This is a genomic window from Streptomyces sp. NPDC048416, assembly GCF_043200435.1.
Taxonomy (GTDB): domain Bacteria; phylum Actinomycetota; class Actinomycetes; order Streptomycetales; family Streptomycetaceae; genus Streptomyces.
On sequence record NZ_JBICXU010000017.1, the window covers coordinates 57,253 to 113,502 of the forward strand.

General features: G+C 72.1%; 51 protein-coding genes (2 of these 51 cut by a window edge). 23 read left to right on the plus strand and 28 right to left on the minus strand.

Features of this window, described 5'->3' with window-relative positions:
- Positions 1-191: the beginning of an NTP transferase domain-containing protein gene (locus ACGFW5_RS21510; RefSeq protein ID WP_393835870.1), read on the minus strand. Its footprint begins 469 nt before the window's first position; the window shows 191 of its 660 coding nt (coding positions 1-191); its start codon is at positions 189-191; its stop codon lies beyond the left edge, outside the window.
- Between the two features lie 165 nt (positions 192-356).
- Between ACGFW5_RS21510 and ACGFW5_RS21515 the strand changes: the two genes are divergently transcribed.
- Positions 357-674, plus strand: a complete 318-nt coding sequence (locus ACGFW5_RS21515; RefSeq protein ID WP_393835871.1) for a DUF5955 family protein — start codon at positions 357-359, stop codon at positions 672-674.
- A gap of 50 nt (positions 675-724) precedes the next feature.
- On the opposite strand, the gene ACGFW5_RS21520 is transcribed toward ACGFW5_RS21515, so the two are convergent.
- A complete protein-coding gene (locus ACGFW5_RS21520) occupies positions 725-2,212 on the minus strand; it encodes a PLP-dependent aminotransferase family protein (protein ID WP_393835872.1) in 1,488 nt (495 codons plus the stop codon).
- 229 nt (positions 2,213-2,441) lie between these two features.
- Between ACGFW5_RS21520 and ACGFW5_RS21525 the strand changes: the two genes are divergently transcribed.
- Positions 2,442-2,933, plus strand: a complete 492-nt coding sequence (locus tag ACGFW5_RS21525) for a universal stress protein (protein ID WP_393835873.1) — start codon at positions 2,442-2,444, stop codon at positions 2,931-2,933.
- Positions 2,934-3,014: 81 nt separating this feature from the next.
- Here ACGFW5_RS21525 and ACGFW5_RS21530 read toward each other — a convergent pair whose 3' ends face one another.
- Entirely contained in the window at positions 3,015-3,653 is a 639-nt protein-coding gene (locus ACGFW5_RS21530) for a response regulator (protein WP_393835874.1), read from the minus strand.
- The gene (locus ACGFW5_RS21535) at positions 3,650-4,831 is read right to left on the minus strand and encodes a sensor histidine kinase (RefSeq protein ID WP_393835875.1); all 1,182 of its coding nucleotides are present in this window, start codon (positions 4,829-4,831) and stop codon (positions 3,650-3,652) included. The genes ACGFW5_RS21530 and ACGFW5_RS21535 overlap by 4 nt, the downstream gene beginning before the upstream one ends.
- A gap of 133 nt (positions 4,832-4,964) precedes the next feature.
- Here ACGFW5_RS21535 and ACGFW5_RS21540 point away from each other — a divergent pair, with 133 nt between their 5' ends.
- Both ACGFW5_RS21540 and ACGFW5_RS21545 read left to right on the plus strand, forming a co-directional pair.
- Positions 4,965-6,008: an ABC transporter permease gene (locus ACGFW5_RS21540; protein ID WP_393835876.1), complete on the plus strand. Its 1,044-nt coding sequence runs from the start codon at positions 4,965-4,967 to the stop codon at positions 6,006-6,008.
- Positions 6,005-6,709, plus strand: coding sequence for an ABC transporter ATP-binding protein (locus ACGFW5_RS21545; protein WP_393835877.1), 705 nt, complete (start codon positions 6,005-6,007; stop codon positions 6,707-6,709). Before ACGFW5_RS21540 ends, ACGFW5_RS21545 begins: the two co-directional genes overlap by 4 nt.
- A 120-nt stretch (positions 6,710-6,829) precedes the next feature.
- Here the strand turns inward: ACGFW5_RS21545 and ACGFW5_RS21550 are convergent, their stop codons facing one another.
- Entirely contained in the window at positions 6,830-7,633 is an 804-nt protein-coding gene (locus ACGFW5_RS21550) for an IclR family transcriptional regulator (protein ID WP_393835878.1), read from the minus strand.
- Positions 7,634-7,955: 322 nt separating this feature from the next.
- On the opposite strand from ACGFW5_RS21550, the gene allB reads away from it, so the two are divergent.
- Together allB and alc are read left to right on the plus strand one after the other, a co-directional pair.
- Positions 7,956-9,293, plus strand: a complete 1,338-nt coding sequence (allB, locus tag ACGFW5_RS21555) for an allantoinase AllB (protein WP_393835879.1) — start codon at positions 7,956-7,958, stop codon at positions 9,291-9,293.
- 4 nt (positions 9,294-9,297) lie between these two features.
- Entirely contained in the window at positions 9,298-10,413 is a 1,116-nt protein-coding gene (gene alc, locus ACGFW5_RS21560) for an allantoicase (RefSeq protein ID WP_393835880.1), read from the plus strand.
- Positions 10,414-10,672: 259 nt separating this feature from the next.
- On the opposite strand, the gene ACGFW5_RS21565 is transcribed toward alc, so the two are convergent.
- On the minus strand, positions 10,673-11,413 hold the full coding sequence (locus ACGFW5_RS21565; RefSeq protein ID WP_393835881.1) for an SDR family NAD(P)-dependent oxidoreductase: 741 nt from the start codon (positions 11,411-11,413) through the stop codon (positions 10,673-10,675).
- Positions 11,414-11,669: 256 nt separating this feature from the next.
- Here ACGFW5_RS21565 and ACGFW5_RS21570 point away from each other — a divergent pair, with 256 nt between their 5' ends.
- On the plus strand, positions 11,670-12,506 hold the full coding sequence (locus ACGFW5_RS21570; protein ID WP_393835882.1) for an AIM24 family protein: 837 nt from the start codon (positions 11,670-11,672) through the stop codon (positions 12,504-12,506).
- 506 nt (positions 12,507-13,012) lie between these two features.
- Positions 13,013-13,927: a DMT family transporter gene (locus tag ACGFW5_RS21575; RefSeq protein ID WP_393835883.1), complete on the plus strand. Its 915-nt coding sequence runs from the start codon at positions 13,013-13,015 to the stop codon at positions 13,925-13,927.
- Between the two features lies 1 nt (position 13,928).
- Here ACGFW5_RS21575 and ACGFW5_RS21580 read toward each other — a convergent pair whose 3' ends face one another.
- Positions 13,929-14,135, minus strand: a complete 207-nt coding sequence (locus ACGFW5_RS21580; RefSeq protein ID WP_393835884.1) for a hypothetical protein — start codon at positions 14,133-14,135, stop codon at positions 13,929-13,931.
- Between the two features lie 146 nt (positions 14,136-14,281).
- Between ACGFW5_RS21580 and ACGFW5_RS21585 the strand changes: the two genes are divergently transcribed.
- The 3 genes from ACGFW5_RS21585 to ACGFW5_RS21595 all read left to right on the plus strand — a co-directional run bounded on the left by ACGFW5_RS21585 (position 14,282) and on the right by ACGFW5_RS21595 (position 17,475).
- Positions 14,282-15,505 (plus strand): sensor histidine kinase, encoded by a 1,224-nt coding sequence (locus ACGFW5_RS21585; RefSeq protein ID WP_393835885.1) that lies wholly within the window; start codon positions 14,282-14,284, stop codon positions 15,503-15,505.
- A gap of 73 nt (positions 15,506-15,578) precedes the next feature.
- On the plus strand, positions 15,579-16,262 hold the full coding sequence (locus tag ACGFW5_RS21590) for a response regulator (RefSeq protein WP_393835886.1): 684 nt from the start codon (positions 15,579-15,581) through the stop codon (positions 16,260-16,262).
- Positions 16,263-16,287: 25 nt separating this feature from the next.
- Positions 16,288-17,475, plus strand: coding sequence for a cytochrome P450 (locus ACGFW5_RS21595; protein WP_393835887.1), 1,188 nt, complete (start codon positions 16,288-16,290; stop codon positions 17,473-17,475).
- A gap of 120 nt (positions 17,476-17,595) precedes the next feature.
- On the opposite strand, the gene ACGFW5_RS21600 is transcribed toward ACGFW5_RS21595, so the two are convergent.
- On the minus strand, positions 17,596-18,597 hold the full coding sequence (locus ACGFW5_RS21600) for a Gfo/Idh/MocA family oxidoreductase (protein ID WP_393835888.1): 1,002 nt from the start codon (positions 18,595-18,597) through the stop codon (positions 17,596-17,598).
- A 155-nt stretch (positions 18,598-18,752) separates the two neighbouring features.
- Here ACGFW5_RS21600 and ACGFW5_RS21605 point away from each other — a divergent pair, with 155 nt between their 5' ends.
- From ACGFW5_RS21605 to ACGFW5_RS21635, 7 genes are all read left to right on the plus strand, one after another.
- Positions 18,753-19,472, plus strand: a complete 720-nt coding sequence (locus tag ACGFW5_RS21605) for a GntR family transcriptional regulator (protein ID WP_393835954.1) — start codon at positions 18,753-18,755, stop codon at positions 19,470-19,472.
- 103 nt (positions 19,473-19,575) lie between these two features.
- A complete protein-coding gene (locus ACGFW5_RS21610) occupies positions 19,576-20,580 on the plus strand; it encodes a substrate-binding domain-containing protein (protein WP_393835889.1) in 1,005 nt (334 codons plus the stop codon).
- Positions 20,581-20,708: 128 nt separating this feature from the next.
- Positions 20,709-21,692 (plus strand): sugar ABC transporter substrate-binding protein, encoded by a 984-nt coding sequence (locus ACGFW5_RS21615; RefSeq protein WP_393835955.1) that lies wholly within the window; start codon positions 20,709-20,711, stop codon positions 21,690-21,692.
- Positions 21,689-22,726: an ABC transporter permease gene (locus ACGFW5_RS21620; protein WP_393835890.1), complete on the plus strand. Its 1,038-nt coding sequence runs from the start codon at positions 21,689-21,691 to the stop codon at positions 22,724-22,726. The genes ACGFW5_RS21615 and ACGFW5_RS21620 overlap by 4 nt, the downstream gene beginning before the upstream one ends.
- The gene (locus ACGFW5_RS21625) at positions 22,723-23,547 is read left to right on the plus strand and encodes an ATP-binding cassette domain-containing protein (RefSeq protein WP_393835891.1); all 825 of its coding nucleotides are present in this window, start codon (positions 22,723-22,725) and stop codon (positions 23,545-23,547) included. The genes ACGFW5_RS21620 and ACGFW5_RS21625 overlap by 4 nt, the downstream gene beginning before the upstream one ends.
- A gap of 81 nt (positions 23,548-23,628) precedes the next feature.
- Positions 23,629-24,798 carry an ROK family glucokinase gene (locus tag ACGFW5_RS21630; protein ID WP_393835892.1) on the plus strand — a complete coding sequence of 390 codons (1,170 nt, stop codon included), beginning with the start codon at positions 23,629-23,631 and terminating at the stop codon, positions 24,796-24,798.
- Positions 24,798-25,385, plus strand: coding sequence for a hypothetical protein (locus ACGFW5_RS21635; protein WP_393835893.1), 588 nt, complete (start codon positions 24,798-24,800; stop codon positions 25,383-25,385). The genes ACGFW5_RS21630 and ACGFW5_RS21635 overlap by 1 nt, the downstream gene beginning before the upstream one ends.
- A gap of 65 nt (positions 25,386-25,450) precedes the next feature.
- Here ACGFW5_RS21635 and ACGFW5_RS21640 read toward each other — a convergent pair whose 3' ends face one another.
- Positions 25,451-26,155, minus strand: a complete 705-nt coding sequence (locus ACGFW5_RS21640) for a DUF2470 domain-containing protein (protein WP_393835894.1) — start codon at positions 26,153-26,155, stop codon at positions 25,451-25,453.
- Positions 26,156-26,268: 113 nt separating this feature from the next.
- On the minus strand, positions 26,269-26,985 hold the full coding sequence (locus ACGFW5_RS21645; protein ID WP_393835895.1) for a restriction endonuclease: 717 nt from the start codon (positions 26,983-26,985) through the stop codon (positions 26,269-26,271).
- Positions 26,986-27,260: 275 nt separating this feature from the next.
- Between ACGFW5_RS21645 and ACGFW5_RS21650 the strand changes: the two genes are divergently transcribed.
- The gene (locus ACGFW5_RS21650; protein ID WP_393835896.1) at positions 27,261-28,256 is read left to right on the plus strand and encodes an NAD(P)/FAD-dependent oxidoreductase; all 996 of its coding nucleotides are present in this window, start codon (positions 27,261-27,263) and stop codon (positions 28,254-28,256) included.
- A gap of 67 nt (positions 28,257-28,323) precedes the next feature.
- On the opposite strand, the gene ACGFW5_RS21655 is transcribed toward ACGFW5_RS21650, so the two are convergent.
- The 5 genes from ACGFW5_RS21655 to ACGFW5_RS21675 all read right to left on the minus strand — a co-directional run bounded on the left by ACGFW5_RS21655 (position 28,324) and on the right by ACGFW5_RS21675 (position 35,917).
- Positions 28,324-28,926, minus strand: coding sequence for a helix-turn-helix domain-containing protein (locus ACGFW5_RS21655; RefSeq protein WP_393835897.1), 603 nt, complete (start codon positions 28,924-28,926; stop codon positions 28,324-28,326).
- 185 nt (positions 28,927-29,111) lie between these two features.
- Positions 29,112-30,254 (minus strand): acyl-CoA dehydrogenase family protein, encoded by a 1,143-nt coding sequence (locus tag ACGFW5_RS21660; RefSeq protein WP_393835898.1) that lies wholly within the window; start codon positions 30,252-30,254, stop codon positions 29,112-29,114.
- Positions 30,255-30,258: 4 nt separating this feature from the next.
- Positions 30,259-31,008, minus strand: coding sequence for a thioesterase II family protein (locus tag ACGFW5_RS21665; protein ID WP_393835899.1), 750 nt, complete (start codon positions 31,006-31,008; stop codon positions 30,259-30,261).
- A gap of 2 nt (positions 31,009-31,010) precedes the next feature.
- Positions 31,011-32,648 (minus strand): GMC family oxidoreductase, encoded by a 1,638-nt coding sequence (locus ACGFW5_RS21670; protein WP_393835900.1) that lies wholly within the window; start codon positions 32,646-32,648, stop codon positions 31,011-31,013.
- Positions 32,645-35,917 (minus strand): amino acid adenylation domain-containing protein, encoded by a 3,273-nt coding sequence (locus ACGFW5_RS21675; protein ID WP_393835901.1) that lies wholly within the window; start codon positions 35,915-35,917, stop codon positions 32,645-32,647. Before ACGFW5_RS21675 ends, ACGFW5_RS21670 begins: the two co-directional genes overlap by 4 nt.
- Before the next feature lie 222 nt (positions 35,918-36,139).
- Here ACGFW5_RS21675 and ACGFW5_RS21680 point away from each other — a divergent pair, with 222 nt between their 5' ends.
- Positions 36,140-36,724 (plus strand): flavoprotein, encoded by a 585-nt coding sequence (locus tag ACGFW5_RS21680; RefSeq protein ID WP_393835902.1) that lies wholly within the window; start codon positions 36,140-36,142, stop codon positions 36,722-36,724.
- A gap of 80 nt (positions 36,725-36,804) precedes the next feature.
- On the opposite strand, the gene ACGFW5_RS21685 is transcribed toward ACGFW5_RS21680, so the two are convergent.
- From ACGFW5_RS21685 to ACGFW5_RS21725, 9 genes are all read right to left on the minus strand, one after another.
- Entirely contained in the window at positions 36,805-37,212 is a 408-nt protein-coding gene (locus ACGFW5_RS21685) for a RidA family protein (RefSeq protein ID WP_393835903.1), read from the minus strand.
- A 95-nt stretch (positions 37,213-37,307) separates the two neighbouring features.
- Positions 37,308-38,765, minus strand: a complete 1,458-nt coding sequence (locus ACGFW5_RS21690; RefSeq protein ID WP_393835904.1) for an NAD(P)/FAD-dependent oxidoreductase — start codon at positions 38,763-38,765, stop codon at positions 37,308-37,310.
- A gap of 112 nt (positions 38,766-38,877) precedes the next feature.
- Positions 38,878-39,627: a methyltransferase gene (locus ACGFW5_RS21695; protein WP_393835905.1), complete on the minus strand. Its 750-nt coding sequence runs from the start codon at positions 39,625-39,627 to the stop codon at positions 38,878-38,880.
- Positions 39,628-39,769: 142 nt separating this feature from the next.
- Positions 39,770-40,996: a Cmx/CmrA family chloramphenicol efflux MFS transporter gene (locus ACGFW5_RS21700; protein ID WP_393835906.1), complete on the minus strand. Its 1,227-nt coding sequence runs from the start codon at positions 40,994-40,996 to the stop codon at positions 39,770-39,772.
- Between the two features lie 382 nt (positions 40,997-41,378).
- Positions 41,379-41,843: a group II truncated hemoglobin gene (locus ACGFW5_RS21705; protein ID WP_393835907.1), complete on the minus strand. Its 465-nt coding sequence runs from the start codon at positions 41,841-41,843 to the stop codon at positions 41,379-41,381.
- A gap of 53 nt (positions 41,844-41,896) precedes the next feature.
- A complete protein-coding gene (locus tag ACGFW5_RS21710; protein ID WP_393835908.1) occupies positions 41,897-42,724 on the minus strand; it encodes a BTAD domain-containing putative transcriptional regulator in 828 nt (275 codons plus the stop codon).
- 312 nt (positions 42,725-43,036) lie between these two features.
- Complete coding sequence (locus ACGFW5_RS21715) at positions 43,037-43,927, minus strand: class I SAM-dependent methyltransferase (protein WP_393835909.1); 891 nt, start codon at positions 43,925-43,927, stop codon at positions 43,037-43,039.
- Between the two features lie 96 nt (positions 43,928-44,023).
- On the minus strand, positions 44,024-44,770 hold the full coding sequence (locus ACGFW5_RS21720) for a thioesterase II family protein (protein ID WP_393835910.1): 747 nt from the start codon (positions 44,768-44,770) through the stop codon (positions 44,024-44,026).
- On the minus strand, positions 44,767-45,252 hold the full coding sequence (locus ACGFW5_RS21725) for a hypothetical protein (protein WP_393835911.1): 486 nt from the start codon (positions 45,250-45,252) through the stop codon (positions 44,767-44,769). Before ACGFW5_RS21725 ends, ACGFW5_RS21720 begins: the two co-directional genes overlap by 4 nt.
- Positions 45,253-45,709: 457 nt before the next feature.
- On the opposite strand from ACGFW5_RS21725, the gene ACGFW5_RS21730 reads away from it, so the two are divergent.
- The gene (locus ACGFW5_RS21730) at positions 45,710-48,565 is read left to right on the plus strand and encodes a BREX system ATP-binding domain-containing protein (protein WP_393835912.1); all 2,856 of its coding nucleotides are present in this window, start codon (positions 45,710-45,712) and stop codon (positions 48,563-48,565) included.
- Here the strand turns inward: ACGFW5_RS21730 and ACGFW5_RS21735 are convergent.
- The 3 genes from ACGFW5_RS21735 to ACGFW5_RS21745 all read right to left on the minus strand — a co-directional run bounded on the left by ACGFW5_RS21735 (position 48,534) and on the right by ACGFW5_RS21745 (position 51,214).
- Positions 48,534-49,256 (minus strand): TetR/AcrR family transcriptional regulator, encoded by a 723-nt coding sequence (locus ACGFW5_RS21735; protein ID WP_393835913.1) that lies wholly within the window; start codon positions 49,254-49,256, stop codon positions 48,534-48,536. The two genes, ACGFW5_RS21730 and ACGFW5_RS21735, sit on opposite strands and share 32 nt — an antisense overlap.
- 601 nt (positions 49,257-49,857) lie before the next feature.
- Positions 49,858-50,778 carry a hypothetical protein gene (locus ACGFW5_RS21740; protein WP_393835914.1) on the minus strand — a complete coding sequence of 307 codons (921 nt, stop codon included), beginning with the start codon at positions 50,776-50,778 and terminating at the stop codon, positions 49,858-49,860.
- 85 nt (positions 50,779-50,863) lie between these two features.
- A complete protein-coding gene (locus ACGFW5_RS21745; protein ID WP_393835915.1) occupies positions 50,864-51,214 on the minus strand; it encodes a hypothetical protein in 351 nt (116 codons plus the stop codon).
- Positions 51,215-51,368: 154 nt separating this feature from the next.
- Between ACGFW5_RS21745 and ACGFW5_RS21750 the strand changes: the two genes are divergently transcribed.
- Positions 51,369-54,299, plus strand: a complete 2,931-nt coding sequence (locus ACGFW5_RS21750; protein WP_393835916.1) for a BTAD domain-containing putative transcriptional regulator — start codon at positions 51,369-51,371, stop codon at positions 54,297-54,299.
- 505 nt (positions 54,300-54,804) lie between these two features.
- Here ACGFW5_RS21750 and ACGFW5_RS21755 read toward each other — a convergent pair.
- Positions 54,805-55,374 (minus strand): helix-turn-helix domain-containing protein, encoded by a 570-nt coding sequence (locus tag ACGFW5_RS21755; RefSeq protein WP_393835917.1) that lies wholly within the window; start codon positions 55,372-55,374, stop codon positions 54,805-54,807.
- 83 nt (positions 55,375-55,457) lie between these two features.
- Here ACGFW5_RS21755 and ACGFW5_RS21760 point away from each other — a divergent pair, with 83 nt between their 5' ends.
- Positions 55,458-56,250, plus strand: partial view of an NADP-dependent oxidoreductase gene (locus tag ACGFW5_RS21760; RefSeq protein ID WP_393835918.1) — the 5' portion only. 128 nt of this gene lie beyond the right edge of the window; the window shows 793 of its 921 coding nt (coding positions 1-793); the start codon lies at positions 55,458-55,460; the stop codon falls past the right edge of the window.

The window sequence follows — 56,250 nt, forward strand, 5'->3', positions numbered from 1 at the left end:
GCCCGCACGTCGTCGGCCGAGGCGCCGAGCACCACGTACACCGTGGGGCAGCCTCCCTCGCGCAGCATGCGGACGGCGTGCTCGACGAGGGGGCGGCCGCGGTGCGTCAGCAAAGCCTTGGGGCGGCCGCCGAGCCGTCGCCCGCCGCCCGCCGCGAGCAGCAGTCCGGTGACCTGTGCCGCATTTGTCATGGGGTGCGTCATGGCCCCAGATATACCCAATGCTTCTGTCGAATTCCGTCCACCCAGTGGCGCACGACACACCGTATGGCGTTAACTGACCCGCGCATCCCGGCAGTTGACCTTCGCTGTACGGGCTCTGAACACCTGCACAAGGACGTGCGTGGGGGAGGACTTTTGTTGCGAGGCGTGGAACAGAGGGCCGTGGCCGGCAGCGGCGAGGATCCCAGAGTGAGCGAGTTGCGGGCGGCCGTGGGCCGGCTGCGCCGGCAGCTGGCCGGCCATCCCGCGGAGTTCCCCGATCGGGCCGTCGCCGAGGACGAGCTGGCGGCGCTGGAAGCGATGGCCGTCAGCGGGGTGCCGGAGGTCCCCCGGCTGCGCCGCTCACTGCTGCTGATCGCGGGCTCGATCGGGTCGGTCAGCGCGCTTGCGGGCGCGGTGACCGACGTACGAAGAGCGGTCGAGTTGTTCGGGGAGCCTCCCGCCCGGCGCTGATCGCGGGCGGGAGCGTACGGCAGGTGAACTCCTGGCAGAGCAAGGGGAGTTCAGGCCACCCAGTGGGGCCGGTGCTGCTCGGCGCTGAACGCCGGCAGGCCCGCGTCGAGCGTCGCGGCCAGCCGGCGTACCGCCTCGTCCGTCCGCTCCGGCTCCTGGACGAAGGGGATGCGCAGGCGGTGTTCATGGGTGCCGGCGTCCGCCGCGAAACGTGAACCGGGCTCGATGTTCACACCGTGGGCGAGCGCCGCCTGTGCCAGCGCCGAAGCGATCGGGCCCCCGAGGTCCACCCAGAGGCAGAGCCCGCCCACCGGCGTCTGCCAGCGCCACTGCGGCAGATGGTGCGCGAGCGATGCGGCCAGTGCGTCGCGCCGTTCGCGCAGGAGCGGCAGGCGGGTGCGCAGCACGTCGTCCATGCCGGGCAGCAGCGTCTTGGCGAGCAGCTGGTCCAGGAGGGAGGGCGCCAGATCGACGTGGATGCGCAGTGCGGCCAGCTCGGTGATGAGCCGGGAGCCCGCCCGCACCCAGCCGACGCGCAGCCCGCCCCAGTGCGTCTTGCTGAGCGAGCCGACCGTGACGATCTGCTCGGACTCGCCGGGGTGGGCCAGTGACACGAACGGCGCCGGGGCCGGTCCCTCCAGGGCCATCTCGGCCATGGTCTCGTCGATGAGCAGCCAGGTGCCGGTGCCCCGGGCGGCGCGCAGCAGACGCATGCGCTGCTCGGGGCTCATGAGCGCCCCGGTCGGATTCTGGAAGTCCGGGATGAGGTAGGCGAGCCGGGGCGCGGTCTGACGCAGGGTGCATTCGACGAGCTCGCTGTCCCAGCCGTCCTCGGTCACCGGCACCGGGGTGATCCGAAGACCGGCGTGACGCACGGCGTCGAGACCGTTGGGGTACGACGGGCTTTCGACCAGCGCCCGGTCGCCCGGGCGGCCCAGCAGGTTCACCACCAGGGACACCGCGGACTGGGCGCCGGTGGTGATGAGGATCTGCTCGGGCCGGGTGGGCAGGCCGCGCAGGGTGTAGCGCTCGGCCACGGCCGCGCGCAGTTCGGGCAGGCCGTGCGGGTGGTAGCCGGTGGTGGCGGCGTGACGGGCCAGTTCCGCTCCGGCCAGCTCGAAAGCGGCGGCCAGCTCCGCCATCGGGGCGTCGGGTGCGGCCATGGCCAGGTCGATGACGCCCTCAAGCGCCTGGTAGCGGGCCACATTGGACGGCTTCGCGCCCTGGGGGAGCGCGGTCCAGGTGCCGGCCCCGCGCCGGCTCAGCGCGTAGCCGCCTTCGCGCAGGAGGTCGTAGGCGGACGTGATGGTGGCCCGGCTGACCTCCAGAGCGGTGGCCAGCTCGCGTTCGGCGGGAAGCCGTGTGTGCAGCGGGATCCGGCCGTCGAGCAGCAAGGTGCGCACCCCCTGGGCGAGGGCGCGGTAGCCGGGGCGCGGGCCCGCGATCGCGGTGACCTGTGCCGTGAGCTGGCGGCTGCCGAGGGTCCGGGCCACATCGCTGACGGTGTCCACGGACCGGACCACTTCCCTGCTCGCCATACCAACCTCCATGAATTGGCCCTGCCTGCCAGGCCAATCAGCGTACAGACTCATGACTGTCAGCGCATTGGCCTGGATGAGGTCGCCGAGGAGGGCGGGAAGCCATGGAACGCGATGTGGCGGTCACGGACCGGTTCGAACGGGAGATGCAGCGGCGGCACGAGCGGGGCCCGCGGGGGATCTCGTTCGGCTGGCTCCGTGTGTTGCGGCTGTGCAAGGGGCGTGCGAAGTGACCCGGGGGCGTGTGGTCGTGGGGGTCAGCGGCTCGCTCGGCAGCCTCGCCGCACTGCGGGCGGCGGTCGATGAGGCCCGCGGCGGCGGCAGCCCCCTGCTGGCCGTCACCGCGTGGGAGCCGCCGGAGGGCGAGGCGCTTTTCGCGCGCAACCCGGACAGCGCGTGGGCCCGGCACCAGGAGGACCTGGCACGCGCGGCACTGGAGCGGGCCGTGCAGGAGGCCCTGGGCAAGATGCCCTCGGACGTGGCCGCGCGGAAGCTGGTCGTGCGCGGCAAGGCGGGCCCGGTGCTGTGCGCGTTGGCCGGCCGCCCGGGGGACCTCCTGGTCATCGGTGCGCGGCCGGGCGGTTGGCGCGGCCCGGTGCGCCGTCATGTGCGGCGGCACGCGCCCGGCTGCGTCCTGACGGTACCGGCGCCCCCACGGCCGAGGCGCACGGCGCGAGCCCTGCGGCACGCACGGGCCGAGGACTTCGCCCTGCACGGGTGAGACGACCCCGAAAGACGCTAGGTCGCGTCTTCAACGTCCCGTCTGGCCGGCGGGACGACGACGCCACTTTGAAGACACTCCCTAACCCGGCGTTCGGATCAGGCGGCGCGCGCTCGCGACGGCGACCGCCGAGGTGCGCGAATCGACCCCCAACTTCGCGTAGATGTGCACGAGATGGGACTTGACGGTGGCCTGGCTGAGGAACAGCTGCTTGCTGATCTGCTGATTGGAGAGCCCGTCACCGACCAGTTGCAGCACTTCGAGCTCGCGCCGGGTCAGCGCCTGTGCGGGCGTACGCATCCGGTCCATGAGGCGGTGCGCCACGGCCGGGGCGAGCGCCGACTGGCCCGACGCCGCGGTGCGTACCGCCGCCGCCAGTTCCTCGGGCGGGGCGTCCTTGAGCAGATAGCCCGCCGCGTCCGCCTCCACGGCCGCCAGGATGTCCGCGTCCGTGTCGTACGTCGTGAGGACCAGGACGCGGGGCGCGCCAGGACGCGCCGTGATCGCGGCGGTCGCCTCGGCGCCGTGCATCCCGGCGCCGAACCGGAGGTCCATCAGGACGACGTCGTACGCCCCCGACGAGGCCAGCTCCACCGCGCGCTCGGCGCTCGCCGCCTCCCCGGTCACGGCGAAGTCCGGCTCGGTGTCCAGGACCGCGCGCAGCCCGGCCCGCACCACGGGATGGTCGTCGGCCAGCAGCAGCCGGATGGGCGCGCTCATCGGGCGGCCGCCACGGGCAGCGGCAGGGTGATCGCGACGGCCGTGCCCTGGCCGGGCGCCGACTCCACACTCAGCGCGCCGCCGAGCGACTGGGCGCGTGAGCGCATCGCCAGCAGGCCGAAACCACCGGTGTCCCTGGGGCGCCGGTCGGCCGGATCGAACCCGCAGCCGTCGTCGACGACATCCAGGGCGACCGAGGTGCCCAGGAAGCTGAGGGTGATCTCGGCGCGGCCGGCCGACGCGTGCTGCACCGTGTTGGCGAGCGCCGACTGCGCGATGCGCAGCAGGGCCACCTCGTACGGCGTGGGCAGCTCGACCGGGGTGCCGCTCACGCCGAACTGCACGGCAGGCCCGGGCGCCGCCGCGCACAGCCGCTCCAGGGCGCAGGACAGCGAGCCCTGCTCCAGGTCGGGCGGGGTAAGAGCCTTCACGAAGCGGCGGGCCTCGGCCAGGTTGTCCTGGGCGGCGCGGCGCGCCTGCTCGACGTGTTCGCGCGCCGGGTCGTCGGCGGGCAGCGCGCGCTCGGCGGCGCGCAGCAGCAGCTGGATCGAGGAGAGACCCTGGGCGAGCGTGTCGTGGATCTCGCGGGCCAGCCGTTCGCGCTCGGCGAGCGTGCCCGCGGTGCGCTCGGCCTCCGCGAGCTCGGCCCGCGTCGCCACCAGCTCGTCGATGAGCTCGCGGCGCCGCTCGCTCTCCCGGTACAGCGTGTCGTAGCCGAGCACGGTCGCGACGGCGACCGCCGCGCCCAGCAGCGGCCCTATGAACGCGCCGGGTGTGATCCGCTGCCCGTGCAGCAGGAAACTCGCGATGGCCGCGCCCGCCGTGGCCAGGACGGCGGGCACCGCCCAGCGGATCGACAGCAGGTGCAGGAGCAGGAAGTAGAGCGGAAAAGCGGCCCACAGCGCGTCGGGGGAGACGACGAGCAGCGCGAGCCAGGCCGCGCCCAGCGCCCCCAGCCACAGCGCCGCCGCGCAGGTCCCGGGCCGCACCGCGGGAAGCGCGACGCCCGCCGCGTACACCGCCGCCATGAGGACCGCGCCGGCCACGACGGCCCCGGTGTGCGGCGCGCCGTCGCTCACGGCACGCACCGCGGCCAGCGCGAGGAGCCCGCCGAGCAGCGCGTGCAGACACAGGCGCAGCAGGGCGGAGACGGAGGTGTGGGGGCGTACGAAAACCATAGGACTTCCAGCGTACGGGCCGGACGGGCGGCGCCGGTCAACCGAAAGTTCGATGTGCGGATGCATCCTTCGATACGGGCTCGGATGCTTCGGCGCGATGTGCACGCGGGGCCGCGACACCAGGCTTGGAGCCATGTTCGTCGCATGGAGAGACCTCCGGTTCGCCAAGGGCCGGTTCGCGCTGATGGGCACCGTCGTGGTGCTCATCACCCTGCTGGTGGGGCTGCTGTCCGGGCTCACCGCCGGGCTGGCACGGGACAACACATCGGCGGTCGCCGGGCTGCCCGCCGACCGGCTCGCCTTCGCCGCACCCCCGTCCGGGCAGTCGGCGTCCTTCACCAACTCCGTTGTATCCAGCGCCACGTGGCACAAGTGGCGGCAGGCGCCCGGCGTACGTGACGCGCAGCCGATCGCCGTCTCCACCCTGAACGCGAAGGCGGGCGAGCGCACCGCGGCCGTGTCGTCCTTCGCGGTACCGGCCGGCTCGCCGCTGGCGCCCTCGCCGGTACGCGCCGGATCGGTGGTCCTCTCCACGGGCGCGGCCGAGGACCTGGACGTGAAGGCGGGCGACACCCTGACCCTGAACGGCCGGACGCTGCGCGTGGCGAAGGTGCGGGGCGAGGATTCCTACAGCCACACCCCGGTGGTGTGGACGGCCCTCGCGGACGACGCCCCCGCGACCGTCGTCGCGCTCACCCTCGACGCCGGAGCCGACCCGGCCGCCATCGACAAGGAACTCGGCACCACCAGCCCGACCCTCTTGGACGCGCTCTCGGCGCTGCCCTCCTACCAGGCGGAGAACGGCTCCCTCCAGCTGATGCGCGGCTTCCTCTTCGTCATCTCGGCGCTGGTCGTCGGCGCGTTCTTCACCGTGTGGACGATCCAGCGCAGCGGCGACATCGCCGTACTGAAGGCGCTCGGCGCCTCGACGCCCTACCTCCTGAAGGACGCGCTCGGGCAGGCCGTCGTCATGTTGACGCTCGGCACGCTCCTGGGCGCGGGGCTCGCCTCGCTCGCCGGGTCCCTCGTCGGCGGCGCGGTGCCGTTCGTGCTCGACCCCGCCACCACCCTCGGCCCGGCCGCCGTCCTGATCGTCCTCGGCGTGATCGGCGCCGCCCTGTCCATCCGGCGCATCACCGCCGTCGACCCCCTCACCGCGCTCGGGAGTGCCCGATGAACCCGCCCACGACCCCGCCCCTGCTCCTCGACGGCGTGACCTTGACCTACCCCGACGGCGAGGGCCGCCTCACCGCGCTCGACGCGGTCTCCCTGTCCGTGGATGCCGGCACGGTGACGGCCTGCGCCGGTCCCTCCGGATCCGGCAAGTCCAGCCTGCTCGCGGTCGCCGCGACGCTCGTCACCCCGGACAGCGGACGTGTCGTGGTGGCCGGGACCGACACCGCATCGCTCGCCCCCGCTCAGCAGGCGGCGCTGCGCCGCGAGCGCATCGGCATCGTCTTCCAGCAGCCCAATCTGCTGCCCGCGCTCACCGCCGCCGAACAGCTCCAGGTGATGTCCCACCTCTCGGGCCGCAAGCCGCGCGAGACACGTGCCCGCGCCCTGGAGCTGCTGACCGCCGTCGGACTCGCGGGCCAGGCCCACCGCCGCCCCCACCAGCTCTCCGGCGGCCAGCGCCAGCGCGTCAACATCGCCCGCGCCCTCATGAACGAGCCCGCCGTGCTCCTGGTCGACGAGCCCACCAGCGCGCTCGACCACGAACGGGGCGCGGCGATACTGGACCTGCTGCTCACCCTGGCCCGTGAGCGCGGCACGGCCACCGTCCTGGTCACCCATGACCGCACCCATCTGGAACGGATGGACGCCGTGGTGACCATGGCGGACGGCCGCCTCGGCGCGGCGCACCGGGTGGCGAGCTGATCGCCGCCGGGCCCGGACGCGTGAAACCCCGGCGGTGTCGTACACCTCCGGGGTTTTCGGCTGCCGGGTTGTCGGGGCCCGACCGGGGTTGCCGGGGCCCGGGCTCGACCCGGGGCCGGGTCAGGTCTGGGCGCCCGTGTTCGCCAGCGCCGTCGAGAGCTCGTCGGCGATGCCCTGAAGGATCGGGACGATCCGTTCGGTGGCCGCCTCGGTGACCCGGCCGGCCGGCCCCGAGATCGAAATGGCCGCCGCGGTGGGGGAGTTGGGCACCGACACCGCGAGGCAGCGGACCCCTATCTCCTGCTCGTTGTCGTCGACCGCGTACCCGGCCTGCCTGACCTGCTCCAGGGCGTCGAGGAATCCGTCCGCCGTGGTGATCGTCTTCTCCGTCGCGGCCGGCATGCCGGTGCGGGCGAGCAGGGCACGGACCTCCTCCGGCGGGGTGTACGCGAGCAGTGCCTTGCCCACGCCTGTGGAGTGCGGCAGCACCCGGCGGCCGACCTCGGTGAACATCCGCATGGAGTGCTTGGACGGCACCTGCGCCACGTACACGATCTCGTCGCCGTCGAGGAGCGCCATGTTGGCCGTCTCGCCGGTCTCCTCGACGAGCCGGGTCAGATACGGCCGTGCCCACGTGCCGAGCAGCCGGGACGCCGATTCGCCGAGCCGGATCAGACGGGGGCCGAGCGCGTAACGCCGGTTGGCCTGCTGGCGCACATAGCCGCACGCCACGAGCGTACGCATCAGACGGTGGATGGTCGGAAGGGGAAGGCCGCTGCTCGCGGAGAGCTCACTGAGGCCGACCTCGCCCCCGGCGTCGGCCATCCGCTCAAGGAGGTCGAAGGCGCGCTCAAGAGACTGGACTCCCCCGGTGGCGGCAGCGGTCTTGGAGGCGTCGGTGGTGCTGGCGCTTGACGTCGGCACGGCGCGTTCCTTTCGGTACTGGCAGGCGAGGGAGCAGCCTATCGGGCGGTTGTCCGCCCTACCCTGGACAGGGCAGGTGTCCCTGCCGGTCAGAGCGGGTTTGTCCGCTCATCGGCGGCGCCGCGTGGCGGTATCTACATTCTGCTTGGTGAAATCCTAATTCCATTCTGTGGAAACCTCCAAGAGTCGGGCCCGTGTCGGCCGTCACTCGGCGGCCACCCTTGACGGTTTCGTCGGGGAGCGCGCAAACTCCTTCAACAGAACGTTGAATTCCGGTGTACGGAAAAGTTTCCGCCGGGAAGACTGGGAAGTGAGGGCTCGGGTGTCCGACGTCAACCTGGTACTGCGCTCGACGCGCGTCATCACCCCGGAGGGCACGCGCCCGGCGACGGTCGCCGTCGCCGACGGGAGGATCGCGGCCGTACTGCCGTACGAGGCCGAGGTCCCGGCCGGTGCCCGCCTTGAGGACTTCGGGGACGACGTCCTGCTGCCCGGCATCGTCGACACCCATGTGCATGTGAACGACCCCGGCCGCACCGAGTGGGAGGGGTTCTGGACCGCCACCCGCGCGGCCGCCGCCGGCGGCATCACGACGCTCGTCGACATGCCGCTCAACTCGCTGCCGCCCACCACCACGGTCGAGAACCTGCGCATCAAGCGGGAGGTCGCCGCGAGCAAGGCGCACATCGACGCCGGATTCTGGGGCGGCGCGCTGCCCGACAACGTCAAGGACCTGGCGCCCCTGCACGAGGCCGGCGTTTTCGGCTTCAAGGCGTTCCTCTCGCCGTCCGGCGTGGAGGAGTTCCCCGAGCTCGACCAGACGCAGCTTGAGGTGTCGCTCGCCGAGATCGCCGGATTCGACGGCCTGATGATCATCCACGCCGAGGACCCGCACGAGCTCGACGCCGCCCCGCACCTGACCGGCCCCAAGTACGCCGACTACCTCGCCACCCGGCCCAAGGTCTCCGAGAACGCCGCGATCGAGGGCCTGATCGCCGCGGCCAGGCGCATCGGCGCCCGTGTCCACGTGCTGCACCTGTCCTCCGCCGACGCGCTGCCCCTGATCGCCGCCGCCAAGCGCGAGGGCGTACGCCTCACCGTCGAGACCTGCCCGCACTACCTCACCCTGACGGCCGAGGAAGTCCCGGACGGGGCCAGCGAGTTCAAGTGCTGCCCGCCGATCCGCGAGGACGCCAACCGCGACCTGCTGTGGGCGGCCCTTGCCGACGGCACCATCGACTGCGTCGTCACCGACCACTCGCCCTCCACCGCCGACCTCAAGACCGCCGACTTCGCCACCGCCTGGGGCGGCATCTCCGGGCTCCAGCTCAGCCTCCCGGCGATGTGGACCGAGGCCCGCAAGCGCGGCCACACCCTTGAGGACGTGGTCCGCTGGATGTCGACCGCGACCGCGGACCTCGTCGGCCTGACCCAGAAGGGCGCCATCGAGGCCGGCCGCGACGCCGACTTCGCGGTGCTCGCCCCCGACGAGACCTTCACCGTGGACCCGGCCGAACTCCAGCACCGCAACCGCGTCACCGCCTACGCCGGCAAGACGCTGCACGGTGTCGTCAAGTCGACCTGGCTGCGCGGCGAGCGCATCCAGCACGACGGCGTCATCGCCGAGCCCACCGGCCGCCTGCTCGAAAGGAACAACTGACACCGTGAGCACCCTTCCTTCCTTCACCGGTGACGCCAGCCCCTTCGGCGGCGGCGACCCCTACGCGGACTACCGCTCCGCCGACTTCGCCTTCACCCAGTACGCCGACCTCGCCGACCGGCGCCTCGGCGCCGGCGTGATCGCCGCGAACGACGAGTTCTTCGCCGAGCGGGAGAACCTGCTCAAGCCCGAGGCCGCCGAGTTCGACCCGGAGCACTTCGGGCACAAGGGCAAGATCATGGACGGCTGGGAGACCCGCCGTCGCCGCGGCGTCTCGGCCGACCGGCCGCACCCCACCGACGAGGACCACGACTGGGCGCTCATCCGCCTGGGCGCCCCGGGTGTGGTGCGCGGCATCGTCGTCGACACCGCCCACTTCCGCGGCAACTACCCGCAGGCCGTCTCGGTGGAGGCCACATCGGTGCCGGGCTCCCCGTCGCCCGATGAACTGCTCGCCCCGGACGTCAAGTGGGCAACGCTCGTACCCCGTACGGCAGTTGGCGGTCACGCGGCCAACGGCTTCGCGGTGGACGTGGAGCAGCGCTTCACGCACCTGCGGCTCAACCAGCACCCGGACGGCGGCGTGGCGCGGCTGCGCGTGTACGGAGAGGTCGCGCCCGACCCGAAGTGGCTCGGTGTGCTCGGCACCTTCGACCTCGCGGCCCTGGAGAACGGCGGCCAGGTCGAGGACGCGTCCGACCGTTTCTACTCGCCGGCCACCAACACCATCCAGCCGGGCCGCTCCCGCAAGATGGACGACGGCTGGGAGACCCGGCGCCGCCGCGACAAGGGCAACGACTGGATCCGCTACCAGTTGGCGGCCCAGTCCGAGATCCGCGCGGTCGAGATCGACACGGCGTATCTGAAGGGCAACTCGGCGGGCTGGGCGGCTCTTTCGGTCCGCGACGGCGAGTCGGGGGAGTGGGCCGAGGTGCTGCCGCGTACGCGTCTGCAGCCCGACACCAACCACCGCTTCGTGCTCGACGCGCCGGCCGTCGGCACGCACGTCCGGGTCGACATCTTCCCCGACGGAGGCATCTCGCGGCTCCGTCTCTTCGGCTCCCTGACGGCCGAGGGCTCGGCGCGGCTGACCGCCCGCCACCAGGAACTGGGCGGCTGACCGCCGCCTCCAATAGCAGGGTGGCTGACCGCCCGCCATCCATGGCTGGGCGGCCGACCGCCCGCCCCCCCCGTGGCAGGGTGGTCGACCGCCCGCCCACTCAAGGGGGCGGCCGACCGCCCGCCTCCTCTCGGGAGGGGCGGGCGGCGCCCCCATTCCCCCATGACAGGGCGGTACGACACCCGCCCGCCGACGCGAGGCACCTCGGCCCGACAGCACCGGGGTGCCTCGCGTTGTTGTGTGATGCGAAGCGCCGGACCTAGGCGGCGTGGCCGCCGTCCACCGCGATCTCCGTGCCGGTCACATACGCCGCGTCCTCGCTCGCCAGGTAGGCCACCATGGACGCGATCTCATCGGTCGACCCGAACCGCCCGACCGCGGTCATCTCGCTCTGGCCCGACGCGTACGGACCGTCCGCCGGGTTCATGTCGGTGTCGATGGGGCCCGGGTGGATGAGCGTGGCGTTGATCCCACGGCCGCCGAGCTCCCGTGCCAGCGCCTTCGTGTGTCCGATGAGCGCCGCCTTGCTTGTCGCGTAGAGGGTGCCGCCGGGGCCCGGCACGCGCAGGGCCATGCACGAACCGATCGTGATGATCCGGCCGCCGCGCGGCAGCTTGGCCGCCGCGGCCTGGGAGGCCAGGAAGACGCCGCGTACGTTCACCATGAGCACCCGGTCGATGTCCGCGAGGGCGAGCTGGTCGAGCGGGGCGAGCACCCCGACGCCCGCGTTGTTGACCAGGATGTCGAGGCCGCCGAAGGCGTCGGCGGCCTGCTCCACGCAGGCCGTGGCCTCGGCCGCTTCCCCCAGATCGGCGCGGAGCGCCAGCCCGCGCCGGCCCATTGCCTCGATCTTGGCGACGACCTCCCGGGCCGCGTCCTCGCCCTGGACGTAGGTGAGGGCGACATCGGCGCCCTCCTGGGCGAGCCGAAGGGCGGTGGCGGCCCCGATGCCCCGGCTGCCGCCGGTGACCAGAGCCTTCTTGCCGTTGAGCGAGTTCATCGTAAAGTCCTTTTCGCTGGTTCTGCCGGGTTCTGCTGGGTTTTGCCGGATTCAGCAGGGTTCCGCTGGTTTCCGCTGCGCCCCACCGGCCCCCCCGTGGAGTCGCCCGGTGTTTGGTTGCGAGTTAAATAAAAGCCCGCGGCGCGCCCTCGCGCTGGCGGCCATCGGACACCGAGGTGCCGGTCGCGGAAGCTGGCATTCCGTGTCGTACGGTGACCACCGGCAGCACCCCCCCGCACGCGACAGGAGACCGACCGTGACCCTTCAGCAAGAGATCGTCGGCAACGCCATGCAGATGGCCGTCGTGAACCTCACCCCCGGCCAGACCGTCTACTGCGAGGCGGGCAAGTTCCTCTTCAAGACGGCCAATGTCTCCATGGAGACCCGCCTGTCCGGGCCTGGCGGCGGCAGCGGCCAGGCGGCCCAGGGTGGCGGTGTGGGCGGCGGCATGGGGGGCGGCGGTATGGGGGGCATGCTGCGCCAGGCCATGGGCACCGCGATGCAGGTCGGGCAGCGCGCGCTGGCCGGCGAATCGCTCGCCTTCCAGTACTTCACCTCCACCGGCGGCGAGGGCACCGTCGGCTTCGCGGGAGTGCTGCCCGGCGAGATGCGCGCCCTCGAACTGACCGGAAACCGCGCCTGGTTCGCCGAGAAGGACGCCTTCGTGGCCGCCGAGTCCACCGTCGAATTCGGCATCGCCTTCCAGGGCGGCCGCAGCGGCATGAGCGGCGGCGAGGGCTTCATCCTGGAGAAGTTCACCGGCACCGGCACGGTCATCATCTGCGGTGCGGGCAACTTCATCGACCTCAACCCCGCCGACTTCGGCGGCCGCATCGAGGTCGACACCGGCTGCATCGTGGCCTTCGAAGAGGGCATCCAGTACGGCGTCCAGCGCATCGGCGGTCTCAACCGCCAGGGTCTGATGAACGCCGTCTTCGGTGGCGAGGGCCTTTCGCTCGCCACCCTGGAGGGCAACGGCCGGGTCATCCTCCAGTCCCTCACCATTGAGGGCCTGGCCAACGCGCTCAAGAAGGCACAGGGCGGCGACAAGCAGGGGCCCACGGGCGGACTGTTCTCCACGCACGCGGGGTGAGCGGACGTTTCCCACAGGTGGAACGCCCGGGTCCTCGCGGTGTGCGGGATGCGCGGGCTGTTCCCTCGCGGGTGGGGTGGGCCGGCCGTTTTCCCGCACGCCGGGTGTGCGGGGTGTTCGCGCGCGGGTGGGGTGGGCCGGCTGTTCTCCCGCACGCGGGGTGTGCTGATTCTTCTTCCGCACGCGGGATGCTGCACGGGTTCTTCCCGCGCAGGCGGGGCGCGCGGACGATTCCCTCCGTGTCGGCACCCGGGTTCGCAGGCGTGGCGCCGCGCACGCGGGGGCGGGGCGGGCGGACGATTCCGTCCGCGTCGGCACCCGGGTTCGCAGGCGCGGAGCGCGCGGGCTTCCTCCCGTACGCGGGGCCACATGCGGCCCGCCCCCGATCGAGCGTCGACCGATGCGTGGAACGGCCCTTCCCGGGCCGTTCGGCTCCGGGTACGGTGATCGTCCCCCGTGCGAGCCGCCGACGTCTCCACCCCGCACGCTCATCGGAGACCGTGCTCATGACGTCGATCGCCGTACCCTCCGCGGGACTTGCCCCGCGCCGCGCCTGGCTCACCGACCTGCCCGTCCTGCTCGTCGCCGTCGTCTGGGGCGCCAGTTACCTTGCCGCCAAGGACATCACCACCGCGCACACCGTGCCCGCCGTCCTGGTGCTGCGCTTCGGGCTCGTCGTGCCGGTCCTCGTGGCGTCCGGATGGCGCGGACTGCGCGCCCTGACCCGCGCCCAGTGGCGCGGCGCGGGGCTGCTCGGTCTCGTCCTGAGCGGGATCTTCCTCCTGGAGACGTACGGCGTCGTGCACACCTCCGCGACCAACGCCGGGCTCATCATCAGCCTCACCATGATCTTCACCCCGCTCGCCGAGGCCGCCGTCACCCGGGTCAGGCCGCCGCGCGCCTTCCTCGCCGCCGCGGCGCTCTCGGTGACGGGCGTGGTGCTGCTGACCCAGGGCGGCGGCTTCACCGCGCCGTCGGCGGGCGACCTCCTGATGCTGCTTGCCGCCCTCGCGCGCACCGCGCACGTGCTGCTGATGGCCCGCGTCACGTCGGTCCGGAGCGCCGACTCACTGTCCCTCACCACCGTCCAACTGGGCGGCGCCGTCGCGGTGTTCGCGGTATTGGCCGCCACCCCCGGCACCGGCACGGCGCCCTGGACCGTGGCCGCGGGCTTCGGTGGGCGCGAGTGGAGCGGTCTGGTCTTCCTGTCCGTGTTCTGCACGCTGTTCGCCTTCTTCGTGCAGATGTGGGCGGTCCGCCGCACCTCCCCCTCCCGCGTCAGCCTGCTCCTCGGTACCGAACCGCTGTGGGCGGCGGCCGCCGGCATCACGCTCGGCGGCGAACGCCTGGGCGCGCTCGGCCTGTTGGGCGCGGTCCTGGTGCTCGCGGGCACCAGCTGGGGGCGCCGGGCCGCGGCCTGAACTACTTCTGCGCGGCGCGCTCGGACGCGATCAGCACCGCCACGCCCACCACCACGAGCACCATGCTCGCGAAGACCTCGTGGCCGGCCGGCGCGTCGGGGCGGTGCACGAGCGCCCACAGGCCGAACCAGCCGGTCCACTCGTGCAGCAGGCCGCCGACGCCCTGGAGCAGCAGCAGGAGCCCAGTGGCCTCCAGGAATTTCCGCATGGCCCGAGCCTGTCCCCTCCGCCCGGTCCGCCGCGTCGGTCACCGGGACACCACCATCGCGTCCAAAGTCTCGCGCCCCGCGACTTTGGTAGCGCGCCGCGCCCACACCGCGCCACCGGGCCCGCGAGCTGCGTAACTTTGTCGACATGACACGTGCCGGACCCGAGTTCCGCCAGCTGCTGCCCTCGGCGGTGGCCGACCCCGAGCTGCCCGGCGACCGGGCCCGGCCACGGCGCACCGTGCGGGACTGGGTCGTCGACATCTGCGTCTTCGTCGCCGCCGCCCTGATCGGTCTGGTGACCGCCGACACCCTCGACAAGGCGCCGGGCTACTCCGACACCACCCTGCTCCTCGATCAGCTGGCGGGCGCCGCGGCGTGCTGCGCGGTGTGGCTGCGGCGGCGCCGTCCGGTGGGGCTCGCGGCGGCGCTCGTCGTGGTGTCGACGGTGGCGCCGGTCGCATCGGGGGCGCTCCTGGTCGCCCTGTTCAGCCTCGCCGTGCACCGGCCGTTCAAGCCGGTCGTGCTCGTGGTGAGCGGCGCTGCCGTGGTGAGCTCGGTGCTCCAGCCCCTGCTGCGCCCGGACCCGACCACCAGTCTGCTCACCAGCGCCGTCGCGGGAACGGTGCTCGTCCTGCTGGTCACCGGCTGGGGCATGCTCGTACGGTCCCGGCGCCAGCTGGTCATGGCACTGCGCGAGCGGGCCGCACGGGCCGAGGCCGAGGGGGCGCTGCGGGCGGAGAACGCGCAGCGGCTCGCCCGCGAGGCCATCGCCCGCGAGATGCACGACGTGCTGGCCCACCGGCTCACCCTGCTCTCCGTGCACGCCGGCGCCCTCGAATTCCGCCCCGACGCGCCGACCGCCGAGGTCGCACGGGCGGCCGGGGTCATCCGGGACAGCGCGCACGAGGCCCTTCAGGACCTGCGGCAGATCATCGGGGTGCTGCGCAGCCCGGGAGAGGGCGCCGACGACCGGCCCCAGCCCACGCTCGCCACCCTCGACGCACTGGTCGCGGAATCCCGCGAGGCCGGGATGAAGGTCGCCCTCGACAACCGGATCCAGGACGCGTCCGGGGTGTCCGCCGCCACCGGACGCAACGCCTATCGCATCGCCCAGGAGGCCCTGACCAACGCCCGCAAACACGCGCCCGGCGCCGAAGTCACCGTGACTGTGGCCGGACACCCCGGCGAAGGGCTCACCGTCGAGATCCACAACCCGCCGCCGCCGGGCCACGTGCCGGAGGTCCCGGGGTCGGGCCAGGGCCTCATCGGCCTCACCGAACGCGCCACCCTGGCCGGTGGCCGACTCGACCACGGCCCCGGACCCGACGGCTCCTTCACGGTCGTCGCCTGGCTGCCGTGGCCGGCATGAGGGCGACGGCCCGTGTGACGTCCGTGGCCGCGGGGGACCTCATGATCGGCGAGGTCTGGCTACGGTGGCCCTCATGACCATCCGTCTGCTCATCGTCGACGACGACCCCCTGGTCCGCGCGGGCCTCGCCCTCATGCTCGGCGGCGCCGAGGACATCGACATCGTCGGTGAGGCGGCCGACGGCTCCGGCGTCGCGCAACTCGCCCTTGACCTGCGGCCGGACGTCGTGCTCATGGACATCCGGATGCCCCGCGTCGACGGCCTCGCCGCCACCGAGACGCTGCGCGCCCGCCCCGACGCGCCCCAGGTCATCGTCCTGACCACCTTCCACGCCGACGAACAGGTGCTGCGCGCCCTGCGGGCCGGGGCCGCCGGATTCGTCCTCAAGGACACCCCGCCCGCCGACATCGTCGCCGCCGTACGCCGTGTCGCGCACGGCGATCCGGTCCTCTCACCCGTCGTCATGCGGCAGTTGATGACCCAGGTGTCCGGCGGCGCGGCCTCGCCCGGTGACCGCGCCGCCCGCGCCCGCGAGCGCATCGCGCTGCTCGCCGACCGCGAACGGGAGGTCGCCGTGGCCGTCGGCCGGGGCCACTCGAACGCCGAGATCTCCGCGCGCCTGTATCTGAGCGTGCCCACCGTGAAGACCCACGTCTCGCGCGTCCTGGCCAAGCTGGGCCTCAACAACCGTGTCCAGATCGCCCTGTTGGTGCACGACGCCGGGCTCCTCGACGATCCGGGCGGCGACATAGGCTGACCGCATTCGAGCGGAGGGCGGGACCATGACGGTCGTCGATCTGGGCGAGCACGCCGAAGAGTTCACCACCAACCCCTATCCGATGTATGCCAAGTTACGTGCCGCGGGCCCCGCCCACCTGGTACGCACCCCGACGGGCGACGAGGTCTGGCTGATCGTCGGCCACGAGCAGGCGCGGGCCGCGCTCGCCGATGCGCGCCTCGCCAAGGACTGGCGGCCGCCGGCCGAGGAGGGGTACGTCGAACTGCCCGCCGGCGCCAACATGCTGGAAACCGACCCGCCCCAGCACACCCGGCTGCGCAAGCTGGTGGCCCGCGAGTTCACTCCGCGCCGTGTCGAAGCGCTCCGCCCGCGTGTCCAGGAGGTCACCGACCGGCTCCTCGACGCGATGCCGGCCACACCGGGACGCTCGGCCGACCTCATCGACGCCCTGGCCTTCCCCCTGCCGATGACCGTCATCTCCGAACTCATCGGCGTGCCCGACCTCGACCGCGAAGCCTTCCGTGTGCTGTCCAACCAGGCCGTCGCGCCGCTCTCGGGCGACGAAGGCGCGGCGGCGGTCGGCGAGATCGGGGTGTACCTGGCCGGACTCATCGAGACCAAACGCTCCGCGGCCCCGGCCGACGACCTCCTGAGCGCCCTGATCCGCACCCGGGACGAGGACGGTGACCAGCTCTCCCAGAACGAGCTCATCGGCATGGCCTTCCTGCTGCTCGTCGCGGGCCACGAGACCACCGTCAACCTGATCTCCAACGGCGTGCGGGCCCTCCTGAACCACCCGGCGCAACTGGCCGCCCTGCGCGCCGACTTCGACGGGCTCATCGACGGCGCCATCGAGGAGATGCTGCGCTACGACGGCCCCGTCGAGACCGCCACGTACCGCTTCGCGCGTGAGCCCGTCCAGGTCGGTGACGCCCTCATCCCGGCGGGCGCACCCGTCCTGGTCGCGCTGGCCTCCGCGGGACGCGACCCGCTGCGGCACGTGGACCCCGACCGCTTCGACATCCGCCGCGCCCCGCAGAGCCACCTCGCCTTCGGCCACGGCATCCACTTCTGCCTCGGAGCTCCGCTGGCCCGGATGGAGGGCCGGATCGCCGTCCGCACCCTGCTTGAGCGCGCTCCCGAGCTCCAACTGGCCGTGGCAGCCGAGGAGTTGAAGTGGCTGCCCGGCATGCTGATCAGGGGAGCGCGCCGCCTGCCGGTGCGCTGGTGACTCATCCGCGCCGGTGACACATGTGCCGCGGGCGCGGCCTAAGCGGGCGCGGCCAAGGCGACGCTGCGACGCGGGCGCCCACGGGCGCGGGGCCCACAGGGGCGAGCCGGCCCCGACGGCTCAGCCGCCCGCGATCTCCGCCACCCGCACCACCCGCCGCTCCTTGCGCGACACCTCGCACGCCTCGGCGATGCGCAGGGCGTGCAGGGCGTCGCGGCCGTCGCAGGGGTTCGGCGCCTCACCCCGTACGAGGCGGACGAAGGCGTCAAGTTCGGCCTCGTACGCCGGGGCGAAGCGCTCAAGGAAGCCCGGCCACGGCTTGTCGGGGCGGCCGGGGCCGTGCGGCTCGGCCGAGGTCAGCGGGGTGCGGTCGTCCAGGCCCACCGCGAACTGGTCGCGCTCTCCTGCCAGTTCGAGGCGTACGTCGTAGCCCGCGCCGTTGCAGCGGGTCGCCGTCGCGGTGACGAGGGCGCCGTCGTCCAGGGTGAGGACGGCGGCGGCCGTGTCGATGTCACCGGCGTCGCGGAACATCGCGGGCCCGCCGTCCCAGCCCGTCGCGTACACCTCGCTCACCTCACGGCCCGTCACCCAGTGCACGATGTCGAAGTCATGGACCAGACAGTCGCGGTAGAGCCCGCCGGACAGCGGCAGATACGCGGCGGGCGGCGGCGCCGGGTCGGACGTGATCGCCCGTACGGTGTGCAGCCGGCCAAGGGCTCCCGAGCGCACCAGCTCACGGGCCCGTACGTACCCGGCGTCGAAGCGGCGCATGAAGCCGAGCTGGAGCTCGGTGCCCGCCGCCTCGACCGCACGCAGCGCCTCCAGGGTGCCCGGCACGCTCAAAGCGATCGGTTTCTCGCAGAAGGCCGGCAGCCCGGCGCGGGCGGCCGCCGCGATGAACCCGGCGTGCGCGGCCGTCGCCGAGCAGATCACCACCGCGTCGACCCCGGCGAACGCCTCGGTCACGGTGGCCACGGCCCGTGCGCCGGTCAGCGCCGCGACCTCGGCGGCGCGCGCCGCGTCGGCGTCCGCGACCACCAGCTCCTCGACCTGTGGATGGCGGGCGAGGACCCCCGCGTGGAAGGCGCCGATCCGCCCCGTCCCGATCAGTCCGATACGCATGGGCACACCGTGGCCGGGGAGAACCGACCTGTCAAGAGTTTGTCCTGACAATCGAACCTCACGACTTCCCGTCAACATCCCCGGCGCACTACGCTCGCTCCGTGCCCAAGCAGCCCAGACCCGTGCCGGACTTCCCCAAGCCGCTCCAGCTCAGCGTGGACCGCACCAGCCCGGTCCCGCTCTACTTCCAGCTCTCGCAGCAGCTGGAGGCGGCCATCGAGAAGGGCACCCTCACGCCCGGCAGCCTCCTCGGCAACGAGATCGATCTGGCCCATCGGCTCGGCCTGTCCCGCCCCACCGTCCGCCAGGCCATCCAGGCCCTGGTCGACAAGGGCCTTCTGGTGCGCCGCCGAGGCGTCGGCACCCAGGTCGTGCACAGCCAGGTCAAGCGCCCGCTGGAGCTGAGCAGCCTCTACGACGACCTGGAGGCGGCCGGCCAGAAGCCCGCCACCACGGTGCTGCGCAACACCTTCGAGCCGGCCACCGCCGAGGTCGCCGCCGCGCTCGGGGTGCCCGAGGGCAGCGACGTACACCTGGTGGAACGGCTGCGGTACGCACACGGCGAGCCCATGGCGCGGCTGCGCAACCACCTGCCGGCCGGGCTGCTCCCGCTGGACACCGAGTACCTGGAGGGCACCGGCCTCTACCGGCTGATGCGGAGCGCGGGCATCACGCTGCACAGCGCGCGCCAGACCGTGGGGGCGCGGGCCGCCACCGGGCAGGAGGCCGACCTCCTCACCGAGGCCCCGGGCGCTCCGCTGCTCACGATGGAGCGCACCACGTTCGACGACACCGGCCGGGCCGTCGAGTTCGGCTCCCACATCTACCGGGCATCGCGCTACTCCTTCGAGTTCCAACTGCTCGTACGCCCGTGAACCGCTCCGGTCAGAATGTTCGGACAAAGTCTTGACGGTGTCAGGGCGCCGCCGCTAGAACTCACGTGCCGCAACCGGGCGGCCGGGACAGAAGGCGGACTCCATGCGCAGACCCCGCACGGCCATCACGGCAGTCGTGGCACTCGCCGCACTGGCGCTCACACTGGGCGGTTGCAGCAGTTCGGGCGGCAGGAGTTCCGAGGACAAGGGGTCCGGGTCGCCGAGCGGCGGCAAGGCGGTGAACACGCCCCGCCTCAAGATCGCCATGGTGACGCACTCCGGTGAGGGCGACACGTTCTGGGACATCGTCCAGAGCGGCGCGAAACAGGCGGCGGCCAAGGACAACGTCGACTTCCTGTACTCGGCCGACAAGGAGGGCCAGCAGCAGGCCCAGTTGATCCAGGCCGCCATCGACCAGAAGGTCGACGGGCTCGTCGTCACGCTCGCCAAGCCCGAAGCGGTCAAGGACGCCGTCAAGAAGGCCGTCGCCGCGGGCATACCCGTCGTCACCATCAACTCCGGCGCCGACTCCTCCAAGGCGCTCGGCGCGCTCGGCCACATCGGCCAGGACGAGGGCGTGGCCGGCCAGGCCGTCGGCGACGAGCTCACCGCGCGCGGCAGGAAGAAGGTCCTCTGCGTCATCCACGAGCAGGGCAACGTCTCGCTCGAACAGCGCTGTGCGGGTGTGAAGGAGACCTTCAAGGGCACCGTCGAGAACCTGAACGTGGACGGCACCAACACGCCCGCCTCCACCTCGTCCATCGAGGCGAAGCTCCAGTCCGCCAAGGACATCGACGCGGTCGTCACGCTCGGCGCGCCCATGGCGGCGGCCGCGGTCCGGGCCAAGGGGGACGCGAAGAGCTCCGCAGAGATCGACACCTTCGACCTGAACGCCGCCGTGATCAAGCAGTTCAAGGCCCACCGGATCGGCTTCGCGGTCGACCAGCAGCCCTACCTCCAGGGCTATCTCGCCGTCGACGAACTGTGGCTGAACAAGACCAACGGGGATGTGATCGGCGGCGGCAGGCCGGTCCTGACGGGACCCGCGATCGTCACCGAGAAGGACGTGCCGACGCTGGAGAAGTACACCGCCCGCGGTACCCGATGATCGCCCGGGGATCCGGCGTGACCCATACTTGGGCGGCCGGGGCAGGGCTCGACCAGCCCCGGCGGCACCCGGTGGTACAGCAAGAAGGGCACGGCGTCGTGGCAAGGGTTGGGACAGGGGTACGCGTCATGGGCGCGGTGCTGGCAGCGGTGCTCGGGGCCTCCTTGGCGGGGTGCAGCAGCACCGGCGGCAAGCGCGCCGAGGACGCGCGCAAGTCCGCGCAGGCGCAGGGCAGGGCCGCGGTGGACACGCCCCGCTGGAAGATCGCGATGGTCACCCACTCGGGCGACGGCGACACGTTCTGGGACATCGTCCAGAGCGGCGCCAAGCAGGCCGCCGTCAAGGACAACATCGACTTCCTCTACTCGCACAGCGACCAGGGCCAGCAGCAGGCCCAGTTCGTGCAGGCCGCGATCGACCAGAAGGTCGACGGTTTGATCGTCACGCTCGCAAAGCCGGACGCCCTCAAGGATGTCGTGGCCAAGGCCGAGAAGGCCGGCATCCCGGTGATCACCGTGAACTCGGGCTCGGAGAAGTCCAAGGAGTTCGGCGCGCTCACCCACATCGGCCAGGACGAGACCATCGCGGGCAAGGCCGTCGGCGACGAGCTCACCAAGCGGGGCAGGAAGAAGGCGCTGTGCGTCCTGCACGAGCAGGGCAACGTGGGCCACGAACAGCGCTGCGCGGGCACCAAGGAGACGTTCAAGGGCGAGGTCCAGAACCTGTACGTCACCGGCACGAACATGCCCGACGTGCAGTCCTCCATCGAGGCCAAGCTCCAGGCGGACCCGTCCATCGACGCGGTGGTCACCCTCGGCGCGCCCTTCGCGGACACGGCCGTCAAGGCCAAGCAGTCGGCAGGCAGCTCCGCCGAGATCGACACCTTCGACCTGAACCCCGCGGTGGCCGCCTCGCTCAAGGCCGGCAGGCTCGGCTTCGCGGTCGACCAGCAGCCCTACCTCCAGGGGTACGAGGCCGTCGACCTGCTCTGGCTCTACAAGTACAACGCCGACGTGCTCGGCGGCGGGCTCCCGGTGCTGACCGGACCTCAGATCGTCACGAAGGACGAGGCCGCCAAGCTGGAGGCGTACACGAAGCGGGGGACCCGATGACCGCCACGCCACTGGCCGGGGACGAGCGGCTGCTGCGGCGCTCGGTCTGGCGCAAGATCCTGGGCCGTCCCGAACTCGGTTCGGTGGTCGGCGCCGCCGCCGTCTTCCTCTTCTTCTCGATCGTCGCCGACAGCTTCCTGCGGCCCTCCAGCCTCTCGACCGTCCTGTACGCGGCCTCCACGATCGGCATCATGGCGGTGCCGGTCGCGCTGCTCATGATCGGCGGCGAGTTCGACCTGTCGGCCGGTGTCCTGGTGACGACGTCGGCTCTCGTCTCGTCGATGTTCAGCTACCAGATGACGGCCAACGTGTGGGTGGGGGTCGGCGTCTCGCTCCTGGTCACCCTCGCCGTCGGCGCGTTCAACGGCTTCATGCTGACCCGCACCAGACTCCCCAGCTTCATCATCACGCTGGGCACGTTCCTGATGCTGACCGGCCTCAACCTCGGCTTCACCAAGCTGATCAGCGGCACGGTCTCGACGAAGTCCATCTCCGACATGGAGGGCTTCGAGTCCGCGAAGAAGCTCTTCGCGTCCCAGCTGAGCATCGGCTCCGTCGACCTGAAGGTCACCATCCTGTGGTGGGCCGCGCTGATCGCGGTGGCCACCTGGATCCTGCTGCGGACCCGCTTCGGCAACTGGATCTTCGCCGTGGGCGGCGGCGCTGACGCGGCCCGCGCGGTCGGCGTCCCGGTCTTCAGGACGAAGATCGGCCTCTACATGGGTGTCGCCTTCGCGGCCTGGGTCTCCGGCCAGCACCTGCTGTTCTCCTACGACGTGGTGCAGTCCGGCGAGGGCGTCGGCAACGAGCTGATCTACATCATCGCGGCCGTCATCGGCGGCTGCCTGATCACCGGCGGCTACGGCTCGGCGATCGGCTCCGCCGTCGGCGCGTTCATCTTCGGCATGACCAGCAAGGGCATCGTGTACGCGGAGTGGAACCCCGACTGGTTCAAGTTCTTCCTCGGAGCGATGCTCCTGCTGGCCACCCTGCTCAACGCGTGGGTGCGCAAGCGGGCGGAGGCGACAGCATGACGAACACCCCACAGGAGACGGACGGGCGGACCCCGCTCGTCGAGCTCGACGACGTCAGCAAGTACTACGGCAACATCCGCGCCCTCGAAGGGGTCACCCTGGAGGTCCACGCCGGGGAAATCACCTGCGTCCTGGGCGACAACGGGGCCGGCAAGTCCACCCTCATCAAGATCATCGCGGGTCTGCACCGGCACGACACGGGCGCCTTCCGCATCGAGGGCCAGGACGTCTCACTGAGCAACCCCCGCGAGGCCCTGGACCGCGGCATCGCCACCGTCTACCAGGACCTGGCCGTGGTCCCGCTGATGCCGGTCTGGCGCAACTTCTTCCTCGGCTCCGAGCCCACCAGGGGCGCGGGCCCCTTCAAGCGCCTCGACGTCGAGACGATGCGCGCCACCACCCGCGCGGAACTGCTGCGCATGGGCATCGACCTGCGCGACGTCGACCAGCCGATCGGCACCCTGTCCGGCGGTGAGCGCCAGTGCGTGGCCATCGCGCGCGCCGTCCACTTCGGCGCCAAGGTCCTCGTGCTCGACGAGCCGACCGCGGCGCTCGGCGTGAAACAGTCCGGCGTCGTCCTGAAGTACGTGGCGGCCGCCCGCGACGCCGGACTCGGCGTGGTTCTCATCACGCACAACCCCCACCACGCCTACCTGGTCGGCGACCGTTTCGTGCTCCTCAAGCGCGGCGCGATGACCGGCAGCCACCAGCGCTCGGACATCACCCTGGACGAGCTCACCCGCCAGATGGCGGGCGGCAGCGAACTCGAAGAGCTCAGCCACGAACTCCAGCGCGCGAGCGCGCCCGACGGCACCGAGTAGCCCGGCCGTGCCGCCCCGGACCGCCGGGGCGGCACCTGCGCGCGAGGTCGACGCCGCGCCCGGATGGCAGAATCGGCCCCGATGACCACGTACCGCGACTTCGCCCTAGCCCACCGGGGTTCCGCCCGGGCCACCGTGCTGCGCACCGTCGGCACCCGGGAACGCCGCTCGCACCTGACGGCCCCCCGGGTCCCCACCGTCGGGATCGACATCGGCGGTACGAAGGTGATGGCCGGCGTCGTGGACGCCGACGGCACCATTTTGGAAAAGCTCCGCACCGAGACCCCGGACAAGTCCAAGAGCCCCAAGGTCGTCGAGGACACCATCACCGAGCTCGTGCTCGACCTCTCCGACCGGCACGACGTGCACGCGGTGGGCATCGGGGCGGCCGGCTGGGTCGACGCCGACCGCTCCACCATCCTGTTCGCCCCGCACCTCGCCTGGCGCAACGAGCCGCTGCGCGACGCCCTCCAGGCCCGCCTCGCGGTGCCCGTCATGGTCGACAACGACGCCAACACCGCCGCCTGGGCCGAGTGGCGCTTCGGCGCGGGACGCGGCGAGGACCACCTCGTCATGATCACGCTCGGCACCGGCATCGGCGGCGCGATCCTGGAGGACGGGCAGGTCAAGCGCGGCAAGTACGGGGTCGCCGGCGAGTTCGGCCACATGCAGGTCGTGCCCGGCGGACATCGCTGCGCATGCGGCAACCGGGGCTGCTGGGAGCAGTACAGCTCCGGCAACGCGCTGGTGCGCGAGGCGCGCGAGCTGGCGAGTGCCGACTCCCCGGTGGCGTACAACATCATCGAACGCGTCGGCGGCAACGTCCAGGAGATCACCGGGCCGCTCATCACCGAGCTGGCCCGCGAGGGCGACGCCATGTGCGTCGAACTGCTCCAGGACATCGGGCAGTGGCTCGGCGTCGGCATCGCCAACCTGGCGGCCGCCCTCGACCCCTCCTGCTTCGTCATCGGCGGGGGCGTCAGCGCCGCCGACGACCTCCTGATCCGTCCCGCGCGGGACGCCTTCAAGCGTCACCTCACCGGCCGTGGCTACCGCCCCGAGGCGAGGATCGCCAAGGCGCAGCTGGGCCCCGAGGCGGGTATGGTCGGCGCCGCCGACCTGGCCCGCCTGGTGGCCCGCCGGTTCCGCCGGGCCAATCGCCGCCGCGTGGAACGTTACGAGCGGTACGCCAAGGCCGCAGAAGCCGTCCGCAGGACGGGCACCACCCGCACCACCCAGGAATCCGACTGATGACACCGTCCGACCGCCCCGCCGTACCGCGCCAGTCCCCGCCGCCGGACGAGAAGCCCCCCGAGACCCGGGAGCACATGATCAGGCGGCGCTGGATCACCGCGGTGATCATCGTGCTGCTCATCGGGGTGCCCGCCGGCTACCTGGCGATCTCGGCCGAGCAGAGCCGTACCAGCGGCCGCGACAACGAGTCCGAGGCCGTGGCCAAGGGCCTCGTGCACGACTGGCCGTCCAAGGCCCAGCGCCGCATCTACGACGTGACGATCCCGATGGACTCGATCGGCGTCTACTACTACGAGACGAACAGCTGGAAGGTGAGCAAGCTGTACGTCCAGTTCAAGACGAGTGCGGCCGGTCTCGCGGAGTTCATGAAGGGCGCGGGCACCAGCACGGACACGCTCAGGCCCGGGAACGTGACGATCAACGCGCAGGACGCGGCGAAGGTGCACTGGCCCTTCCACGCGGGCCGCGACTGGTCGGGCACCACCCGCGTCCAGGAGAAGCCGCGGCCGACCCTGGACATCACGGTCGACGAGACCAACCCGGACCGACCGTACGTGTTCGTGGTGTCCACGACGACTCCCTGACCGACCTGACCGACCCCGGGCCGTCCCAGGCTGTCCCCGCGTCTCCCGGGCCCGGCACCGGTTCCTCAGGCCGGCAGCCGGGGGTGCGATGAGCGGCGCGCGGCGGTCAGCAGGGCGTGGAACTGAAGGCCCGCCTGGTCGATGTCCGTCAGGGGCGTGGGGAACGGCAGCCGTACGTCGCGGTGGGTGGTGGCACGTTCGAGGCGCAGGGTGATTCCGTAGCGGTCCATGGCCACCGGCAGGGCCCGCACCAGACCGCTCTTGAGCCCCGGCTCGACGAGACGGAGCAGCAGCGGCACGAGATCGGGATGATCGTCCACGAGGTGGGTGAGCATGCCGGCCTCGCAGGGGGCCATCGGATCGCACCGCGCCTCCTGGAGTTGTTCCAGCGTGACGTAGGCGCGTCCGGCGGCGTCCTCGATCACCGCCTGGCCGAACTCCATGCAGGTGCTGTCCGCGGAATCCGCGCGGTAGCCGCCCGCCACGAGGCCCGACAGGGTGACGCGGGCGCGCAGCCGGTCGCGTACGGGAGTGGGGGAGATGTCGGTGAGCTCCAGGCGGACGGGGACGCGCGAGGCGCGATCGGGCTCCTCCATGGGTTCGGCCGGGTCGTGCAGATGGACGCGGCCGAGCACGCCCGTTCCGTCCAGGCTGTAGACCTCTTGGTGGCGGCCGTCGGTCACCACGGTCATGGAGTGGGCCGCGGTGATGATCGACCGCACGCGCTCGGCGGGGGTGGGCTGCTGGATGCTCGCACGATGGAGGCGCACGCGGGTTCTCCCTGGGGACGTCGCAGACACGCGAGTTACTTAGGTATGCCTAACCTAACTCACTGCGAGGTGCGGGGAAAGTCGCCACCGGCGCGTCGGCGTGCGGTGCGGCGTCAGACGCCGGGGAGTTCCCAGGGGGCGGGGCCCGAGCCGTCGTTCCAGGCGCGCAGGGCGGCGCCGTCGAAGCAGAGGATGGCGCACTGGTCGGCGTAGCCGAGGGCGGGGTCGGTGAACTCGCTGGTGGTGACCACGACGGCCAGATCGGCCTCGTGCACCGCGTAACAGGTGCCGCCGAAGCGCTGAAGGTCCTGCGAGCCCACCTTGTGGCCCGCGGCGTAGCACTTGCACTGGATGACGAGATGGCGCCCGTCCGGCGTCGTGGCCACCACGTCGGCGCCGAGGTCGCCCGCGCCGCCCACCACATGGACGTCCGTGCAGCCGTCGCGCTCGCACAGTGCGGACACCGCGTCCTCGAAGGCGAGCGGGTCGATGTCCGCGCAGTCGGTGGCCTCCGGGGCGCCGACGGTCGGCGGAAGGACGGGGGCCGGCTGCTCGGGCGCGGGCACCACGGCTGCTTCGAGCGCCGCTCTGCGGGCCGCGCGGCGCAGCCAGTTGCTGCGTATCGCGGCAGTGGACAGCAACAGGAGCGCCAGCAGCGCCAGGACGGCGCCGAGCGGATGGGAGTGCGGCCGCACCGCCGACTTGAAGGTCAGGGCGACTCCCCAGAGGACGAGCGCGACCAGACCGAACCCCAGCGACGTGGTACGCAGACTGAACGCCTGACGCCGCCGGCGCGCGACGGCGGGGTGACGGCGGACCGGCATCGTCATCGGTGGGCTCCTTCGAACGGGCGGCTGTGGACCGGTACTGGGGCGGACCCCGTGAGCGGTCCCGGTCGCGTGTGCGGCGAGCAAGATCACTCCCACGTCCGTGTGCCCGCCCGCGCCCCATCCACGCGGCCTGACCCGCGTCCGGTCCAACTGCCGTCGTCCGAGCGGGGTTTGAGGACGCCGGTCGGGTTCGGTGAGAGACCGAGTTCCCGAAACGGCAACAAAGATTGCCCCGGCGGGCCGCGCCCCCCACCCTTGCCGCGGAGGTGATCGCCGTGACCGGCGCAAACAACAACACCAAGGACCGACTGTCGTACGACGTCATCGTGATGGGTGGCGGGGCGGGTGGGCTGAATGCCGCGCTCGTGCTCGCCCGGGCCCGTCGTTCCGTGGCCGTCGTCGACTCGGGGGAGCCGCGCAACGCCCCCTCGGCCCACATGCACAGCTTCCTCTCCCGTGACGGCGTCGCCCCGCTCACCGTGCTGGAGGCCGGCCGTGCGGAGATCGCGCGCTACGGCGCGGTCCGCATCGAGGGCCGGGTGGACCAGGTGGAGGCCGGGGAGAACGGGGGATACGTGGTCCGCCTCGAAGGCGGCGCGACCCTGGACGCCCGGCATGTCGTGCTCGCCACGGGCCTGCGCGACGAACTGCCCGAGATCCCGGGTGTCCGCGCCATGTGGGGCGAGGACGTGCACTTCTGCCCGTACTGCCACGGTTACGAGGTCAAGGACCGCACGATAGTCGTGCTCGGAGTGCATCCCGCCTCCCCCGGCCAGGCCCTGATGCTGCGTCAGTGGTCGCCGCACATCGTGTACGTCCCGCACAGCAGGCCGCTCACCGGCGAGGAGCGCGAGCGCATGGACGCCCGCGGGATCCAGGTCGTCGAGGGGCCCGTGTCCACGCTGCTCAGCAAGGAAGGCCGGCTGTACGCGGTCGAACTCGCCGACGGGCGGACCGTGGAGTGCGCCGGGGTGTTCCTCTTCCCGGAGATGACCCCGAACGACGGCGCCTTCGACGGCCTCGGCTGTGCGAAGAACGAGCAGGGCTGGCTGGTCACCGACCGGGCCGGCCGCACCAGCCGCCCCGGCCTGTGGGCCGTGGGCAATGTGGTGGACTCACGCGCCCAGGCCGTCACGGCGGCCGGCATGGGCGCCGCGGCCGCGTTCTACCTCAACCACGACCTGGTGGACGAGGAGATCGAGCGCGACCTCGCGGCGCACCGCGCCGCTCTGTCCGGCCACGCGCCCGAGGCGTCCGTTCCCGCGTCCTGAACCGACGGCTCGCCCAACAGGGCGCGGCCCGACGGCCTTTGTGGACACGACCGTGACCGGCCCCGGCTCACCCGCCGGGGCCGGTCGCGGGCCGTGCCGGATGGGCGCGTACGTGCATCCGCTCGCCCTGGCGGCCGAAGAGGCTCAGGACCTCGACCGGGCTGTCACCCGCGCTGCCGAACCAGTGCGGCAGCCGCGTCTCGAACTCGGCCACCTCGCCCGCGTCGAGGATCAGATCGTGATCGGCCAGGACCAGCCGCAGCCGCCCGGAGAGCACGTACAGCCACTCATAACCCTCGTGCGTGCACAGTTCCGGGGTGTCGCGGCTGGCGGGCAGGACCATCTTGTAGCTCTGCAGGGGCCCCGGCTGCCGGGTCAGCGGCAGCACCGTATTGCCGTTCACGGCGTGCGGCTTGAGGCGGACGCGCGGATCGCCCACCTCGGGGGCGCCGACCAGTTCGTCGAGCGGGACCCGGTGGGCCTGGGCTATGGGCAACAGGAGTTCGAGGCTTGGCCGGCGCTGTCCCCCTTCGAGGCGTGACAGCGTGCTCTTGGAAATTCCGGTGGCCTCCGACAGTGCGGCAAGGGTGACACCGCGAGCGGTGCGTGCGCGCTTGAGCCGGGGGCCTACGGCGGACAGGGCTTGGGCGATCGTCGGTGACTGCTCCACCTCGCCATTAGACCGAGCCGTTCCCCAAATCGCAACTGTGGGTGCTGTTTTGGGGAAAGCACGCGCCCCGCGCCACCCCGGCGGCACGGTCGGCGGGGCGGGGCGGGGCGGGGCGGGGGCGGCTCAGTGATTCACAAAGCGGGGGAGTGGTGCACGGGGCGGGGCGGCGGTTCACATGGGGGTGGTCACAGGCCGAGGGACCGGCCGATCAGCTCCTTCATCACCTCCGTCGTCCCGCCGTAGATCGTCTGCACCCGGCTGTTGGCCCATTCCCGGGAGATGGGGCTCTCCTTGAGATAGCCGTACCCGCCGTGGATCTGGAGACAGCGGTTGGCGATGTCCACCTGGAGCTCCGTCGTCCACCACTTCACCTTCGCGGCGTCCGTCACCGAGAGGCGCCCCGCGTTGTGTTCGGCCACACAGTGGTTGAGGAACACCTGGGCGATGGTCAACTCCGTGTCCATGGTGGCCAGTTGGAAGCGTGTGTGCTGGAAGCTGCCGATGGTCTGGCCGAACGCCTCACGGGTTTTGGCGTATTCCAGGGTGTCGGCGAGCATCCGCTCGGCCGCGCCCACCGCCACGGTGGCGATGCTCAGCCGCTCCCGCGGCAACGCGGCCATCATGTAGGCCAGCCCGGCGTTCTCCTTGCCGATCAGGTTGTCGGCGGGCACCCGGCAGTCGTCGAAGAACAGCTCGCACGTGTCGCTCGCGTGCCAGCCCAGCTTCTCCATGCGGCGCCCCCGGGTGAAGCCCGGGGCGCCGCGCTCCACCACCAACAGGCTGATGCCCTGGGCGCCCCGGTCCGGGGCGGTCTTGGCGGCGACCACGATCACGTCGGAGTTCTCGCCGTTGGTGATGAACGTCTTCTGGCCGTTGAGTACATAGCAGTCGCCGTCGCGGACGGCGGTGGTGCGGATGTCGGCGACATTGGAGCCGGCGTCCGGCTCGCTCATCGCGATCGCCGCGACGAGTTCGCCCGAACACAGCCCGGGCAGCCACCGCTTGCGCTGCTCGGGGGTGGTCCGACGGGCCAGATAGGTGGCGATGATGTCGTTGTGGGCCACGAAACCCGGCGCCGTCGCACGGGCCCACATGATCTCCTGCGACAACACCGCCGGATAGCGGTAGTCGGGCTCTCCGCCCCCGCCGTACTCGGGGTCCACACCGATGCCGAGCAGCCCCGCCCGGCCTGCCTTGCGCCACACCTCGCGGTCGACGATGCCGTCCCGCTCCCACTGGGCGTGGTACGGCAGCACCTCCCGGTTCAGGAACTCCCGGCAGGTGACCCGGAACTGCTCGTGCTCGGCCTCGTACCTGCTGCGTGTCATGCGGTCACCTCTTTCCGGTGTCGATGTCGTCGACGATGGTGGCCAGGGTGTCCTTGGGACGCTGGACGGCGGCGAAGTGGCCGCCGTCGATCTCGACCCGGTGGGCCGGGGCCGTGCTGTGCGCCGCCCACGGCCACACCTTCTCCGGCGGGGCGTGCACGTCCTGGCGGGCGGCGATCAGGGTGAGCGGGAAGTCCACCCGCAGTCCGCACGCCTGCTCGGCGAACTCGGCCCGGATCGCGTCGTCCTCCCGAAGCATCCGCAACAGCATCCGGCTCATCGTCGGGTCGGCGAGAACGACGGACGGTGTGCCACCGTCGGCGGCGGTTCTGGCGAGCAGTTCCTCGTCGGACACCGAGTCGAGCAGCGGGCCGGGCCGCTGGAGCCCGGGCGCAACCGCCCCGGACAGCACGGCCCGCTCCGGCGCCAGGCCGACCTGGCGGGTGACCTCCGCGGCCACCGCCAGGCTGGTGGTGGAGCCGAAGCTGTGCCCGAACGTGGCCCAGCGCAGGCCGGGCACCCGCTCCCGCTCCGTCAGAAGATCGGCCACCACCTGCTCGGCCATGCACCGTACGAGGGCGCGGAAACCGACGGCCTTGCGTTCCTGGCGGCGGGTCCCGCGGCCCGGCGCGTCCACGCCGCGCACCAGCAGGTGCGGCTCGCCGAGCGGTTGCCAGCCCCGGTAGACCAGCGAGGTCGCTCCGGCGTGCGGAAATCCGTAGAGCCGCACCGGGGGCCTTGATTCGGGTCGCACGGTCACTCCTTCGTGCTCCGGGCCAGCTTCTCCGCCAGCATCAGGGTGGTCAGGTTGGTGGGCGCGCTGGGGATCGTCGGGAAGAGCGAGGCGTCGACGATCCGCAGGTTCTCGGTGCCGTACACCCGGCCCTCCTGGTCGGCGACCGCCCCCGGATCGTCGTGCGGACCCATCCGGCACGAACCGGCCGCATGCCAGCCCGGGTTCATGATGTGACGGACCCCGCTGCGCACGACCCCGTCGTTGGCGACCATCCGGTCGCTCCAGAACTGGGTCTTGGTCAGGCGGCTCGACAGGCCCGGGGAACTCAGGAAGTTCCACGTCCTGCGCACGCCGTGGCACAGCCGCTCCACGTCCTCGGGGTCGGTGCCGATGCCCAGCTCGATGACGGGCGCCGCATGCGGGTCACGGCTGTCGAGGAAGACCCGGCCCCGGGAGCGCGGGCGCATCAGCATCACCGACATGCCGACGACCAGGGGCCAGCCGAGCCGGTCGGCGAAGCCGGGGATGGTGTGGCTCTCGACGTTGTTCAGCAGCCCCACCTGGATGTCCACGTCGTCGTCGAAGCCGCTGCTCATCCTGGCCGCGACCTGCCGCCAGGGCAGGCCCGCGGTGCACACCCCGTCGGCCGGTTTGGACCAGATGACGACCGAGGGGTGGTCCACCAGGTCGCGGCCCACGCCGGGCAGGTCCACCACGGGCGCGATGCCGAGGGCCCGCAGCAGCCCGGCGCCGCCGACGCCCGAGCGCTGGAGGATGACGGGGGTGCCGACGGCGCCGGCGCTGAGCACGACGTGCCGCGCGCGGACGGTGGTGAGCGTGCCGTCGCGTTCGGTCTCCACGCCGACGGCCCGGTTCTTCTCGAACAGGACCCGGGTGACCCGGACGCCGGTGCTCAGCCGGAGGTTGGGCAGGTTGCGGGCGCCGTCGAGGAAGGCGGTGGCGGCGTCGATGCGTTCGCCGTCCACGGCGTTGCCGGGGATCGGGCCGACCCCGGCCTCGCCGCCGTCGTTGAGGTCCACGAGATCGGTGACGCCCTGGCGGTTGCACTCGTCCCAGAACGCCGCGTCCAGCGGATGCACCTTCTCGCGCGGCGTGCGGTGGATCGGCAGCGGCCCGCTGTCGCCGTGCAGCCGGCCAGGGAAGTCGGCGTCGTTCTCGATGTCCTTGTAGAAGGGCAGCACACGCTCCCAGGACCAGTCCGGGTTTCCGGCCGCCTCCCACGCGGCGAAGTCACGCGGAAGGCCGCGCAGCGCGATGGCGCCGTTGACGGCGGAGCCGCCGCCGACGACCTTGCCGAGCTGGTAGGGGAAGCGTTCCCACAGGGCCCGGGTCGCCGCCTTGTCGCCGCTCGCCGCGGTGGCCCCGCCCTGCTCGATCAGGTCGTCCCAGCGGCTGCTGGTACGGAGGTTGGCCCGGTAGTCCCAGTTGTGGCCGGCCAGGACGAGACGTCCGGCGTCGGCCAGCGGATGGGCCCGGTCGCGGGGGCGCGGCTGGTCCTCACCTGCCTCGATGAGCAGGACGTTCCCGCAGTCCCGGGCGGCGAGCCGGGCGGCGGTCAGCACTCCGGCGGAGCCCGCTCCGACGATCACGTACTCCCACTCGGGGGCCGGCACGATGCCGTCATGGTCGGTGCTCACGCGGCGGACTCCTCGACGGTTGCGATCAGTTCGGCGAACGATTCGATCGACGCGTTCATGAACAGCCCCTCGACCATCTCCTGCTCCATGTCGGCTCCGATGCCGAACTCGGTGCGCAGGTGCGCGAGCAGGCCGACGGCGTGCAACGAGTCGCCCCCGATGTCGAAGAAGCCCTCCTCCACACCGAAGTCGCCGTGACCGAGCTGCTGGGACCAGAGCGCGAACAGCCGCTCCTCGACCCGGTCGCGCGGCGCCACCCGCGCGGAGGTGGTGTCCGACGTCTCGTTCCACGGCGTGGGCAGGGCCTTGTGGTCGATCTTGCCGTTCGTCGTCAGGGGCAGGGTGTCCAGCGTCAAGAAGCGGCTCGGCACCATGTAGCCGGGCAGCAGGGCGGTCAGCGCCTCGCGCAGCGCGGCCGGGTCCGGGTCCGTACCGGGCTCGGGCACCACGTACGCGGCGATCTGGCGCTGTCCGGTACGGGCGTGGGCGGGTGCGGTGACCAACGCGGTGCGTACGCCGGGCTGGCGCAGCAGCGCGGCCTCGATCTCGCCCAGCTCCACCCGATAGCCGTTGATCTTCACCTGGAAGTCCTCGCGGCCCAGGATCTCGATGTCGCCGCCCGGCAGATAGCGGCCGAGGTCGCCGGTGCGGTAGACGCGTTCCCCGGTGCGCGGATGGACCAGGAAGCGTTCGGCGGTGCGCTCGGGGTCGCCGAGGTAGCCCTGGGCCACGCCGGTACCGCCGATGTGGATCTCGCCGGTGACCCCGACGGGGGACGGCTCCAGCCACTGGTTGAACACGTGCATGGTCTGGTTGGCGAGCGGCTTGCCGTACGGGATGCTCGACCACTCGGGCGACACCGCCCCGATGGGGTGGTGGATCGACCAGATCGAGCCCTCGGTCGCACCGCCGAGGCTGATCACGCGCATCGCGGGGAGCTTTTCCCGGATCTTGTTCGGCAGGTCGACCGGGATCCAGTCGCCGCTGAGCAGCGCGAGCCGCAGCCGGCAGCCGCGCGGGACCCCTCCCTCGCCGAGGGAGTCGACCCACATGCGCATGGGCGCGGGCACGCTGTTCCAGATGGTGACGCCGTAGCGGCCGATGAGCTGCGACCAGTGGGCGATGTCGTTGCCGCGCGCGGGGTCGGGCACCACCACGGTGCCGCCGGCGCCCAGGACCCCGAAGAGGTCGTACACCGACAGGTCGAAGCCGGTCGGTGCGAGCGCCATCGTCCGGTCGTCCTCGCCCACACCGAAGCGCCGGTTGATGTCCTGCACGGTGTTGGCGGCGCTGCGGTGGGTGATCATCACGCCCTTGGGCTCGCCGGTGGAGCCCGAGGTGAAGATGACGTACGCCAGATCGTCGTGGCTCTGCCGGCTTTCGGGGCGCTCGACGGAACACTTCGCCGTGGCCTCGTCGTCGGGGGTCAGCACGCTCACCCCCTGCGGCCAGACCAGCTCGTCCCGCAGGTCCGGCTCGGTGATGACGGCCCGCACCGAGCACCGGGCTAGCAGCTTCAGACGCCGCTCCTCGGGCAGTTCGGGGTCGATGGCCACATAGGCGGCGCCGGAGTGCAGCACCCCGAGGAGCGCGGAGAACTGGGCGGCGCCCGGCCGCATGGAGACGGCCACGATCTCGTTCGGCTCGGCGCCCGGGCCGTCGAGCAGCCGGTGCGCGATCCGGTGCGCGTCCTCGGTGAGTTCGCGGTACGTGGTCTCGGTGCCGGGCGTGATGACGGCGACGCCGTCGGGGCGGCGCGTGGCGGCCTCGGCGACCAGCTCGTGCAGCAGCGCCGGCGGGATGTCCTGGGCCGTGGCGTTGGCCTGCTCACGCTCATCGGCCTGCGCGCTCGGCAGCGGCACGATGCCACGGGTGGCGTCCCACACGGACGGGTCGTCGACCAGCCGGTCGAGCAGCGTCACGTACGCCTCGAACATGGCCTCAAGGGTGCCCTCGGGGAAGAGGCCTTCGACCGCGTTCCAGTTGACGCAGAGCCGGCCGTCCAGCTCCAGGATCTGGTTCTCCAGCCACACCTGGGGGGTCCGGCTGTGGTCGTGGACCAGCGCGCCGAACGACTCGAGGCGCCCGGCGTCCGGTGCTTCGGCGCCGAGGGTGCTGGAGAAGACGACCGGCATCGAGGCCCGCCCGTCGTCCCTGCGGCGGGCCAGGTCGCGCAGGACCCGGATGCCGCCGTGCGTGGAGTGCGCCAGGTCGTCGAGGGCCTGGCGCTGCACCCCCCGCGCCCGCTGCTCGAAGCTCTCCTCGGGCCGGCCGCCGACGGCGAGCAGGCTCGGCGCGAGGAAGTCGCCCATGACGGCGTCGAGTTGCGGATGCAGCCCGAGCCGGTGGAACTGGGTGACGGTCAGGGTGAACTCCTGCCGCCGCGACCAGGTCCGCACCACTTCCGCGTACGCCGCGAGCAGCACGCCCGACGCGGCGAGGCCGTGGCGTCGCGCCGTCGCCCGCAGCGCCTCCCAGCGCTCGGGCGCGAGGACCGCCCGGTGCCGCACGAAGCGCGGGGTGCCCAGCTGCTCGGGCGCGGCGGCCAGCGGCAGTTCGGGCGCGGCGGGCAGCGTGTCGAGGCGGTCGGCCCAGTAGGCGTCGGCCTCCTCGCCCAGGACGTCGCCGCGCAGCTCCTCCTGTGCGAGCACATAGTCGCGGAACGACAGCTCCAGTGGCCGCGGGGACCAGGACGGCTCGTCGTAGAAGCGGCGCCACTCGCCCAGGAGCCGGTACAGGCCGCGCATGTCGAGGAAGAGCAGATCCACGGCCAGGTGCAGCCGTACCCGGTCGTCGTCGAGCAGCGTGGCGCGGATGTCGAACAGCGGCGCCCGGTCGAGCGGCAGCACCTGCTCGGTCAACTCCGCCCGGATCCTGGCCACTTCGGCGTCCTGCTCCTGGCCGGCGCGGCCCCGCAGATCGGTGGTGCGTATGACGTACGGGTCCACCTCGTGCGGGGGAAGGACCCGCTGGGTCTGGTCGGGGCCGGCGACCGTGCGCAGGGCGTCGTGCCGCTCGACGACCTGGTGCAGGGCTGCGGTCAGCCGGTCCACGCGCAGACCGGGACAGTCGAACTCCAGGTAGTACTGGCTGGAGATGCCGCCGAGCTCCAGGCCCTTGTGGCGGCCGATCAGGTAGGCCTGCTGGATGTCCGTGAGCGGGAACGGCTCGTGACGGTGCTCCGGTTGCGGCATGAGGCCGGGCAGCCGGGTGTCGTCCAGGCGGGGGTGGCCGTCTGCGCCGCGCAGCTCCGCGAAAAGATCCTCCATCGAGATCCGCCCCTTTTCATCAGATGCCTTGGTGGGCTTTCGAATTCCCGTACGCAATCGGAGGTTAGGCAGCGCGGCAAACGGTCTCAATACGGTCCGACCGTAGGGACGACCGTAGGGTTCGGTCCGCACTCGACCGGCGCTGTACTCCCGCTGGACCGGGCCGGGGCAATCCGGACCCGGCCATTGACCGGTCGTGGGAGCGCGGCGACATCATCGGGCATGGAAAAGCAGACCTCCCCGGGAACGGCCGGGAAACGCATACTCGTCGGGGCCACCGGATCCATTGCGGTGACCCTGCTTCCTTCGTATATCGAGGCGATGCGCCGGCGGATCGAGGGCAGCACGTTCACGGTTCTCCTCACGCACACCGCGGCCTCGTTCATTTCCCCCGACAGCCTCGCGCTGTTCGCCGAACGCGTGGTGCACGGGGAGTCCCCGGCGCACTGGCCCACCGACAAGCCGGGCCGGCTCGCCCGCGACCACGACATTGTTGCGGTCCTGCCGAGCACGGCCCATACGCTCGCCGCGGCGGCGGGCGGGGCCGCTCCCAACCGGCTGATGACGGTGGCCCTTTCGGTGGACTACCCCGTGGTGCACTTCCCGGTGATGGGCGCCGCCATGTGGCACAAGCCCGCCGTCCAGCGCAACATCGCGCAGATCCGCGAGGACGGCGGGATCGTCAACGAGCCCGAGTGGCACGACGGTTTCGACCCGACCACGGGCACCACGAGCCACCACCCCGCGCTGCCCTCGCCCGAGACGGTGGCCACGGTGATCGACGACCTCCTCGCCAAACAGCGCTGACCCGGCCCCGCCCCCTTCCCCCCGCGCACGACGAGAGGCCCCGCCGGAAACGGCGGGGCCTCTCGTCGTGCGCGGGTGCCTCAGGAGGCGATGGCCGTCGCCTCGACCTCGATGAGGAAGTCGGGTTCGGCGAGGGTGGCGACCCCGACCAAAGTGGTGGGCCGGATGACGTCCGCACCCAGCTTGGCGGCGGCGCGCCCGGCGCCGGCGGTGATGGCCTCCCACTTGTCGAGCGACCAGTCCACGACGTAGACGGTCAGCCGCAGGACGTCGTCGAAGGTGGCGCCGGCGGCTTCGAGGCCGGCGGCGATGTTGAGGTAGACCTGTTCGGTCTGGGCCGCGAGATCGCCCATGCCGACCGGCTCGCCGTCGGCGGTGCGCGGGGTCTGGCCGCTGAGGAATATCACCCGGCTGCCGGTGCCGACGGCCAGCTGCCGCCATCCGTAGGGCTTGGGGAGGCCGGGCGGGTCTATCGCCTCGACTGCCATGGCACTGTCCTTTCTCGAAGTGCCGTGCGGGCGGCGGCGGTTGTGCCCGGCCGCCCGCACGGCGGCTGTGTGGTGCGGGGTGGGTCGGGCGGGGGTCAGCTGTTCTCGCGGCAGGTCGCGTAGTACTTGCGCAGCAGGCTGACCAGCTCGGGGTCGAAGCGGGAGGCGAACAGCAGCTCGGCCGGCGGGGTGAACTCCGGGTCCAGCTCGTTGGCCCAGGCCAGGGTCGCCGGGCGCAGGTCCATCTCGATCCACTGGTGCCACTCGACGGGGATCGTCCAGTCCTGCTCGTAGCCGATGCCCATCTGGTGGTCGATGAGGACGTCGACGATCTCCTCGCGGGTGCCCGTGGTGAGGGGCTGCCGCAGCGGGGTGAAGCGGTCCAGGTCGGCCTGCGGCTCCTCGCCGAGGATCCGGGCGGCGAAGTCCTGGGCCAGGAGCGGGGAGAGGTGCAGACCGTCACGGTAGGTACCGGTCATGATCCACAGGCCCTTCATGCCACCCTGGCCGAGCAGCGGGGAGCCGTCCATGGAGACCGGGCGGTTGCCGACCTGCACCTTGGCGACGTCGCTGTTCCAGAGGTTGCGGCGGACCTGCCGGTGGGCGCACTGGAGGAGGAAGACGAGGTCGCGCATCTCCGCGGTGTCGCGCGGCTCCACGGAGATGACGTTGGTGGCGCCGAGGTAGACGTGCCCGTCGCCGCGCGGGACGACGTGCAGGCCGCAGGCGAAGGAGCGGTTGGGGGTGCGGATGACGCTGTCGGGGATGGTGCCGTCCTGCGTCTTGATCAGCGAGGAGACGCCGTAGCCGCTGACCAGACGGGGGACGCGGGAGCCGATGGGCAGGCTGTCCAGGAGCTCCTGGCTGCGCGCGCCGGCGGCCAGCGTCACATGGTCCGCGTTGATCGTCCGCCCGGAGGCGGTGACGACTCCGGTCACCTGCTCACCCTGGTGCACGACGCGGGACGCGAACTCGGGGACGAGGGTGGCGCCGGCCCGGACGGCGGCCTGTTCGAGCCGTTCCAGGAGGGCGGCGGAGTTGACGGCGTGCTCGCCGGGTATGTGGAAGGCCTTCAGCGGCCGGGAGATCGGCTCGGCGTCCACCCAGTCGACGTCGGTGGCGTCGACGTCCTCGAAGGGCTCGGAGTACCGGGTGAGTTCGGCGCGGATGGCGTTGTAGTTGGCGTCGTCGATCTCGGCCATGCCGATGGTGTTGAGGATGACGGTGGTGCCGTTCGCCGTCTTCACCGGGGCACCCTCGGTGCCCGACTCCAGCTCGGCCAGCCACTGCGGCCACAACTTGGTGGCCTGGATGCCGAGTTCGAGCTTGGCGCGGCCCTGCTCGGTGGCGAGCAGCGAGGTGGTGACCTCGCCGAAACAGCCGAGCATCGCTCCGGACGCGGTCGATCCTGCCCAGGGGCGGTGCGGCTGGCCCAGCACGGCGACCCGCTGCCCCCGCTGTGCCAGGACCCATGCGAGCGAGAGCCCGAGGACTCCATTGCCGACAATGGCGACGTCGTAGCCGGCGGCGTTCGCGTTCCCGTTGGCGCTCATGACATTCCCATCTTCCGGGGCGGCCGTGCCGCCTTCGTCTGACTTCGCATTCGTCTGAATTGGCGCTCGTCACTCGGTACGGGGACTGTCCCGGCGGGGCCGGGACAGCGGGTCAGCGGCGCTGGAAGGCGTACATCGTGAAGTCCATGTCCACGGTTCCGCGCTCGGTGGTGTGGGCGGCGACCACCGGGGACTGCGGGAAGTCCGCCGCGGGGAGTTCGGCGGACTGGCTGCGGTAGCGGCGGCCCTCGAAACCGGCGTCGGCCGCGGCCCGCAGCATCTTGTCCTTGTTGCCCATGGCCTCGCTGGTCCCGAGGTAGACCTCGCCGCCGGGTGCCAGATGGGGCACGACGTCGCGGAAGAAACGGCGGACCATCTCGTATCCGGGGTCGAAGACGGCGCGTTCGATCTGGCCGGCGTAGGGGCGGCTCGTCGGCGCCTCGATGAACGGGGTGTTCCAGAAGACGAGGTCGAACGGCTCGCCGGGCTCCAGGGCGTCGAACAGATCGCTGGTGAGGGCCGTGACCCGGTCGGACACCCCGTGCCGGACCGCGTTGCGACGGGTGTTCTCCGCCGCGGCCGGGTTGATGTCGAGCGCGACCACGCGTTCGCTGCCGTTCTGCGCGGCGAGCACGGCGGCGAGTCCGGCACCGCAGCCCATCTCCAAAAACCGGCTGCCCTTCTCGTACGGCACCCAGGAGGCGAACAGCTCGGGACCCGGGTCGGTGTAGGGCGGGAAGACCTCGGGGAGCAGGTCCCACTCCTGGTCGAGCAGGGTGAAGGTCGTGCGCGTGGGACGGTCCGGGCTCTGGATCTGCGACACCACCCAGTTGCCGAGTTCGTAACCGAGCTTGTTGTCCATGGGGTCCTCCCTCAGGGGAGCCGCGGAGAAAACCTCGACGAGGATTTCTCCGCGGCTCCTTGCGATGGGTTGCGGCCGGCAGACGGGCGAGCGGGTGCCGGACGGTGATGCGTGAGCACGGACCTGGAGCAGGCGTGCGAGGTCAGCCCTCGCTGGTCTGCGGGCTCCACGCCCGGCTGCGGGCCATCGTCCGTTCGATCAGGACGACGGGGATGGTGAGCGCGGCGATGCCCGCGCCCAGCCACGGGATGGAGTCCAGTCCTGCGCCCGCCCCGATGGCGATGCCCGCGAGGACCGGGACGAGGCTGATGCCGAGCTGGAACATGGAGACGGCGGTGGCGCCGGCGAGCGTCGGCGCATCGGACGCCACGGTGAACACCCGCCCGTAGATGGCCGGGTTGAGCACGAAGCCTGCCACGCCGAGGAGCAGCACCAGGACGACGACGGCGATGACGTAGTGGGCGAGGACGGCGAGCAGCACCGAGGTGACCAGGATGCCGCCGGCGCCGATGAGCAGCGCGTGATGGGGGCGCCCGTCGGCGATCCGGCCGCCGACGGACAGGCCGCCGAAGGCGCCGATGCCGAACAGCACGAGGATCGCGGGCACCCACACGGAGTCGACGCCCGTGACGTCCGTCAGGAAGGCCGCCATGTAGTTGTACGAGATCATGTACGCGGCGGTGCTCAGCAGGGTCGCGGCGTACACCACCCACAGCTGCGGCTTGCGCATCGTGCGCAACTCGCGGCTCACGCTGGGTTCCTGGACGGCCTTGGTCACGGGGACGACGGCCGCGGTCGAGATCGCGCCGAGCACCGTGAGGGCGACCACCGCCCAGAACCCGCCCCGCCAGCCGGTGAAGTGGCTCAGGAGCGCGCCGGCGGGACCACCGGCGACCATGGCGATGCTGAGCCCGCTGACCACCACGCCGGAGGCGCGGGCGGTGCGGTCGGGGGTGACGAGTCCGATCGCGGTGACCGCGGCGACCGCCCAGAACCCGGCGTAGGCCAGACCGCACAAAAAGCGCGTGACGATGAGCACGGTGAGGCTGCTGGTCACCAGGCCGACCGCCACGAACACGGCGAACAGGACCTGCGAGACGACCAGGGTGGTCCGGCGCGGCCAGCGCAGCGTCAGGACCGCGAGGGGCGGCCCGCCGATGACCACGCCGATGGCGAACGCGGAGATCAGCGCGCCGGCGGAGGAGAGGGAGATGTCCAGGTCGTCGGCGATGTCGGGCAGGACGCCGGCGAGCAGGAACTCGGCGCTGCCCATGGCGAACAGGCTGAACGCGAGCAGATAGACCGCGAACGGCAGCCGGTTGCCGGCTTTCTGGGGAGTCGCCTCGTGAGCTTCGGTCTGGGCGCTCATCGGCTGCCGCCTCCCGTCCGCACGTCGGCCGTCCGTCGGCCGTGCCGCGACGGGACGCACTCGGGATGTGGCTGCGCGGAGCCGCTGTGCACCGGCACAGGGGTGATCAAACGCATGGGCGAACTCCTTGTTCGGATGGTTCGGGCGAGCGGATCAGGGCGGGCGTGCGACGCCGGTCCTCGGGGCGTGCGGAGTGCGGCGCCTCCTGGCTCCCGCGGCCGTCGCCCGCGGGGCACGGACGCCGTGGCTGTCCATGTGATCGCGGTGGTGACCAGTGGTCCCCATGCTGGAACCGTGCGTGGCGGGCCGACAACATTTGTTGCCGAACCAGGGACGTGCGAGCGGGATCCGGCGAAGCCGCCCGTCAGGCCCGGGCGCCGTCTCAGTCATCGCCGGGCAGGGCCTCGCCCCAGCCCCACTTCTTGATGGTCGTACGGCTCGAAGGAGCCGCGCCCCGCTGGGAGTTGGCCATTGCGCGGCGCGAGCCGAACTCGATGTAGCCGACGAACGCCGACCGGAACTCCGCGTCCTCGGGCAGGCCCACGGTGTCCATGGCCTCCAGCATCAGCTCCACCCACCGCGCCCGCTGCTCGGGCTTGATGGACCGGCCGCGGTGCCGGGATACCATGTGCGGGTAGCCGCCGTGCTGCTCGGTGTAGTGCTCGGGGCCGCCAAGGACCTCGCTGAGGAAGGTCGCGACGTGCTGCGGGTGGTCGTCCTCCATGTACTGGAAGAGCGGGGCCAGCGTCTCGTCCTCGCGGACGCGCCGGTAGAACTCCTCGGTGAGCCGTTCCAGCGCCTTGGCGCCGCCGGCCCGCTCGTACAGGGTGGGGATCTGGTCCGTCACTGTGTCACCTCTTCTGTGGGTGCTCGGTGTCCGTGGTGCGGCGTGCGGGGTGCTCAGGCCGCGTACAGGTCGAAGGCCGGCGTCGGCGGGCCGCCCCGCGCGACCGTGTCGAGGCGGGGGTCGACCGTGAGCATCGCCTGGTGCAGCCGCTGGAGTCGCGGAGCGGGTTCGAGGCCCAGCTCCTCGACGAGCCCCCGGCGCAGCCTGCGGTACAGGTCGAGCGCCGCGGACTGCCGTCCCGCGCGGTAGAAGGCCACCATGGCCAGGGCGTGCAGCCCCTCGTGGCAGGGGTGACGCTGCGTCAGGGCGACCAGCTCGGCGAGGAGTTCGGCGTGCCGTCCGAGCCGGAGCTCGGCGTCGACGCACCGCTCGGTGGCGAGCATCCGGCTCTCCTCCAGAGCGGCCGCGTGGGTCCGCAGCACCGAGCCCGTCCGTACGTCCACGAGCGCCGGTCCCCGCCACAGCGCAAGCGCTTGGCGCAGCAGCCGGGAAGCCCGCTCGCTGTCTCCGTCCGTGAAGGCCGCGTGGCCGGCCCGTGCGGCCCGCTGGAACGCGAAGGCGTCCACGTCTAGTTCGGCCACCCGCAGCACGTAGCCGCCGTGTCCGGTGGACAGGAGCCGGCGCGCTCTCGCCGGTCCCTCCGGGCCGTCGAAGCCTTCGGCCAGGGTGCGGCGCAGCCGCAGGATGTACGTCTGGAACGTGGTGTGCGCGCTGCGCGGCGGCACCGGCCCCCACAGCTCCTCGCGCAGGGTGGTCACCGGGACGAGCTGTCCCGGATGGAGCGCGAGCAGTGCCAGGACCTGCCGCATCTTCGCCGCGGTGGGAACGACGGGCACCCCGTCCGTCTCGGCGTGCAGCGGGCCAAGAATCCCTATGTTCACGCGTCCTCCGCCACTCGCTCGGGTCCCGTCCGGCTGCCCTGTTGCGTCGGGCCGGCCGCTTGGGAAGGAACGTAGGAGTGCGGGGGAGTGCCGCTCAATACGGTGCGACCGCAGGACTGACCGAAGGATCTGGTGCCGTGGTCGCCCTACGGTCGTGCGGACGCGCGGAAACGGCCCGCGGCGCGAGCGCCGCGGGCCGTCCGAAGTGGGGGGAGGTCACCGCGAGAAGGTGCCCGGGGGCACGAAACGGAACCCGTGTGCCGGGGGCCGCACCGGGCGGTCCTGGCCGCGAGCGGGGCCGGACCGAAGGGGTCAGGCCCGGGGCCGGCAGAGGCGGGCCGTGTGCACGGTGACCGCCGCGAGGTAGAAGGCGTCGGGGCGCCACAGGATGCCCGTACAGGCGTCCCCGTCCAGGAGCTGTTCCACGGTCAGGCGGTCCACGAGGTCCAGCTCGTCGCCGAGTTCGTCGAGGAGCCGGCGCAGCCGGGTGTGCAGATGCCGGCGCGCCGTCAGACCCAGCGGGGCCGGAAGGTCGATGAGGAAGGTGCGGCTGCCGGTGGGGACGAGTCCGGCGGACGCCATCATGCAGGGCCAGTCCTCGACGACGGAGGTGACGCCCGGCAGCCGGGCGCGCCCGGCGGCGAACCGCTCTTCGAGGGCCGAGTCGAGGCGGGCCTGGAGGCCGGGTCTGCCGATGCCGATGTCACGGGGCAGGTAGCGCGGCGCAAGACCGCGTTCGGCGACGGCGAGCATGCCGCCGGGCCGCAACGCGGACGCCAGGCTCCCCAGCGCCGCCTGCTGGTCGCCCAGGTGACGGCAGACGTTGCCGGTCCAGATCAGGTCGGCCGGTCCGAGCCGGCCGAACTGCTCGGGCCGTTCGGCCCGTTGGGTGGTGATCCGTCCGTTCAGGCCGCGCTCGGCGGCGCGGACCCTGGCCTCGGCGAGGAGTTCGGTGGAGCGGTCCACGGCGACGACGTCCGCCTGCGGGAAGACGCGGGCCAGGCCGCAGGAGGCCACTCCGGGCCCGCTGCCGACGTCGAGGATGCGGCGGACCGCCGCCGTGGCCCGCTCCTCGGGCCCGAGCAGGTCCCGCAGCCAGTGCGCCGCCTCCGTCAGGAAACCGGAGTGCAGTTCCGCGTCTTGCTCCGGCTCGGCGCCAGGGGCCTCGTCGTCGATGCCCCGGGCGCGGTGTGTGGGTGTCATACGGTCACCTCCAGCGGCCAGGATGTGGACGCCGCGGATGCCGGGCAATTCTTGTTGCCGATTCAGGGACCGGGCTGCTCCGGCGCCGGTCCGGGGTCAGTATCCGGCTGCCGACAGCAGGCGCCGGGCGGCCGCCGGCCGGATCAGGTCGCGCGCGAAGGTGTCGAGGAGTTCGTGCCGTGCGGTCAGCGGGAAGTAGTGGTCGCCGGGGTACGTCTCCACCCGCAGGGCACGCCGGGTGCAGCGTCGCCAGCCGGTCAGGTCCGCTTCGGTCAGGCCGCGGTCCGCCACCCCTGCCATCGCGGTGACCGGGCAGTGCAGGACGTGGCGCGGGTCGCGCCGGTAGGCCTCCATGACGCCGAGGTCGGCGCGCAGCGCGTGCAGCGCCCTGGCCGCGTGCCGCGGGTCCCGGGCGACCGGAGGCATCCGGCCACGGTCGCGGAGCCTGCGGATCATGGCCGCGTCCGGCAGCAGGCTCACCGCACGCTCCGGCGCGGTGGGCCGGTGCGGGATGCCGGAACCCGACACGTACAGCCGCTCGGCCACCGCGTCGTGCTCCCATTCCAGCCGGGCCGCCATCTCGTACGCGAGCAGGGCGCCGAAGCCGTGTCCGTACAGCGCGAACGGCCGGTCGCACATGCGGGCCACGTACGGCATGATCTCGGCCAGCAGCGGCTCAAGGCCGCGGCACGGGCCGGTGCGCGGATGGTGTCCGCGGCCGGGCAGCTCCACGGGAGTGATGACGAGCGAGGTGCCGGTGGCTTCGGTCCAGGGCAGGTACACGCCGGCCGAGACGCCTTCGAACGGGAGGCAGAAGAGCCGCACCGAGTTCTCGCCGGTCATCGGCCCACCGCTCCCGCGAAGAGGTCGCCGGCGCCCGTCGGTCGTCCCGGGATGCCGCCGCGCAGCAGGACGGCATACGCCTCGGTGGCCTGGTCGAGCAGGCGCAGGCCCGCCGCGCGGTCCATGAATCCGCGTGTGTAGCGCCAGGCGAAGGACCAGGTGCGCTCGTCGCGGCGGATGAGCGTGGCGCGCATCGGGAGTCCCTGGCCGAAGGGCGGCCAGGCGGCCGACTCCTGGGCAAGTCGCTCGGCGAGGCGGGCGTCCTGCACGTCCGCACGGGTGGCCCGCCAGTCGATGATCTGGAGCCGGAAGCCGGAGCCGAGTACCGCCTGCCAGGCCTGCTCGTACACCAGCGGCAAAAGGCCGGTCAGGGTCAGTAGGAACTGTTCGGTACGGCCGAACTCGGCCGATGCGGGAACCGACGGCGACAGGGCCGGGCGGATTTCCCATAACGGGCGAAACTCCTCACTGGTCGCGGTCACGCGAGCACCCATCCTTCCATCAGATTTTCGCCATTGACGCGCGGGGCAAATTCGCCAGTATCCGGATGGGCGTTTTCCGGGCGCCCCGCCGGTCACCTCCGCAATGCCGCGCAGACCGTACCCATGCGGTACCCGCGCACATCAATACGGTGGGGCCGAAGGAATGACCGATGGAACACGTATCGATTCCTTCGGCCGGAAGCGGTCATACAAATTCAACAGAGGCCGTGCTAGCGTCTGGACGCAGCAGAGGTGTACACCGTTCACCAGCGGTCGGTGGGCGTTGCGGAGGGCTCGAATTCGCCGTCACAATTGTCCGAAGAAGCTCTTTCTGCCAGGGTGACAACGGCTTGGCAGTGGCCGAAAAATGGCCTTGACGGTGCTGGTTCGCACACGCGTTTCACCGGACCCGCTGCGTCGTCCAGTCATTCACTGTTCAGGCAGGAGATCTAGGGCGATGCCCCAGGAGCTGTTCGGCAGGAGCGAAGAATTCAAGATCATCACCGAGATGCTCGATTCCGCTGTCGCGGGTGCGGGCGCGGTCTCGCTGATGGAGGGAATGATCGGGACGGGCAAGACCTCACTCCTGCGCTGGGCCGAGGCAACCGCCCGCGAACAGGGCATGGTCGTACTCTCCGCCACCGCGTCCCCCGTCGAACAGCACTTCCCGCTGGGCATCGTGCACCAGCTCCTGGGCACGCTGCCCCAGACGGCTCAGGGCTGGGGGCGCGCCCTCGCCTCGGCCACCGGGAACAACGGCGGTCCTGCCGGACCCGACTACCCGCTGCTCGCCGAACTCTGCGCCGACGTGGGCCGGGCCGCGCGGTGCTCCCCGATCCTGCTGACGGTCGACTCCGTCCAGCACGCCGACCGCGAGTCCCTGCTGTGGCTGGGCTTCCTCAGCCGTCGCCTCGCCAACCTGCCGGTGGTGCTGCTCGCGACCAAACGCTGCGGGGAGTCGGCGAGCGACCAGCACCTGCTGGTGGAGTTGATGGAGGGCGTCCGCCCCGACCGCCACATCCACCTGCGTGATCTGAGCCCCAGCGCCGCGTCCGACCTCGCCGCCGCGCTGTGCGGCCACGACCACGAGTCGGTGGACGCGCTGGTCGCGGGCGCCGCGGGCAACCCCTATCTGCTGACCGAACAGATACGCAGCGTGCCGACGGGCCCCGGCGGGGCGGCCCCGAGCGGTTCAGGCCATCTCGTGGACGACGTCCTCGCCGAGCAGGCACCCACCCGCCAGCCGGACGAACGGATGCACCTCCAGGGGGTCAAGGAGCGCATCCTGTGCATGCTCCACCGCCTCGACCCGCTCGGCCTGAAGATCGCCCGCGCGGCCAGCACCCTGGGGCCGCCGCTCGATCCCGGCATCCTCTCCGACCTGTGCGGCGTGCCCACCGAGGACGCCTGCCGCAGCCTGTCGCGGCTCACCGAGTCGGGGCTGCTGTGCCCGCACGACATGAAGTTCCGCCACCCTCTCCTGTCCGAGCTCCTCTACCAGGACATCCCGTGCGCCGAGCGCGCCGAACTCCACCTGCTGGCAGCCCAGTTCATGCGGCGCAGGGGTGCGCCGCCCGAGGACGTCGCCGCCCATCTGCTGCGCTCCCACCGGCTCGACGAGCCGTGGATGGTCAGGCTGCTCCTGGACGCCGCGCACGGCATGGTCGGCCGTGACCCCGCCAGGGCCCGGCGGCTGATCGAGAAGGCCGTCCTGCACGGCGTACCCGACGAACTGGCCGCCCGGGCCGAGGACATGCGGATCCAGGCACTCACCGCCCTCGACCTGCCGGCCTCCGCCCGCGCGCTCGCCGTGCACGCCGCCGGCCCCCTCAGGCCCGACCAGCGGATCCATGAGGCGCTGCGGCTGTCCGACATTTTGCTGCGCCTGGACGAACTCACCGCAGCCCGCGAGGTGTTGGAGCGGGCGCGCGGCGAGATCGGCACGTCGGACCCCTCGTCCGCCACCCGGCTGCGCGAACGGCTCACCCACATCCGCCTCCACGAGGGCAGCTACCGCGCCGAGGACTGGGGCGACGGCGAGGACCGGCTCGAACGGGTGCTGCTGCTGCGCGCCGCCAGCGGTGACTCGGCGCAGGCAGCGTGGCGGATCGCCAACCGCTCCCTGACCGTGCCCCGCGCCCCGTACGGCTCCGACACCTGGTACCACGCGCTGCTCGCGCTGCTCTGGGCGGGCGACGTGGACGAGGCCATGCGGCACATGGACACCGAGGTGCGCCTCGCCCGCGCCGACGGCACGGTGATCCGGATCGCCGAAGCCCTGGCCGTACGCGCCCTGGTGCAACTGCACCGAGGTCTGCTCGCGGACGCCCGGGACGACGCCCGCCAGTCGCTCGAACTGCTCACCCGGATCTGCGCCTCCGCGTACCACGTGGGGGCCCTGGCCCGTAGCGTCCTCATCGACGTGGCCCTGGAGAAGAACGACATCGCCGCGGCCAGCGCCCTGCTCGACGAGGCCCCGCCGCTCGCCGGCGAGCAGCCCCGCACCTGGTGGCGGCTGCACCTGCTGCACAGCGCCGGGCGCGCGCTCGGCCGGCTCGGCCAGGTTCCGCGCGGTCTCGACCTGATCGCCCAGTGCGAGGAGGAGATGGCCCGCAGGGGCGTCGTCAACCCGGCTGTCCTGCCGTGGCGTTCCAGCCGCTCGGCCCTCCTGCTGGCGCAGCGCAACATGGCCGCGGCCCGACGCGTCGCCCGGGAGGAGACCGAGCTCGCCCGCCGCTGGAACGCGCCCTTCGCCCTGGGCCGGGCCCTGATCGCACAGGCCTCGGCGAGCTCGGGGTGCGAGGCGCTGCACCTCGCCGACCAGGCGCTGGACATCCTCGAACCGTCCCCGACGCCGCTGCTGTTCGCCCACGCGCTGTACGAGGCCGGGCGGGCCCACCGCCAGGCGGGCACGGCCCGGCGCACCCGCGAACTGCTGCACCGCGCCAACGAGGTGGCCATCTCGCTCGGCGCCGACGGGCTGGTGGAGGCGGTGCAGTGGGAGCTGCGGTACGCGGGCGGCCGGCCCGATCCGCGCAAGGACTCCGCCCAGTCGCTGCTCACCCCCACCGAACGGCAGGTGTCCGAGCTGGCCGCGCGCGGGATGAGCAACCGCGACATCGCCCGTCAGCTCCGGGTGAGCCTGCGGAACATCGAGTCCCATCTCACCCACTCCTACCGGAAGTTGAGGATCAGCAGGCGGCACGAGCTGACCAAGTACTTCCCGCCGGAGGAGGAGCCCGCGACGGCACCGGTCCTTTTCCGCCAGTTCCGCACCGCGCTCACCCCGCCACGTCAGCTGCGGACCGGCTGACGGACGACGACGCCTCGCCCGCGGCCGCGCCCCCCGGCGGGGCGTGCGGTGTGTGCGCTTCGGTGAACACCCCGTCGAGCAGGACCCGCAGCCCCGCGTCGAACCGCTCCTGGTCACTCATCTCGGCGACGAGCGGGGCGACCCGGCGCACGGTCGGATAGTCCTCCGCGTCGTCCTGCGCCGCCGAGCACGGGAACATGACGGGCGACCCGGCCCGCGCGGCCACCAGATGCCCCACCAGGTACTCCCAGATGGCGACTTGGAGGCGCGCGGCCTGTACGTCGCTCATCCCCTTGCGGACGAGGGCGTCCAGGATGAACTCGGAAAGACGCATCGAGGTGACGCCGAGCAGGGGGCCGTCGATCATCCCGGTGGCGATCCACCCATGCGCCTCAAGGACCCGGTGCGCGCTCTGCGCCGCGGCCACGATGGCCGTACGGGGGTCGTCCCCGGGGCCCGGCAGCTCGATGCGCCTGGACACCTCGTCGAACAGCAGGGACATCAGCTCCCGTTTGTCGCTGACGTGTTTGTAGACGGCGGCGGGAGCCTTGCCGAGTTCGCCCGCGAGCTTGCGCATACTGAGACCGGCCGCGCCCTCGCGCTCCAGCAGACGCAGTCCCGCCGCAACGATGTGCGGACGCGTCAGCGGCTGCATCGCTCGCTCCGAGGTCGGGGACTTGGGGAGCGTCATCCTCTCGCACCGGGGCGGCCTCCGGTACGGAAACGGAGCTGACGAAACATGACTGTCGTGTTTCCGCGCCTCGCGCCGGCCCCGCACCGCGCTCCCGTGAACCGTCACACCGCGCCTCGCGCCACGGCACTCCTCGCCCCGGCCACGCCGGACGCCGAGACGTCTTTCCGCCCCGGGCCAAGCCGTTGACGCCGGGGCGCCGCCGCACCCGAAGGACGCACCGGGCGCGGAGCCGCCGGGCGGCCCCGCCGCCCGTCGCGCACCCCCGACGTGCGGGGCAGCCGTGGCTGGTCGCACGGGTCCCCGCGCCCCGGCGGGACGCTCCGACAGGCCGGGGGTGCCGGGGGCATACCCGACCTGCCCTTGTGGAGGTCCACGCGTGAGCGAGCCTGGTCAGGTCCTGTGCCGTGACACGTGCCGGGGCCGACGCCGGTCGTGGGGGCGGGCGCACGGCGTCTGTCGCGCAGCGCACCCGGGCCGCGCCCGCGAGGCGTCCTCGGCTCAATTGCATCGGCGGCGGCGGGCACGACCACGCTCGGCGCAGTCGCGTACGTCTGGCGCTCAGGCGTGAGGTGCGCCGGGGGACCGCTGCCCGGCCCCGTCATGCCGAGCCGGTGCTCGTCAGCCGCGCGGCCGTGCGCAACCGATCGTCAAGTGCCCGTTGGAACTGCGCCAGTTGAGCGGAGTGCGCCTCGATGTACTGGCGGTCGTAGGCAATCTCGACGGCCACGGCGACGCCGACCAGGTTGGTGGACAGCTTGCACTCCACATCGGCGGTGGCCGTCGCGATCTCCTCCGAGGTGTGCGAGGCCTGCCGAAGGGACGACCCGGCAGCAGCGGACCTCCACTTCGGACTGGTGTAAGCCGCCCACGGGTCGGGATAGTCGAACCCCTTGTCTCGCATGCAGGCCGACCAGCGCGCGTTGACCGCCTTCATGTGGGGTTCGTCCGAGGGGACCACGGGGCCTTGTTCCGGGAGCGCTTCGGCGGTGGGTACGACGGGCGGCCCCCCGATGGCGGCGATACCCTGCTGACGGCACCCTCCGGCAGGGACCTTCTTGTCCTTGTAGGTGGCCACGGTGGTTCCGGTGGCGCTCTGGCCGCGCAGGACACCCATCTCCGTCGGGGTGTAGGGGACTTCCCCGGACGTGCCGTCAGGACTGGCGAGCTCTGTGTCGTACCCCTTGCCGCGGGCCGTGGACAGGTCGAAGAAGCCGTAGAGAGCGGTACGTACCTTGTTCTGCCGGGCGAACCCGTCGAATCCGTCCATGACCGGCGGATGGTAGGGCAGTCCGTAGCCGCGCATACAACGCGCCGACACCACGTCAGCGGCCTTCTGCAAGGCCAGGAACTGGGCCGAGGTGGGTATGTAGGCGTCGATCGGCACATGGATGGCGTCGACCGAGGTGATCGTCGGGATCGGCCCGAGCGCCGGTGCGGGCGGCCGGGATGCCCGGCCCGAGCACCCGGCGCTCAACAGCAGCACCGCGAGCCCGACAGCCACTCTTCCCGTGTGTCTCATCTTGGCTCATCTCAACAGGTCCCGGGACTCGGCAGGGCGTAGGCGCCGCCGGCGCTCGCCCAGGGCCACCGCCGACGGCACTCCGCTACGGGATGTACTTGATGTGAACCCCGTACACGTTCCCCCATGACCCGTACCGCTGCTCGTAGTTGACGGTCATCCCCGCGCTCAGAGGGACGCTGTGGTTGACCCCCTGCACGCTGATGTCGGTCACGCTCCCGCTGTTCCCCGAGGTCGTCTTGTACACCTCGGAGATGTTGGCCCACCCGTCGCCGCTGCCGGCGTAGCAGTAGTCGTGGGTGTAACTCCACTCGTGCAGGGTGTTGTTGTTGCAGCCGACATTGCTGATCGCGCCTGCCGGAGCGGCTGCCGCGACACCCGCGAGTACCAGGGCTCCGGCGAAGGCGCCGGAGACGAACTTTTGGCGCACGTTCAAGACACTTCTCCTTCGGGATCCCGCGGGACCATCCCGCCGTACGGCGAGCCCCGCTACGGTGATGCTGGGGGCGAGAGCCCGTCGGCCGTCCTGCATTCGTCCTAACGCCAGATCAGCCGGGGGGCGGCGTCCGTTTTCACGTGTCGGGGGATACATGAGATTCGGCGTGCTGGGGCCGTTGTACGCCGGGGTGGCCGGACGCGAGGTCCGGTGGAACGGGCCGCGGCAGGCCAAGATGCTGGCGGCGCTCCTGATCGACGCCAACAAGGTCGTCGCCATGGAACGGCTCGTCGCCGTGATGTGGGACGCCGACGCGCCCGCCACCGCTGTCCGTCAGATCCAGGACGCCGTCTCCGGTCTGCGCCGCAACCTTCTCGCCCGCGGCGCCCCCGGCTCCCTGATCAGCACCCGGCGGGGCGGCTACGAGATCCACCTGGCCGCGGACCAGCTGGACCTGCTGGAATTCGAGCACGAGCGATACCTCGCCGAACGGCACACGGCGCCGTCCGAGACAGCTGCCGCGCTGCGGCGGGCGCTGGCCTGCTGGCGCGGCAACGCACTGGCCGACATCTCCAGCCACGTCCTGGAGACCGACTCCGCACGGCTGAACGAGAAACGCGCGGCGACATGGAAACAGTGTCTGGCCGTCGAGCTGACTCTGGGACGCCATCGAGAGGCCGTCGACGAGCTGACCGCCCTGCTCCGCGAGCATCCCTATGACGAGCAGGTCGCCGAACACCTGATGCTCGCTCTCTACCGGTGCCGGCGCCAGGGCGAGGCGCTGGGGGTGTACGAGCGGCTGCGCCGGACACTGTCCGACGAACTCGGCGTCGACCCCACCCCGCCGCTCCAGGCACTGCACCGGCGCATCCTCACCGCCGACCCCGCTCTGACGGCCCCCGATCCGGCGGATGCGCCCCTGGGTGCACCACCGGAGCGTTCCGGACGGACGGACGTCGGGCTCGCCCTGGCCATGCCGGTACGCCAACTGCCGCTCGACGTCAGCGACTTCGTGGGCCGCAACGAGGCGCTGGCAGAGATCGCGGGGCTGCTCGACGGGCCGGCGCGGCACCGGGCCCCGGTGGCCGTCGTCGTGGGCGGTCCCGGTGTCGGCAAGTCCTGTCTGGTGACGCACGCCGCACGGCTGGCGAGCGCCGCCTTCCCCGACGGCCAGCTCTACCTCGACCTCGCCGCGACGTCGGACGAGCCGCGCGACCCCGGCCTGATGCTGGCCGAGGCGCTGCGCGCGCTCTCCGTCGCAGGCAGCGCGATCCCGAACGGTCTGGCCGAACGGGCCGCGCTCTACCGGTCGTTGCTGGTGGACCGTCGCATGCTCGTGGTGCTGGACGACGCCGGTCACGCCGATCACGTGCTGCCCCTGCTGCCCGCGGCCGACGGCTGCGCCGTGCTGATCACCAGCCGCACCCTGCTGACGCAGCTCCCCGGTGCTCGCCACATCGACCTGGACGTGCTGAGTCCGGCGGAGGCGCGGGAGTTGTTCACCGGGATCGTCGGGCGGCGGCGGGTCGAGCGGGAGCCGGGGGAGGCCGACGCCATCCTCGACTGCTGCGGCAACCTGCCGCTGGCGATCCGGATCGCCAGCGGCAAACTCGCGGGCCGCCCGGCCTGGTCGCTGCGGGTGCTGCGGGAACGGATCGAGGACGAGTCACGGCGACTGGCCGAGCTGAGAATAGGAGACCTCAGCGTGCGCGCCAGCGTGGAGCTGAGCCTACGGCTGCTGCCCGCCGACGCGGTGCGCGCGCTGAGTCTGCTGGGCCTGCTCGGCGCCTACACCCTGCCCGGCTGGGTGGTCGGCCCGCTGCTGGACCGCCCGGACGGCGAGGACGTCCTGGACACCCTCGTCGACGCAAGCCTGGTCCGCCTGACCGCCACCGACGCCATCGGCGAGCCGCGTTACCGGCTGCACGACCTGATCAGGACCTGTGCCGTGGAGAACGCGGACGCGCTGCCGGAGGCGGACAAGCGGGACGCGATCATCCGGGTGCTGTCCGTCTGGCTCGCTCTGGTCGCGGGCGCCACCGAACGGCTGCCGGGCGGACTGCTGACCGCCGAGCCCGGCACGGCGCCGCGCCGGTCGCTGCCCGACGCGGTCACGGACCGGCTGATGGCCGACCCGTTCGGCTGGTTCGACGCGGAACGCGACAACCTGCTCGGCGCGGTGAAACTGGCCGTGGACTGGGGCCTGGACGAAATTGCCTGGGAACTGGCGGCCGGCACGGCGACCTACTACGACCACCGGTGTCTGTACCAGGACTGGCAGCACGGACACCGGCTCGCGCTGGAGGCGGCGCAGGCCGCGGGCAACGCGCACGGCGCATCCGTACTGCTGCGCGGCATGGCCCAACTCCACATCTACCGCGACGAGTTCGGGCCCGCCACCCGCGCCCTTGAGTCCTCGGTCGGTCTGTGCCGCGACGGCGGGGACAAGCGCGGCGAGGCGTTGTCGGTGGCGATGCTGAGTACGGTCAGCCGCGTACAGGGCCGTGACGACGAAGCCCTCGAACGGGTCGAGCACGCGTTGGCCATCGCGGTCGGTTCGGGCGATCAGCACATCGAGGCGCAACTGTTCTGCTCCATGGGCGTGATGAAGCTCATGCAGGGCAAACTCGACGAGGCGGAGACCTGGTTCGACGGCGCCCTGCACCGGGCCAGGGCACTCGACGACGGTCATCGGGTGGCCGTCGTGCTGCGGAGGTTCAGCCGGCTGCACGACCGGCGTGGCGACCCGGACGAAGCGCTCCGCTGTCTGGGGCAGGCGCTGGCCGCCTTCGAGCAACTGGCCGACGAGCGATGCGTCGCGTACACGCTGCTGGAAGTCGGCCGGGTACACGCCGGGCAACACGACCGGGACCGGGCGGGTCCGGCGCTGGAGCGCGCGGCGGGACTGTTCCACCGGCACGGCGACGGCCAGGACGAGGCGGCCTGCTGGCAACTGCTCGGCGACCTGGACGCCGCCGCCGGCGCCCACGACCTGGCAGGCCGGCACCGGGGGCGGGCGCTGCGGCTGTGGCAGCTGATCGCGGACACGAACCAGGCGCGCGCGGCGCGCCCCTCGTCTCCGTGAGCCGCCCTGATCCACCAGACACCCCCTGACCGTCGCCGGCGCACCGGCGCCGCCCGGTCTGCCGATGGAACGCCGGACCGGGCGGCGCCACCGTTGACCGCCGCGATCCGGCGGTGTGCCGTGCTCCGGCCGTGTGCCGCGATCCGCCCGCGTGCCTTGACCCGGCCGCATGTTGCGATCCGGCGGTGTGCCACGGTCCGGCCGTGTGTCGTGCTCCGGCGGTGTGCCGTGCTCCGGCGGTGTGCCGCGATCCGCCCGTGTGTCGTGGCCCGGCGGTGTGTCGTGACCTGGCCGCATGCCGCGAGCCGGCGCCGCATGCCATGACCCGGCGGTGTGTCGCGACCCGGCCGCATGCCGCGACCCGGCCGCATGCCGCGACCCGGCCGCATGCCGCGATCCGGCGCCGCATGCCGTGGCCCGGCAGGCCCGGTCCTCGTCGGCGGTCGAGGGACCGGCACGGGCGGGGGTCACGGGCCGGCCTCCCGCGGTGCCGGCCGTGGCGCGCTCAGCACACCGCCGCGTCAGCGCGTACGTCGGCGAGCGCCTGCCGTGCCAGCGGGCCGAACTCCTCGCCGTGGGTGGTGCCGATCCACTGGTCGTAGGCGATCTCCCAGGCGAGGGAGCCCAGTTCCGCGGCGACGCGCGCGGTCAGGCCCGGGACTCCGCGCCGGTTGAGGGCCTTGATCATCGCGTCGGTGAGGTCGATCCGCTTCAGGGCCTCGCGTTCACGCAGTTCCGCGGTGGCGTTCAGCACGGCTCGGCGCCGGCCACTGAACTCGCGGCGGTCGGCGGTGAAGAACGTCCGGCCGAGCGCGTCAAGGGCGTCCGCCACCGCGTCGAGCGGCCCGGCCGCCGACGGCGCCGCTGCGATCGCCTCGGCGAGCAGACCCGCCACCGTGCCCCCGCCGAAAAGCACCTCGCGCTTGTCCTTGAAGTACCGGAAGAACGTGCTTTTGGTGAGCCCCGCGCGCTCCGCGATCTCGATCACGGTCGTGTTCTCGTAGCCGTGCTCCTCGAAGAGATCGAGGGCGGCGGCGGCGAGTCGTTCGGATGCGTCGGGTTGCCATCGAGCCATGGGACCAGTGTATGGGACTTCGTCCCATCACTGTAGTAGGGTCGATGAGACCAAGTCCCATCACTTGCCAGGAGCTGTCACCCATGAGCAAAGCCGTGCGTTACCTGCGATTTGGCGATCCCGACGTGCTCGAAGTGCACGAGATACCCGAGCCGCACGCCGCACCGGACGAGGTGCGCGTCCGGGTCACGGCCGCCGGGCTCAACCCGATGGACTGGCAGATCGCCGCACGCTCCGAGACAGCGGCACGCTTCGGCATCACCCTGCCTGCCGGGTTCGGCAGCGACTTCGCCGGAGTGGTGGACGAGGTGGGCGCCGACGCCACCGGATTCGCGGTCGGCGACCGGGTGTTCGGCGCCGCCATCGGCCGGTCCGTCGCCGATCACGTGCTGGTCAAGCCGGCCGAGGCGACGCTGCGGCACACCCCGGACGGCGTTGGGGACGAGGTGGCGGCCACGCTTCCCGTGGCCGGCCTGACGGCGTTCGCGGCGCTCGCCGCGATCGGGCTCCATGCCGGCGACACCGTCCTGATCGGCGGGGCGGCCGGTGGCGTGGGCGTCTTCGCGACACAGCTGGCGAAGCGGGCGGGTGCCCGGGTGCTCGGCACCGCGTCCGAGCGCACCTTCGGATTCCTGCGCGGGCTCGGCGCCGAACCCGTGGCGTACGGCCCCGGCCTTGCGGACCGGGTGCGGGCCCTGGCCCCCGAGGGGATCACCGCCGCGACCGATCTGTTCGGAAGGGAGACGGTCGGGGCCGCGCTCGAACTCGGCGTGGCGCCCGAACGGATCTCCGTCGTCGCCGACGGCCCCGCCCCGCCGCCCGGCGTGCGCGCGACGGGCGCCCTCGACGCGGGCCCGGGTGCCCTGGAGCGGATCA

Bases quoted from the DNA above. Each gene is read 5' to 3' on its own strand.
- ACGFW5_RS21680 (WP_393835902.1), top strand. From the start codon at position 36,140: ATGGAAAAGCAGACCTCCCCGGGAACGGCCGGGAAACGCATACTCGTC.
- ACGFW5_RS21730 (WP_393835912.1), top strand. From the start codon at position 45,710: ATGCCCCAGGAGCTGTTCGGCAGGAGCGAAGAATTCAAGATCATCACC.
- ACGFW5_RS21565 (WP_393835881.1), bottom strand. From the start codon at position 11,413: ATGAACTCGCTCAACGGCAAGAAGGCTCTGGTCACCGGCGGCAGCCGG.
- ACGFW5_RS21715 (WP_393835909.1), bottom strand. From the start codon at position 43,927: ATGACACCCACACACCGCGCCCGGGGCATCGACGACGAGGCCCCTGGC.
- ACGFW5_RS21695 (WP_393835905.1), bottom strand. From the start codon at position 39,627: ATGGACAACAAGCTCGGTTACGAACTCGGCAACTGGGTGGTGTCGCAG.
- ACGFW5_RS21580 (WP_393835884.1), bottom strand. From the start codon at position 14,135: ATGCGGAAATTCCTGGAGGCCACTGGGCTCCTGCTGCTGCTCCAGGGC.
- ACGFW5_RS21700 (WP_393835906.1), bottom strand. From the start codon at position 40,996: ATGAGCGCCCAGACCGAAGCTCACGAGGCGACTCCCCAGAAAGCCGGC.
- ACGFW5_RS21625 (WP_393835891.1), top strand. From the start codon at position 22,723: ATGACGAACACCCCACAGGAGACGGACGGGCGGACCCCGCTCGTCGAG.
- ACGFW5_RS21690 (WP_393835904.1), bottom strand. From the start codon at position 38,765: ATGAGCGCCAACGGGAACGCGAACGCCGCCGGCTACGACGTCGCCATT.
- ACGFW5_RS21590 (WP_393835886.1), top strand. From the start codon at position 15,579: ATGACCATCCGTCTGCTCATCGTCGACGACGACCCCCTGGTCCGCGCG.
- ACGFW5_RS21645 (WP_393835895.1), bottom strand. From the start codon at position 26,985: ATGACGATGCCGGTCCGCCGTCACCCCGCCGTCGCGCGCCGGCGGCGT.
- ACGFW5_RS21535 (WP_393835875.1), bottom strand. From the start codon at position 4,831: ATGGTTTTCGTACGCCCCCACACCTCCGTCTCCGCCCTGCTGCGCCTG.
- ACGFW5_RS21735 (WP_393835913.1), bottom strand. From the start codon at position 49,256: ATGACGCTCCCCAAGTCCCCGACCTCGGAGCGAGCGATGCAGCCGCTG.
- ACGFW5_RS21540 (WP_393835876.1), top strand. From the start codon at position 4,965: ATGTTCGTCGCATGGAGAGACCTCCGGTTCGCCAAGGGCCGGTTCGCG.
- ACGFW5_RS21675 (WP_393835901.1), bottom strand. From the start codon at position 35,917: ATGGAGGATCTTTTCGCGGAGCTGCGCGGCGCAGACGGCCACCCCCGC.
- ACGFW5_RS21575 (WP_393835883.1), top strand. From the start codon at position 13,013: ATGACGTCGATCGCCGTACCCTCCGCGGGACTTGCCCCGCGCCGCGCC.
- ACGFW5_RS21740 (WP_393835914.1), bottom strand. From the start codon at position 50,778: ATGAGACACACGGGAAGAGTGGCTGTCGGGCTCGCGGTGCTGCTGTTG.
- ACGFW5_RS21635 (WP_393835893.1), top strand. From the start codon at position 24,798: ATGACACCGTCCGACCGCCCCGCCGTACCGCGCCAGTCCCCGCCGCCG.
- ACGFW5_RS21685 (WP_393835903.1), bottom strand. From the start codon at position 37,212: ATGGCAGTCGAGGCGATAGACCCGCCCGGCCTCCCCAAGCCCTACGGA.
- ACGFW5_RS21660 (WP_393835898.1), bottom strand. From the start codon at position 30,254: ATGACACGCAGCAGGTACGAGGCCGAGCACGAGCAGTTCCGGGTCACC.
- ACGFW5_RS21595 (WP_393835887.1), top strand. From the start codon at position 16,288: ATGACGGTCGTCGATCTGGGCGAGCACGCCGAAGAGTTCACCACCAAC.
- ACGFW5_RS21720 (WP_393835910.1), bottom strand. From the start codon at position 44,770: ATGACCGGCGAGAACTCGGTGCGGCTCTTCTGCCTCCCGTTCGAAGGC.
- ACGFW5_RS21630 (WP_393835892.1), top strand. From the start codon at position 23,629: ATGACCACGTACCGCGACTTCGCCCTAGCCCACCGGGGTTCCGCCCGG.
- ACGFW5_RS21750 (WP_393835916.1), top strand. From the start codon at position 51,369: ATGAGATTCGGCGTGCTGGGGCCGTTGTACGCCGGGGTGGCCGGACGC.
- ACGFW5_RS21620 (WP_393835890.1), top strand. From the start codon at position 21,689: ATGACCGCCACGCCACTGGCCGGGGACGAGCGGCTGCTGCGGCGCTCG.
- ACGFW5_RS21610 (WP_393835889.1), top strand. From the start codon at position 19,576: ATGCGCAGACCCCGCACGGCCATCACGGCAGTCGTGGCACTCGCCGCA.
- ACGFW5_RS21545 (WP_393835877.1), top strand. From the start codon at position 6,005: ATGAACCCGCCCACGACCCCGCCCCTGCTCCTCGACGGCGTGACCTTG.
- ACGFW5_RS21615 (WP_393835955.1), top strand. From the start codon at position 20,709: ATGGGCGCGGTGCTGGCAGCGGTGCTCGGGGCCTCCTTGGCGGGGTGC.
- ACGFW5_RS21600 (WP_393835888.1), bottom strand. From the start codon at position 18,597: ATGCGTATCGGACTGATCGGGACGGGGCGGATCGGCGCCTTCCACGCG.
- ACGFW5_RS21755 (WP_393835917.1), bottom strand. From the start codon at position 55,374: ATGGCTCGATGGCAACCCGACGCATCCGAACGACTCGCCGCCGCCGCC.
- ACGFW5_RS21530 (WP_393835874.1), bottom strand. From the start codon at position 3,653: ATGAGCGCGCCCATCCGGCTGCTGCTGGCCGACGACCATCCCGTGGTG.
- ACGFW5_RS21585 (WP_393835885.1), top strand. From the start codon at position 14,282: ATGACACGTGCCGGACCCGAGTTCCGCCAGCTGCTGCCCTCGGCGGTG.
- ACGFW5_RS21520 (WP_393835872.1), bottom strand. From the start codon at position 2,212: ATGGCGAGCAGGGAAGTGGTCCGGTCCGTGGACACCGTCAGCGATGTG.